Annotated in this window: 55 protein-coding genes and 3 pseudogenes (1 of these 58 running past the window's edge); 22 read left to right on the forward strand and 36 right to left on the reverse strand. The window is 41.4% G+C overall.

Going from position 1 to position 57,671, the window contains the following annotated elements:
* Positions 1–120: pseudogene (locus HYI04_RS09395) on the forward strand (IS30 family transposase); the annotation flags it as partial.
* A gap of 203 nt (positions 121–323) precedes the next feature.
* On the opposite strand, the gene clpB reads toward HYI04_RS09395, so the two are convergent.
* The gene (gene clpB, locus HYI04_RS09400; protein WP_178896090.1) at positions 324–2,903 is read right to left on the reverse strand and encodes an ATP-dependent chaperone ClpB; all 2,580 of its coding nucleotides are present in this window, start codon (positions 2,901–2,903) and stop codon (positions 324–326) included.
* 388 nt (positions 2,904–3,291) lie between these two features.
* Positions 3,292–3,714: an OsmC family protein gene (locus HYI04_RS09405; RefSeq protein ID WP_004982311.1), complete on the reverse strand. Its 423-nt coding sequence runs from the start codon at positions 3,712–3,714 to the stop codon at positions 3,292–3,294.
* 147 nt (positions 3,715–3,861) lie between these two features.
* Here HYI04_RS09405 and crp point away from each other — a divergent pair, with 147 nt between their 5' ends.
* Complete coding sequence (crp, locus tag HYI04_RS09410; RefSeq protein WP_178896091.1) at positions 3,862–4,569, forward strand: cAMP-activated global transcriptional regulator CRP; 708 nt, start codon at positions 3,862–3,864, stop codon at positions 4,567–4,569.
* A gap of 201 nt (positions 4,570–4,770) precedes the next feature.
* Positions 4,771–5,820 (forward strand): NADP(H)-dependent aldo-keto reductase, encoded by a 1,050-nt coding sequence (locus tag HYI04_RS09415; RefSeq protein WP_159152885.1) that lies wholly within the window; start codon positions 4,771–4,773, stop codon positions 5,818–5,820.
* A 126-nt stretch (positions 5,821–5,946) separates the two neighbouring features.
* Here the strand turns inward: HYI04_RS09415 and HYI04_RS09420 are convergent, their stop codons facing one another.
* The 4 genes from HYI04_RS09420 to HYI04_RS09435 form a co-directional block, all read right to left on the reverse strand.
* Positions 5,947–6,720, reverse strand: coding sequence for a M48 family metallopeptidase (locus tag HYI04_RS09420; protein ID WP_004982314.1), 774 nt, complete (start codon positions 6,718–6,720; stop codon positions 5,947–5,949).
* Between the two features lie 186 nt (positions 6,721–6,906).
* Positions 6,907–7,212, reverse strand: a complete 306-nt coding sequence (locus tag HYI04_RS09425; protein ID WP_004696180.1) for a hypothetical protein — start codon at positions 7,210–7,212, stop codon at positions 6,907–6,909.
* A 200-nt stretch (positions 7,213–7,412) separates the two neighbouring features.
* Positions 7,413–8,732, reverse strand: coding sequence for an adenylosuccinate synthase (locus HYI04_RS09430; protein ID WP_004696178.1), 1,320 nt, complete (start codon positions 8,730–8,732; stop codon positions 7,413–7,415).
* Between the two features lie 69 nt (positions 8,733–8,801).
* A complete protein-coding gene (locus tag HYI04_RS09435) occupies positions 8,802–9,968 on the reverse strand; it encodes an ATP phosphoribosyltransferase regulatory subunit (RefSeq protein ID WP_159152884.1) in 1,167 nt (388 codons plus the stop codon).
* 429 nt (positions 9,969–10,397) lie between these two features.
* On the opposite strand from HYI04_RS09435, the gene HYI04_RS09440 reads away from it, so the two are divergent.
* Entirely contained in the window at positions 10,398–10,910 is a 513-nt protein-coding gene (locus HYI04_RS09440) for a hypothetical protein (protein ID WP_159152883.1), read from the forward strand.
* 88 nt (positions 10,911–10,998) lie between these two features.
* Here the strand turns inward: HYI04_RS09440 and HYI04_RS09445 are convergent, their stop codons facing one another.
* Positions 10,999–11,454, reverse strand: a complete 456-nt coding sequence (locus tag HYI04_RS09445; protein WP_125273521.1) for an Lrp/AsnC family transcriptional regulator — start codon at positions 11,452–11,454, stop codon at positions 10,999–11,001.
* 163 nt (positions 11,455–11,617) lie between these two features.
* Here HYI04_RS09445 and HYI04_RS09450 point away from each other — a divergent pair, with 163 nt between their 5' ends.
* Positions 11,618–12,364 carry an AzlC family ABC transporter permease gene (locus HYI04_RS09450; protein WP_178896092.1) on the forward strand — a complete coding sequence of 249 codons (747 nt, stop codon included), beginning with the start codon at positions 11,618–11,620 and terminating at the stop codon, positions 12,362–12,364.
* Positions 12,361–12,660, forward strand: a complete 300-nt coding sequence (locus tag HYI04_RS09455; RefSeq protein WP_004696169.1) for an AzlD family protein — start codon at positions 12,361–12,363, stop codon at positions 12,658–12,660. The genes HYI04_RS09450 and HYI04_RS09455 overlap by 4 nt, the downstream gene beginning before the upstream one ends.
* Before the next feature lie 9 nt (positions 12,661–12,669).
* Here HYI04_RS09455 and HYI04_RS09460 read toward each other — a convergent pair whose 3' ends face one another.
* Together HYI04_RS09460 and gap are read right to left on the reverse strand one after the other, a co-directional pair.
* The gene (locus HYI04_RS09460; protein WP_159152881.1) at positions 12,670–12,975 is read right to left on the reverse strand and encodes a hypothetical protein; all 306 of its coding nucleotides are present in this window, start codon (positions 12,973–12,975) and stop codon (positions 12,670–12,672) included.
* 113 nt (positions 12,976–13,088) lie between these two features.
* Positions 13,089–14,123 (reverse strand): type I glyceraldehyde-3-phosphate dehydrogenase, encoded by a 1,035-nt coding sequence (gene gap, locus HYI04_RS09465; RefSeq protein WP_178896093.1) that lies wholly within the window; start codon positions 14,121–14,123, stop codon positions 13,089–13,091.
* A gap of 392 nt (positions 14,124–14,515) precedes the next feature.
* On the opposite strand from gap, the gene alaS reads away from it, so the two are divergent.
* From alaS to csrA, 3 genes are all read left to right on the forward strand, one after another.
* Complete coding sequence (gene alaS, locus HYI04_RS09470) at positions 14,516–17,206, forward strand: alanine--tRNA ligase (protein ID WP_178896094.1); 2,691 nt, start codon at positions 14,516–14,518, stop codon at positions 17,204–17,206.
* A gap of 350 nt (positions 17,207–17,556) precedes the next feature.
* Positions 17,557–18,837 carry an aspartate kinase gene (locus tag HYI04_RS09475; RefSeq protein ID WP_005400573.1) on the forward strand — a complete coding sequence of 427 codons (1,281 nt, stop codon included), beginning with the start codon at positions 17,557–17,559 and terminating at the stop codon, positions 18,835–18,837.
* 273 nt (positions 18,838–19,110) lie between these two features.
* On the forward strand, positions 19,111–19,365 hold the full coding sequence (gene csrA, locus HYI04_RS09480) for a carbon storage regulator CsrA (RefSeq protein WP_004982340.1): 255 nt from the start codon (positions 19,111–19,113) through the stop codon (positions 19,363–19,365).
* A 48-nt stretch (positions 19,366–19,413) separates the two neighbouring features.
* Here the strand turns inward: csrA and rnhB are convergent, their stop codons facing one another.
* From rnhB to HYI04_RS09495, 3 genes are all read right to left on the reverse strand, one after another.
* A complete protein-coding gene (rnhB, locus tag HYI04_RS09485) occupies positions 19,414–20,001 on the reverse strand; it encodes a ribonuclease HII (RefSeq protein WP_159152879.1) in 588 nt (195 codons plus the stop codon).
* Positions 20,002–20,064: 63 nt separating this feature from the next.
* A complete protein-coding gene (locus HYI04_RS16930) occupies positions 20,065–20,298 on the reverse strand; it encodes a hypothetical protein (RefSeq protein WP_228276868.1) in 234 nt (77 codons plus the stop codon).
* 266 nt (positions 20,299–20,564) lie between these two features.
* Entirely contained in the window at positions 20,565–20,942 is a 378-nt protein-coding gene (locus HYI04_RS09495) for a hypothetical protein (protein WP_159152878.1), read from the reverse strand.
* Positions 20,943–21,178: 236 nt separating this feature from the next.
* Here HYI04_RS09495 and HYI04_RS09500 point away from each other — a divergent pair, with 236 nt between their 5' ends.
* A complete protein-coding gene (locus HYI04_RS09500) occupies positions 21,179–21,733 on the forward strand; it encodes a cytochrome b (protein WP_159152877.1) in 555 nt (184 codons plus the stop codon).
* Positions 21,734–21,759: 26 nt separating this feature from the next.
* On the opposite strand, the gene HYI04_RS09505 is transcribed toward HYI04_RS09500, so the two are convergent.
* The 4 genes from HYI04_RS09505 to HYI04_RS09520 all read right to left on the reverse strand — a co-directional run bounded on the left by HYI04_RS09505 (position 21,760) and on the right by HYI04_RS09520 (position 25,176).
* Entirely contained in the window at positions 21,760–22,122 is a 363-nt protein-coding gene (locus HYI04_RS09505; protein WP_078389496.1) for a hypothetical protein, read from the reverse strand.
* 54 nt (positions 22,123–22,176) lie between these two features.
* On the reverse strand, positions 22,177–23,178 hold the full coding sequence (locus HYI04_RS09510; RefSeq protein WP_010327140.1) for an adenosine deaminase: 1,002 nt from the start codon (positions 23,176–23,178) through the stop codon (positions 22,177–22,179).
* A gap of 67 nt (positions 23,179–23,245) precedes the next feature.
* The gene (locus HYI04_RS09515) at positions 23,246–24,568 is read right to left on the reverse strand and encodes an NCS2 family permease (protein ID WP_004696144.1); all 1,323 of its coding nucleotides are present in this window, start codon (positions 24,566–24,568) and stop codon (positions 23,246–23,248) included.
* A 368-nt stretch (positions 24,569–24,936) separates the two neighbouring features.
* The gene (locus HYI04_RS09520) at positions 24,937–25,176 is read right to left on the reverse strand and encodes a hypothetical protein (RefSeq protein ID WP_256732976.1); all 240 of its coding nucleotides are present in this window, start codon (positions 25,174–25,176) and stop codon (positions 24,937–24,939) included.
* 228 nt (positions 25,177–25,404) lie between these two features.
* Between HYI04_RS09520 and HYI04_RS09525 the strand changes: the two genes are divergently transcribed.
* Complete coding sequence (locus HYI04_RS09525) at positions 25,405–26,832, forward strand: deoxyribodipyrimidine photo-lyase (RefSeq protein ID WP_159152875.1); 1,428 nt, start codon at positions 25,405–25,407, stop codon at positions 26,830–26,832.
* Here the strand turns inward: HYI04_RS09525 and HYI04_RS09530 are convergent.
* The gene (locus tag HYI04_RS09530) at positions 26,829–27,455 is read right to left on the reverse strand and encodes a metal-dependent hydrolase (protein WP_159152874.1); all 627 of its coding nucleotides are present in this window, start codon (positions 27,453–27,455) and stop codon (positions 26,829–26,831) included. The two genes, HYI04_RS09525 and HYI04_RS09530, sit on opposite strands and share 4 nt — an antisense overlap.
* A gap of 15 nt (positions 27,456–27,470) precedes the next feature.
* Entirely contained in the window at positions 27,471–28,250 is a 780-nt protein-coding gene (gene yaaA, locus HYI04_RS09535) for a peroxide stress protein YaaA (protein WP_159152873.1), read from the reverse strand.
* Between the two features lie 126 nt (positions 28,251–28,376).
* Between yaaA and HYI04_RS09540 the strand changes: the two genes are divergently transcribed.
* The gene (locus HYI04_RS09540) at positions 28,377–29,006 is read left to right on the forward strand and encodes an alpha/beta hydrolase (protein WP_125273532.1); all 630 of its coding nucleotides are present in this window, start codon (positions 28,377–28,379) and stop codon (positions 29,004–29,006) included.
* Positions 29,007–29,399: 393 nt separating this feature from the next.
* The gene (locus HYI04_RS09545) at positions 29,400–29,840 is read left to right on the forward strand and encodes a DUF2147 domain-containing protein (protein ID WP_159152872.1); all 441 of its coding nucleotides are present in this window, start codon (positions 29,400–29,402) and stop codon (positions 29,838–29,840) included.
* Between the two features lie 114 nt (positions 29,841–29,954).
* On the opposite strand, the gene HYI04_RS09550 is transcribed toward HYI04_RS09545, so the two are convergent.
* The 4 genes from HYI04_RS09550 to pheA all read right to left on the reverse strand — a co-directional run bounded on the left by HYI04_RS09550 (position 29,955) and on the right by pheA (position 34,950).
* Entirely contained in the window at positions 29,955–30,320 is a 366-nt protein-coding gene (locus HYI04_RS09550; RefSeq protein WP_159152871.1) for a hypothetical protein, read from the reverse strand.
* A 108-nt stretch (positions 30,321–30,428) separates the two neighbouring features.
* Positions 30,429–32,678 (reverse strand): bifunctional prephenate dehydrogenase/3-phosphoshikimate 1-carboxyvinyltransferase, encoded by a 2,250-nt coding sequence (locus tag HYI04_RS09555; RefSeq protein ID WP_114837589.1) that lies wholly within the window; start codon positions 32,676–32,678, stop codon positions 30,429–30,431.
* Between the two features lie 3 nt (positions 32,679–32,681).
* The gene (gene hisC / locus HYI04_RS09560; RefSeq protein ID WP_159152870.1) at positions 32,682–33,773 is read right to left on the reverse strand and encodes a histidinol-phosphate transaminase; all 1,092 of its coding nucleotides are present in this window, start codon (positions 33,771–33,773) and stop codon (positions 32,682–32,684) included.
* Between the two features lie 67 nt (positions 33,774–33,840).
* A complete protein-coding gene (gene pheA / locus HYI04_RS09565; protein WP_159152869.1) occupies positions 33,841–34,950 on the reverse strand; it encodes a prephenate dehydratase in 1,110 nt (369 codons plus the stop codon).
* 456 nt (positions 34,951–35,406) lie between these two features.
* On the opposite strand from pheA, the gene HYI04_RS09570 reads away from it, so the two are divergent.
* Positions 35,407–35,925: a DJ-1/PfpI family protein gene (locus HYI04_RS09570; RefSeq protein WP_159152868.1), complete on the forward strand. Its 519-nt coding sequence runs from the start codon at positions 35,407–35,409 to the stop codon at positions 35,923–35,925.
* A 49-nt stretch (positions 35,926–35,974) separates the two neighbouring features.
* Here the strand turns inward: HYI04_RS09570 and HYI04_RS09575 are convergent, their stop codons facing one another.
* On the reverse strand, positions 35,975–37,117 hold the full coding sequence (locus HYI04_RS09575; RefSeq protein WP_159152867.1) for an acyl-CoA dehydrogenase family protein: 1,143 nt from the start codon (positions 37,115–37,117) through the stop codon (positions 35,975–35,977).
* Positions 37,118–37,259: 142 nt separating this feature from the next.
* Positions 37,260–38,603, reverse strand: coding sequence for a dicarboxylate/amino acid:cation symporter (locus HYI04_RS09580; protein ID WP_004696118.1), 1,344 nt, complete (start codon positions 38,601–38,603; stop codon positions 37,260–37,262).
* Positions 38,604–39,013: 410 nt separating this feature from the next.
* Between HYI04_RS09580 and HYI04_RS09585 the strand changes: the two genes are divergently transcribed.
* Entirely contained in the window at positions 39,014–40,009 is a 996-nt protein-coding gene (locus HYI04_RS09585; protein WP_178896096.1) for a glycosyl transferase family protein, read from the forward strand.
* A gap of 28 nt (positions 40,010–40,037) precedes the next feature.
* Here the strand turns inward: HYI04_RS09585 and HYI04_RS09590 are convergent, their stop codons facing one another.
* The 3 genes from HYI04_RS09590 to HYI04_RS09600 form a co-directional block, all read right to left on the reverse strand.
* Positions 40,038–40,478 carry a hypothetical protein gene (locus HYI04_RS09590; protein ID WP_178896108.1) on the reverse strand — a complete coding sequence of 147 codons (441 nt, stop codon included), beginning with the start codon at positions 40,476–40,478 and terminating at the stop codon, positions 40,038–40,040.
* A gap of 97 nt (positions 40,479–40,575) precedes the next feature.
* A complete protein-coding gene (locus tag HYI04_RS09595) occupies positions 40,576–40,842 on the reverse strand; it encodes a YeaC family protein (RefSeq protein ID WP_004696113.1) in 267 nt (88 codons plus the stop codon).
* Between the two features lie 3 nt (positions 40,843–40,845).
* The gene (locus HYI04_RS09600; RefSeq protein ID WP_004696112.1) at positions 40,846–41,784 is read right to left on the reverse strand and encodes an NAD(+) kinase; all 939 of its coding nucleotides are present in this window, start codon (positions 41,782–41,784) and stop codon (positions 40,846–40,848) included.
* Between the two features lie 153 nt (positions 41,785–41,937).
* Here HYI04_RS09600 and mrcB point away from each other — a divergent pair, with 153 nt between their 5' ends.
* Positions 41,938–44,334 (forward strand): penicillin-binding protein 1B, encoded by a 2,397-nt coding sequence (gene mrcB, locus HYI04_RS09605; RefSeq protein WP_159152865.1) that lies wholly within the window; start codon positions 41,938–41,940, stop codon positions 44,332–44,334.
* Positions 44,335–44,355: 21 nt separating this feature from the next.
* Positions 44,356–44,904: a tetratricopeptide repeat protein gene (locus HYI04_RS09610; protein ID WP_159152915.1), complete on the forward strand. Its 549-nt coding sequence runs from the start codon at positions 44,356–44,358 to the stop codon at positions 44,902–44,904.
* A gap of 12 nt (positions 44,905–44,916) precedes the next feature.
* Here HYI04_RS09610 and HYI04_RS09615 read toward each other — a convergent pair whose 3' ends face one another.
* A complete protein-coding gene (locus HYI04_RS09615) occupies positions 44,917–45,816 on the reverse strand; it encodes an NUDIX domain-containing protein (RefSeq protein ID WP_178896097.1) in 900 nt (299 codons plus the stop codon).
* Between the two features lie 150 nt (positions 45,817–45,966).
* Here HYI04_RS09615 and hemP point away from each other — a divergent pair, with 150 nt between their 5' ends.
* Positions 45,967–46,134 (forward strand): hemin uptake protein HemP, encoded by a 168-nt coding sequence (gene hemP / locus HYI04_RS09620; RefSeq protein ID WP_004696105.1) that lies wholly within the window; start codon positions 45,967–45,969, stop codon positions 46,132–46,134.
* A 129-nt stretch (positions 46,135–46,263) separates the two neighbouring features.
* Here hemP and HYI04_RS09625 read toward each other — a convergent pair whose 3' ends face one another.
* The 4 genes from HYI04_RS09625 to HYI04_RS09640 form a co-directional block, all read right to left on the reverse strand.
* The gene (locus HYI04_RS09625) at positions 46,264–47,601 is read right to left on the reverse strand and encodes a HAMP domain-containing sensor histidine kinase (protein WP_178896098.1); all 1,338 of its coding nucleotides are present in this window, start codon (positions 47,599–47,601) and stop codon (positions 46,264–46,266) included.
* A complete protein-coding gene (locus HYI04_RS09630) occupies positions 47,601–48,263 on the reverse strand; it encodes a response regulator transcription factor (protein ID WP_178896099.1) in 663 nt (220 codons plus the stop codon). The genes HYI04_RS09625 and HYI04_RS09630 overlap by 1 nt, the downstream gene beginning before the upstream one ends.
* Positions 48,264–48,409: 146 nt before the next feature.
* On the reverse strand, positions 48,410–48,772 hold the full coding sequence (locus HYI04_RS09635; protein ID WP_004696098.1) for a NirD/YgiW/YdeI family stress tolerance protein: 363 nt from the start codon (positions 48,770–48,772) through the stop codon (positions 48,410–48,412).
* A gap of 101 nt (positions 48,773–48,873) precedes the next feature.
* On the reverse strand, positions 48,874–50,631 hold the full coding sequence (locus HYI04_RS09640; protein ID WP_159152861.1) for a GspE/PulE family protein: 1,758 nt from the start codon (positions 50,629–50,631) through the stop codon (positions 48,874–48,876).
* 207 nt (positions 50,632–50,838) lie between these two features.
* On the opposite strand from HYI04_RS09640, the gene HYI04_RS09645 reads away from it, so the two are divergent.
* The gene (locus tag HYI04_RS09645; RefSeq protein ID WP_178896100.1) at positions 50,839–52,095 is read left to right on the forward strand and encodes an MgtC/SapB family protein; all 1,257 of its coding nucleotides are present in this window, start codon (positions 50,839–50,841) and stop codon (positions 52,093–52,095) included.
* A 5-nt stretch (positions 52,096–52,100) separates the two neighbouring features.
* Here HYI04_RS09645 and tsaA read toward each other — a convergent pair whose 3' ends face one another.
* Positions 52,101–52,811: a tRNA (N6-threonylcarbamoyladenosine(37)-N6)-methyltransferase TrmO gene (tsaA, locus tag HYI04_RS09650; RefSeq protein ID WP_159152859.1), complete on the reverse strand. Its 711-nt coding sequence runs from the start codon at positions 52,809–52,811 to the stop codon at positions 52,101–52,103.
* 102 nt (positions 52,812–52,913) lie between these two features.
* Here tsaA and HYI04_RS09655 point away from each other — a divergent pair, with 102 nt between their 5' ends.
* Both HYI04_RS09655 and HYI04_RS09660 read left to right on the forward strand, forming a co-directional pair.
* Positions 52,914–53,693 carry a ferredoxin--NADP reductase gene (locus HYI04_RS09655; RefSeq protein ID WP_004696086.1) on the forward strand — a complete coding sequence of 260 codons (780 nt, stop codon included), beginning with the start codon at positions 52,914–52,916 and terminating at the stop codon, positions 53,691–53,693.
* A 108-nt stretch (positions 53,694–53,801) separates the two neighbouring features.
* The gene (locus tag HYI04_RS09660; protein ID WP_178896101.1) at positions 53,802–54,587 is read left to right on the forward strand and encodes a DUF2071 domain-containing protein; all 786 of its coding nucleotides are present in this window, start codon (positions 53,802–53,804) and stop codon (positions 54,585–54,587) included.
* Positions 54,588–54,990: 403 nt separating this feature from the next.
* Here HYI04_RS09660 and HYI04_RS09665 read toward each other — a convergent pair whose 3' ends face one another.
* Complete coding sequence (locus tag HYI04_RS09665) at positions 54,991–55,557, reverse strand: TetR/AcrR family transcriptional regulator (protein ID WP_178896102.1); 567 nt, start codon at positions 55,555–55,557, stop codon at positions 54,991–54,993.
* A 250-nt stretch (positions 55,558–55,807) separates the two neighbouring features.
* Here HYI04_RS09665 and HYI04_RS09670 point away from each other — a divergent pair.
* Positions 55,808–56,650: pseudogene (locus tag HYI04_RS09670) on the forward strand (hypothetical protein).
* Between the two features lie 132 nt (positions 56,651–56,782).
* Here the strand turns inward: HYI04_RS09670 and HYI04_RS09675 are convergent.
* Together HYI04_RS09675 and HYI04_RS09680 are read right to left on the reverse strand one after the other, a co-directional pair.
* Positions 56,783–57,578, reverse strand: a pseudogene (locus HYI04_RS09675) (putative type VI secretion system effector).
* Positions 57,578–57,671: the 3' end of a putative type VI secretion system effector gene (locus HYI04_RS09680; RefSeq protein WP_159152854.1), read on the reverse strand. It continues 698 nt past the right edge of the window; 94 of the gene's 792 nt are visible here — the last part of the coding sequence; its start codon lies beyond the right edge, outside the window; the stop codon is at positions 57,578–57,580. The pseudogene HYI04_RS09675 and the gene HYI04_RS09680 overlap by 1 nt, the downstream one beginning before the upstream one ends.

Below are 57,671 nucleotides of genomic sequence, written 5' to 3' on the forward strand. Positions count from 1 at the left end.
TCAAACGAACAAATAGAGCAGATAGAATTTGCACTCAACCATCGTCCTAGAAAAACACTAGGTTGGCATACACCGAGTGAAGTTATGGCTGGTTTTTATACTGTTGCACTTGCCGCTTGAATCCGCCAAATAAATTATAAAGAGAATCTTTAAATAAAGATAATTGTTTTGCAAATAAATCACTTAGATGCCATACCTATCACATAAATGTGAAAACTTACGTCACATTTTTGCTTAAAAGTGTCATCTTTTAACATTTCTATCACGCAATAAAAAACCCAGCCGAAGCTGGGTTTTTTAGTTTCAATAAACCATGTAAATGATTAACTCATTTTCACCTTATCAAAGCTCAACTGACCATCATGTGCAGTGATCATAATATTGTCTCCAGCCACATAGTAACCCGACAATATTTTTTGCGCTAAGTTGTTTTCAACCTGTTGCTGGATGGCACGTTTCAATGGGCGTGCGCCGTATACAGGGTCAAAACCAGCGTCAATCAATAAGTCAAAGGCTTGATCATCCACCGTTAAGCGCATATCTTTTTCAACCAAACGATCACGTAAACGATCCAATTGAATATCCGCAATACCACGAATTTGCGCCTTTTTGAGTGAATGGAAAACCACTAACTCATCAATACGGTTGATAAACTCTGGACGGAAATGTTGCGTCACGGCATTCATCACCACTGCTCGCACTTCTTCATCCAAAGGATTGTCACCCAACTCACGCACATCACTCGAACCTAAATTCGATGTCATGACGATCACAGTATTTTTAAAGTCAACCACGCGACCTTGCGAATCCGTTAAGCGACCATCATCCAACACTTGGAGCAAGATGTTAAACACATCGGGGTGTGCTTTTTCCACTTCATCGAACAGCACGACACTATACGGTTTACGACGTACAGCTTCGGTTAGCACACCACCTTCTTCATAGCCGACATAACCAGGAGGCGCACCCACCAAACGGCTGACAGAGTGTTTTTCCATAAACTCGGACATGTCGATACGAATCATGGCATCGTCACTATCAAACAAGAAGTTTGCCAGTGCTTTAGTCAACTCTGTTTTACCAACACCAGTTGGGCCCAAGAATAAGAACGAGCCGCTTGGTCGGTTCGGATCAGATAAGCCAGCACGCGAACGACGAACCGCATTGGATACTGCAACCACAGCATCATCCTGCCCGACGACACGGTTATGTAAGAACTCTTCCATATGGAGAAGTTTCTCACGTTCACCTTGCATCATTTTAGCCACTGGAATGCCCGTAGCAGCACTAACGACTTCTGCAATCTCATTGTCAGTGACTTTGTTACGCAGTAGTTTCGGCTCTTCTTTTTCCTCAACGACTTCTTCTTCATTGAGACGTTTTTCCAACTCTGGAATCACACCATACTGAAGACGCGACATTTCACCCAAGTCGTTTTCACGCTGCGCTTTTTGAAGTGCAATACGCGCCTGATCCAATTCGGCTTGGACTTGTTTGGTACCTTCAACTAAGGTTTTTTCAGCTTTCCAAACTTCTTCTAAATCATTGTATTCATGTTGAACTTCACTAATTTGCTTTTCAAGATGTGCGACTTCCGCACGACTACCGACATCTTCATCTTTTTTCACTGCTTCAAGTTGCAGTTTCAATTGAATCAAACGACGCTCAAGTTTATCCAGAGCTTCTGGCTTAGAGTCCAGCTCCATTTTGATACGAGAAGCCGCTTCATCAATCAAATCAATTGCTTTATCAGGCAATTGACGGTCGGTGATATAACGATGCGACATTTTCGCTGCTGCAATAATGGCAGAGTCTAAAATTTTCACACCATGGTGCACTTCGTAACGCTCTTTCAGACCACGTAAAATCGCAATGGTGTCTTCCACACTTGGCTCATCGACCAACACTTTTTGGAAGCGACGCTCTAGCGCAGCATCTTTCTCAATGTACTGACGATATTCATCCAATGTGGTTGCACCAACGCAGCGTAATTCACCACGTGCCAGAGCAGGTTTGAGCATATTGCCTGCATCCATTGCACCATCGCCTTTACCTGCGCCCACCAACGTATGTAATTCATCGATAAACAAAATGACTTCACCATCTTGTTTAGACAAATCTTTCAGTACTGCTTTTAAGCGTTCTTCAAACTCACCGCGGTATTTAGCACCCGCAAGCAAAGAACCCAAATCTAAGGATAAAACACGTTTACCTTGTAGGCTTTCAGGCACTTCGCGGTTAATAATCCGCTGTGCCAAGCCCTCAACAATGGCTGTTTTACCCACCCCTGGTTCACCAATCAACACTGGGTTATTTTTGGTACGACGCGACAAAACTTGAATGGTACGACGAATTTCATCATCACGCCCAATCACAGGATCTAACTTACCTGCCAGTGCACGTTCAGTTAAATCAATGGTGTATTTATTCAGAGAATCACGTTGATCTTCATGATTGTTGCTCATGACTTTCTCATCACCTCGAATTTTTAAAATGACTTTGCGTAAGCTTTCTGCTTGCACGCCCACGCTGTTGAGTAGCGTTTTAGTTGCCCCCACTTCGGCTAAGGCTTGCATCACCCAATCGGTAGACAAAAACTCATCGCCTGCTTTTTGCGCGAAGCTATCTGCCAAATTCAGTGCTTTGACTGCCTCTGAACTTAAGTTGACATCCCCTGTAGGATTCGTCAGTGTTGGTGCATCAGCTAGTGCTTGTTTTAATTTGCTTTGTAAAGCAGGTAAATTGGCACCCGCTTGTTGCAACAAACTCAGATTGGAGGTTTCATCTAACAATGTTGATAAGATATGAATACCTTCAATTGAGGTATGGTCTTTCCCCACTGCAAGTGATTGAGCATCTGAGAGAGCTTGCTGTAAGCGGTTTGTGAATTTTTCAAATCGCATTCTTATTTTCCTCACAACAAATTTCGAACTTGATGGATATATGGGAACAATTGCTCAAAATTCAATTCAAATTTAATTAATTTTTCTACATTTTAACTTATTTTTCATTAGTTTATCTTGATAATAAACTCATAAGACTCGGTTATAAGATGGGCCTTATAAGCCCTATTTTCAAGCGCCAACTCACATTATTTATATTAAAGACCACGACGACCTATCAATAAGTGACAACCAAAATCATTTGATCAATTATTAACCAAACAAGCAACGCATTTTTCTATTTATTCGTGTGATGAATTGTGTCCCAGTTTACGGAATCAAAACAAAAGCGTGAAGCATGAAAAAAGCCGATCACTAGATCAGCCTAAAATGACTTAAAAGTCAGCGTTTAATTTGCTTCAATAATCTCAAAATCATGGGTGATTTCAACCCCACCATCCATCAACATTTTGCTCGCAGAACAGTACTTTTCTGCCGATAATTCCACAGCTTTTGCGACTTGTTTTTCCTTCACCGCATGACCCGTAATCACGAAATGTAAGTGGATTTTTGTGAACACTGCAGGGATGCTATCTGCCCGTTCTGCCTTGAGTTCACAGCGTACATCGGTAATTTCTTGGCGTGATTTTTTCAGTATGGTTACGATGTCAAAAGAGGCACAACCACCCAGTCCTGTCAGGATCAATTCCATTGGTCTTGGACCACGGTTTTCACCCCCATATTCTGGCGATCCATCCATGATAACACTGTGACCACTTTGAGTTTTTGCTTCGAAAGCAACATTCTCTAACCAATGAACAGTTGTTTGCATTGCAAGTACCTAAAAAAAGCTATAGATTGACGAAGTGACTGTACACTAACATAAATTGAGTTGATAAGGAATTTCAGCTCTGACTGTGTGACAAGTTCACCCTAGGTCTGTGCGATCTATATTTTATCCATTTTCGGAACCGTTAGCATGACTTCAAGCTTTTCACAATTAAGCACTGATGCGCTGTCTCCAGGTCAACTCCCCGAGTCAGTCAAAGCATTATTAAAACGCGCATATATTAATCGTTATCCTAAGCGTACCACCATCGTAGATGCAGGCTCAGAATCTAAATCTTTATATTTGATTTTAAAAGGTTCGGTCTCCATTATTCTGCGTGAAGACGATGAACGTGAAATCGTGGTCGCTTATTTAAATGCGGGTGATTTTTTTGGGGAAATGGGTCTATTCGAAGCAAACTCACAACGTACTGCTGAAGTGCGTACCCGTGATGTCTGCGAAATTGCTGAAGTGACTTATGAAAACTTCCATGAACTCAGCAAACAATACCCTGACCTGAGCTATGCAGTATTTGCACAGCTGGTACGCCGTCTAAAAAATACTACTCGTAAAGTGACTGACCTTGCATTCATCGATGTTTCAGGTCGTATTGCACGTTGCCTAATCGACCTATCTTCGCAGCCTGAAGCGATGATTTTACCAAATGGCCGCCAAATTCGTATTATGCGTCAAGAGATTGGACGTATTGTCGGTTGTTCACGTGAAATGGTTGGTCGTGTTTTGAAAACACTCGAAGAGCAAGGCATGATCGAAACTGATGGTAAAGCCATCTTAATTTTTGATGCCTCCTTAGAAGAGTCAAAAGCGAATGCTGATGACGATGAAGACGAAGAATAAGACTTTTCTTCGTAGCTGATACAGCCAAAAGCAAATCTTAGGATTTGCTTTTTTTATGTCTTTAAATCTATTGCTGTTTTCACTAAATCCTGCTTTGACAAAATCATGACAAACTTTGTAAAAATAGTGATTTAACCTACTGGGCATAACTGTGTAACCTAATTCGACCGAAAAAGTGCAGTCCATAAAAGGAAATGTTGAATGCAATTTAAACCCTTAGCCAATACAGGCGTTTTGGTTCCTGAAATTTGTCTCGGCACCATGACCTTTGGTGAGCAAAACACTCAAGCTGAAGCCTTTGAACAACTTGATTATGCTTTAGCGCAAGGCATTAACTTTTGGGACACTGCGGAAATGTACCCTGTTCCTCCAAAACCTGAAACCCAAGGTGCAACCGAAAGTATTATTGGTCAATGGATTGCCCAGCGCGGCGGTCGGGACAAGTTATTTCTAGCCTCTAAAATTGCGGGGCCATCTCAAGGTGGTAGTCATATTCGTGATGGACAGACTCGTTTTAATGCAACCGACATTTCTACTGCCCTAGATGGCAACCTAAAGCGTTTACAGACCGATTATATCGATTTATATCAGCTACACTGGCCACAACGTCCAACCAACTTTTTTGGCAAATTAGGCTATGAAAACAGTGAAGCTCATAACACGCAAACCGTGACCTCTTTGCAAGAAACACTACAAGCACTAGAAGCAGAGATTCAAAAAGGACGTATTCGTTATATTGGCTTATCTAATGAAACACCATGGGGCACCATGAAGTTTCTACAAATTGCAGAACAGCTCGGCCTGTCTAAATTTGTCAGTGTGCAAAATCCATATAGCCTATTGAACCGTACTTATGAAATTGGTATGTCAGAAATTGCGAAATATGAAGGCGTTGGTTTACTCGCCTATTCCCCACTCGCTTTTGGCTATCTCACAGGTAAATTCCGCAATGGTGCACGCCCAGCGAATGCTCGCGTGACGCTTTTCAGCCGTTTTAGTCGTTATAGCAACCCAGAGAGTGAATGGGCTACGGAACAGTATGCACAATTAGCTGAACGGCATGGTTTAACGCCGACACAACTGGCTTTAGCCTTCATCAAGCAGCAATTTTTTGTGACCAGTACGATTATTGGGGCAACCAACTTAGACCAGTTGAAAGAAAATATTCAAGCTTTTGAGATTGATTTATCCGAAGATGTTTTACAGGGTATTCAAGCTATTCATCAGCAACAACCTAATCCTGCGCCATAGATATTTCTTATATTAGCTGTTCAGCTGAAGTACGACTTCACCTGTCACAAATAATTGATGATTTTCAAAATCATCAACTGACAATAAAAAAGGACGCCATGGCGTCCTTTTTTACTCAAAAACAAATTAACGTCTTTGATTATAAACCGCTTGAGCAGCGGCTAAGTTCTTACGCATTGCTTCAATACGTTGGCTATTTGACGGGTGTGTCGACAGGAATGAAGAACCGCCTGCTCCATCAAGCTTATTCATTTTTTCCCACAGACTAATTGCGGCTTGAGGGTTATAGCCTGCTTTAGCCATCAACATTAAGCCGCCTTGGTCTGCACGACTTTCTAGGCTACGTGAGTAAGGCAAACCAATACCAATTTGACTACCTAGCTGCGCTGCTGCTGAACCCGTTTGACCTACACCTGCTGCACTTAAACCAATGCCCAATGCCAAATCCGTTAATGCCTGCGCACCAACCTTACTCTTCGAGTGCTCTTCTAAAGCATGCACCATCTCATGTCCCATCACCGCTGCAATTTCAGCATCCGTTAGGTTCAATTTATCGACAATACCTGTGTAGAACACCACCTTACCACCAGGTGCAACATAGGCGTTGACCTGATTTGACTTAAGTACCGCCAACTGCCAGTCAAATTTCGTTCCAGTTTGGTTCATTTGATCGGCATATGGCTTCAAGCGATTGAATACACCATAAATACGCTTATAGGTCGTAGATGAGGTATCTAAGGTCTTTGTGCTTCGCGCTTCATTCACTGTTTTGTTGAAGCCTTGGGTTGCTGCTGCATTTAATGTTGCAGTGTCTGCACCTGCCACTTCCGCAAAAGTTGCACAACCTGAAATGGTAACCACACTTGCTGCACACAAACTCATTAATATTTTATTTTTCATTATTGCTTAACTCCATCCATCTCAAAGCATTTTACATAATGTGCTGAATTATATTGAATAGATTTAAAGTGTTAAATATCATCACCGCGTTTTATCATAGCAATTATGTAAAAATATCTTCACAATTAAGTACAATAAGCCAAATTTCAGCGGTAAAGCCTTATCTACACGCCACCTTAAACCTACTTACATAAACTGAATTAAAAGCCAATAAACCAAACACAGGATATTTAAACCCAAATACAGGTGGCTTAAGGGTTCAATTTTTTCCTCAAGGGTCGCACTTTTACGCTTTGCAAACAGAAATGCATTTTGGAGCAGAATGATTGGCACCAAGATACAAGCAATAATCACAGACAATCCAATGAGCGCACTATAAATCACGTCTGGATCGGTGGTTTGCCCTTGAATAATCATCATCGCGATTGTTGGTGCACCACCCATAGCAAAAAGTAGTGAGTAAAAAATAGTTCCCGCGATATTCTTTTGCATCCTGCCTGCTCATCTGTTTATTGTGCATTTTATTCTAACAAGCACTTATACACTATGTCGTGCTTATTCATGCAACTTTAGTCGGGAAAATCATTCCATCTCAGCAGCTTAAATCAATATCTGTCAAGCGCATGTACAGATGTACCACACAAATAAAAAAACCCTGTACGAGACAGGGTTTTTATTCAATGCCTTATCGCTTAAGCGTCAAATGGATGACGTAAAACAATCGTTTCTTCACGGTCTGGACCTGTAGAAATGATATCGATTGGGCATTCGATTAATTGTTCAATGCGTTTTACATAGTTGATAGCTGCTTGTGGCAATTGATCCATTGATTTCGCACCAAAGGTAGACTCAGACCAACCTGGCATTGTTTCGTAAATTGGTTTTAAAGTTTCAAATGCAAGCGCATCAGAAGAACCAACACAACCAGAATCTGCTGCTTCGTAACCTACACAGATTTTCACTTCTTCTAAACCATCAAGAACGTCAAGTTTAGTTAAGCAAATACCTGAAAGTGAGTTTACGTCTACAGAACGACGAAGGATTTCAGCATCGAACCAACCACAACGACGTTGACGACCCGTAGAAGCGCCAAATTCAGAACCTACAGTCCCTAAGTGCTTACCAATCGCATCACCTACGTCATTTGCAGCGTCATAAACCAACTCAGTTGGGAACGGACCCGCACCTACACGCGTAGTATACGCTTTGGTAATACCCAATACATAATCAAGATGTAATGGACCCAAACCAGAACCTGAGCTTACGCCACCAGCAGTTGTGTTTGAAGACGTTACATACGGATATGTACCATGGTCAACATCTAGAAGTGAACCTTGAGCACCTTCAAACATGATGTTGTCACCGTTTTTACGGTAATTATGCAGCTCTGTAGTGACATCAATCACAAGTGGTGCAACCACTTCACGCCATTGATCACACAGCGCAAGTACATCTTCTAATTTAACTGCTTCTACGCCGTAGAATTGTGTTAATTGGAAGTTATGGTACTCAAGAAGTTCAGTTAACTGAGCTTTAAGATGCTCGCCACCACGAACCAAGTCTGCAACACGAATTGCACGGCGTGCAACTTTGTCTTCATACGCAGGGCCAATACCACGACCAGTGGTACCAATTTTCGCATTACCGCGTTTGATTTCACGCGCTTGGTCAAGTGCAATATGGTTTGGCAAAATCAGTGGACAGTTCGGAGAAATACGTAGACGCTCTTTAACTGGCACGCCTTCTTTTTCAAGAATGTCCATCTCTTTGATGAGCGCTTCAGGAGAAAGCACTACACCATTACCAATTAAGCACAGTACGTTTTCACGTAAAATACCAGATGGAATGAGGTGTAATACAGTTTTCTTACCACCAACGACAAGTGTATGACCTGCGTTATGTCCGCCTTGATAACGAACGACCGCAGCCGCTTGATCTGTGAGCAGGTCGACGATTTTACCTTTACCTTCGTCGCCCCATTGGGTACCGAGTACCACAACATTCTTGCCCATAATAGCCTCATTGCATCATGCTGTTAAAATTGAAGAACTTCTCAGGTTTTAGCTTACCTGAAGAAGTGATTAAATCTGTTCTACAGTCCATTGACCTGCAACATTCACCAACTGGTGCGTTGCATATGGAAGCGTAGTTAAATCATCCTGCCCCAAAAGTTGAATCACGCTCATGCCTTGAGCACGCGTGTGTTCAATCGCTTGGATCAAATCTGTTTGAGTACCTTTGGGTGCAACCACAAGACTGTTTTGCTGAAAACGACCTGCACTAAGTGCATATAAGTCACAACTAAAGCCCGTTGCTGGACGCGCACGCCCAAAGTGCTCACCAATTCCGTCATAACGTCCACCTTGTGCCAATGGCGCAGCACGGTTTGGTGCATAAACGGCATACATTAAGCCCGTATGGTAGTGATACGAACGTAGCTCAACCACATCAATACCCATCTGAAGATTTGGCCAACGTACTTGAATCTCAGATTGAGTGGTTTTTAATGCATCAAAAGCTTGCTTAAATTCAGCATCGGCAATGACTTCTGCACTTAAATGTGTTTGCAAGGCAGCTAAGTCACTTGCATAACGACCTAGAGTATAAAAGTCAGCACCAAAGTTTAAATCTTGAGTAAATTCAGCCAATTCTGGCAGAGCTTTACGTTGGTATAAATCAGATAGTTGACGTTCAGTCGCTTTGTTTAAACCTGCAACTTTCACCATACTACGGAATAAGCCCACATGGCCTAAATCCAAATGGATACCGTCTGCAAAACCTGTTTTTTCAAGCAGGCTGATCATCACATCGATCAGCTCAACATCGGCATCGATGCTGTCTGAACCGAATAGCTCAGCACCTAACTGCAAAGGTGTACGCGTAGTATTAAAGCCCTGTGGTTTGGTATGCAGAACTGTTCCTGCATAGCAATAGCGAGCAACGCCTTCCACTGGATGTACATGCGCATCAATACGAGCCACTTGTGGTGTCATATCGGCACGTACACCAAGCAAACGACCAGAAAGCTGATCAATCACTTTAAAAGTGGCTAAGTCTAAATCTTGATTCGATTCTGAAAGAGAAGATAACGATTCGATGTATTCAATGAATGGCGTGTACACCAACTGATAACCTCGAGTTGCGAGGAAATCTAATGCTTGACGACGCAAAGTTTCAATCACTTGCGCCTGTTCTGGTAGTACATCAGCTACACCATCAGGTAATAACCATGTCTCTGAAATGGGCATGTTGTAAACCTAAAATCTTGTCTGCGCGGAACGAATCCGCATAAAAAAATCGGGGCACACCCGATTTCTCTTAGTCTATCACGATACAATGTGCTATGCATTAGACAATTTCGGAAAATTTAATTTATCGTTTCGATGTCATCGTTAACAAGTTTATACATTCTGACCGATTTTGAGCGAGCCATTCAAAACATGTCTTTAGACAATGCCCAAGTATCATAATCAATAATATTAACTCATCCTAGTGCTCCGCACAGATTGGAAAAATTCATATAAGACTTTGTTTTATATTTTATTTCCAATTATATCGACACTTGCACAAAAGGCACATTCTTTTATACTTCAGCTCAATTTGACAGCAAGAATAAATACAACGGCGCTATACAGATAGCACTTTTAATCACATATTTTTTACTTGGGGAAAATTCGATGGAAATGCACAGCAACTTATATTACAAGCATGCAGATGCTCAAATCATGTCAAAGTTAGACCGATTATTTCAAGAACATCGCGGCGATGCGAGTCAATTTTCAGCTTTAGTCTGTGACATCAATCCAGAACATGGTGCTGAACTGGCCAAAGATATTTTAAATACCGTCGATAATATCGAGTTTGACTTAGGTCCTGAATCACTATACTCCCTCGCGGGTTATTCCATCGCACACTTTGTCCATGGTTCATCAGGTGATGAGTTCATGGAAGCGATTTTGTTCTTCCTGAAAGCATTGCTTCCAGACATCCATGCGCAAGCATGGGGTTGCGGTGATGATGATCCTTGGGAGTTTTGGTTCAAATTTGAAGGTGATGAACTGATTCGTGAAGATGATGAACCTCTAAATGACCCTGAAGAAGATGAAGAAATTAAAGCCAGTATTTACGCATGGTGGCACGCAGATCTGCCTAAAGAAATTAAAGAAGGCTTTTTAAACGAAGAGTCATAACACCCTAAGTAGCATGACTAGAGTACAAGTCCTATCACTTTGAGTCATGCTGTCACATTCACGGGCAATTTCGCTATCAACTTTTGAGCTACCAAATCGGCAATTCTGTGGTTTGTTTGATATTTTGTAATGGAATTTCTGTTTTAATACTTTGTATATTGGGGATTTTATTCAAGCGATGGATTTGAAACTGTCGATAGGCGTCTAAGTCTGCAACCACAATACGTAAAAAGAAATCACAATCCCCTGCCATTAAATGACACTCGACCACTTCAGGAACTTCACGAATCGATTCAACAAATTGGTTCACCGTTTGCGGATCCTGACTTTTTAGCCAAATGCGTGCAAAAACGGTCAATCGCAGATTCACCTTAGCTGGATCAACCAAAGCCACATAAGCCCGAATAATCCCGTCTTCTTCTAGTTGTTTTACTCGTCTTAAACACGGTGAGGCAGACAGTCCGATACGCTGAGCCAACTCATTATTTTGAAGTTTTCCATCAACTTGTAGTACTTGTAATATACGTTTATCTGTTTGATCCATAAATTCCATCCTTAAAGCATAATTTTGCTCACATTTAAGTAATCACAGCATATTATTCCAAACATACTCTATATTAAGCTAAATAAAGCAAAAAATATCTTCGGAAAAAGCCTAAACTTATTCACCTACTGCACCAAAACCTAGCACGCATAGGCGATTTAAAATGTTCTCCCTTAGAAATACGACTCAAGAACTCAATGACTCCACAGACTACGTCGAGTTTAAACGTGGTATTAAAACATCTATCCCCATGCTGCTGGGCATTATTCCTTTTGCTTTGGTCTTAGGAACACAAGCCAGTCAAAAAGGCTTTAGCCATTTAGAAGTTCCATTATTTACTGGTCTAAACTTTGCGGGCGGTTCCGAGTTTGCTGTGCTGGAGGTCTGGACCAATCCACCAAATTTTCTCGTTTTAATTTTCATTACTTTTTTAGTCAATAGCCGTCACTTACTCATGGGTGCAAGTCTCGTGCCCTATTTACGCCATTTGCCGAATCGACAGGTTTTCCCTGCCCTGTTTTTCATGTGTGATGAAAGTTGGGCCGCAGCGCTTGCCGATGCAGAAAAGAAGAAAAGATTTGGGTTACAACAGGCCTTTAACATGTCCTACTACGCAGGCATCTGTTTTGCTCTGTACTTGATGTGGGTCAGTTTTACCAGCTTAGGTGCCATTCTTGGTCCTTTGCTAGGCGATGTTCACCGTTATGGATTTGATATGGCCTTTGCTGCAGTATTTTTGGTTTTACTGCGTGGTATGTGGAAAGGATTCAGTTCGGCACGCCCTTGGCTCGTCAGTCTCATCAGTGCGGCCATTGCTTATTTATATTTACCGACGGGTTGGTATGTACCTATTGGTGCAATCTGTGGCATCGCCTCTGCCTTCTTATTTATTCAGGAGGATGAGCTATGATCCACAGCACTACACTTGTCGCAATTTTATTAGTCGCAGCAACCACTTATCTGACGCGTATATTGGGCTATGTTTTGCTGAAAAATAAAACTTTAAGCAACAAACAACGAAAAATTTTGGAAGTTGTTCCAGGCTGCGTACTTATTTCAGTAATTGCACCTTATTTTGTCAAAGACAATGTCGCAGACCTACTCGCCATTGCCATCACTTTAATTGCAGCTTCACGCTTTTCACTCTTACCAACCGTTGTGATTAGTATGCTGAGCGCAGCATTATTACGTACCGTGCTCATTTAAACTTAATTTTTAGCGTCCAGGCTGTACAGCTTTAGCGAGAATATTCACCAATTCAGCGTTTTGTAGCTCAACTTTTTGTAACTTAGACGTGGTCTGCTCGATCACTTCCTGTTGCACATGCATCTTTTTTGCAAGATCTTGCATAATTTCCAAGGTCTTTTTTAAATTTTCTTCAAGATGATGTACTTTTTCTTGCAGTTGATTTTGCTCTACGCTTGGATCGGTTTTATCTGCCTGATTTTTAAATTGAAACCAAATTAAAAATACGACAGCGACCGCCAACAGCAAAATAAATCCCCAAATTAAGATCAACATAAGCACCACTCTACATTATTTTCGTTTATGAATTCATGATAACCACAAGTCTGTATTCGGTCTATGCCTATCATCTTGTTTTCAGAGTAAAAGATGCCTAAAAATAAAGATCTTTAGGTGGTTGACGCACTAAAAGATTCACACAAATCTAATAAGCGGTTTGCATAGCCCCATTCATTGTCATACCACGCAAAGACTTTGGCTTGATGCCCCACCACCATGGTTTGCGTTAAATCAACAATGAGTGAATAGGGTGAATGGTTAAAATCCGAAGACACCAAAGGTTCATCCGTCACATCCATAATTTCACGGTAGTCTGACTTCGCCGCCTGAATCAGCACTTCATTAATTTTATGGTCGGTAATCGGAGTTTGTGAAATAAAAGTTAAATCAATCGCCGCCACATTAATCGTTGGCACACGAATCGAATAACCATCGATACGATCGGCCATTTTCGGCATGACTTGTTTTAAAGCACCGAGGGCTGACGATGTGGTGGGAATAATATTTTGACCTGAAGCACGAGCACGTCTTAAATCACGATGCGCATGATCCAATACAGACTGATCGGCAGTCACTGCATGAATTTCGGTCATGAGCGCAGTATCAATTCCAAAAGCATCATCAATGATTTTAACTAAAGGCACTAAGGCCTGCGTGGTACATGACACGCTAGAAATGATTTGGTCACTGGCTTTGACCTCATGGTGATTCACCCCATACACAATGGCTGCATCAACTGAGTCAAAAGGTGCCGCACCAATAATCACGCGCTTTGCACCTGAGCTGATATGCCCTGTTGCCGCTTCACGCGAGCGAAATAAACCTGTGCACTCTAGAACCACGTCTACATGGAGACTTGCCCAAGGCAAATCTTGCGGGTTTTCCTGACGTAAGACTTCAACTTTAAGTTGTGCTTGATTATTTGATAAATGCAGATAAATACGTTCATTTTCATAACTTAAATCGACTTTTCCGGGAAAGCGCCCATGCGTGGTGTCATATTTAAATAAATGCAATAAGGTTTCTACATCTGCTACATCATTTACCGCGACGATTTCAAACTGAAAGTTCTTTGGATTTTCAAACCAAGCGCGAAGTACATTACGTCCGATTCGACCAAATCCATTTATCGCCACTCGTTGCATGACTTGCCCTTATGTATAAAATGATGAAAGATAAAGCAGGCTTATATTAATGGATTTATACAGATTTGGTTAAGCTTTCTTTTTCTATCATCCATCAGTGAAGATGATGAATATGAAGCCTTAAGTGATAAATTGACCGACCTGACCACCTCGCACTAATCAACTCATTTCCATGAAATGATATAAATATCCAACAATAACAAGCAAAATCTTAGAACTATCGAATACATAGAAATGTCATCAATTCGCCTTAAAGTGATTGGTGCAACATCCTTTTTCCGTTATAATTTGGCGTTTTAAAATTTTTAAGCCAGTATCTGAAGTCAGCGTATTTAGAATAAGACTTTCTTCAGCTACTATTAGCCAAATCGAAATTATGGAGTGACTTGGTTGTGAGTACTCGTTTTATGACATCAGCTGAAATTCGCGAAGCTTTTTTAAGCTACTTTGAATCGCAAGGGCATACACGTGTCGCGTCGAGTTCTCTAGTTCCCGCCAACGACCCTACTTTGTTGTTTACCAACGCGGGTATGAACCAATTTAAAGATTGTTTCTTAGGCCTAGAAAAACGTGATTATGTACGTGCAGTGTCTTCACAAAAATGTGTCCGCGCAGGTGGTAAACACAACGACTTAGACAATGTCGGTTATACCGCACGTCACCATACCTTCTTTGAAATGTTAGGTAACTTCTCATTTGGCGACTACTTCAAACGTGATGCGATCAAATTTGCATGGGATTTCCTCACTGGCGAAGCTTGGTTAGCACTGCCTAAAGACAAACTCTACGCAACGGTTTACCACACTGACGACGAAGCATTTGACATCTGGAACAAAGAAATTGGTTTAGATGCTAGCCGTATTATTCGTATTGGCGACAACAAAGGTGGTCAATACGCATCAGATAACTTCTGGGCAATGGGTGATACAGGTCCATGTGGTCCATGTTCTGAAATCTTCTTTGACCATGGCGACCATATTTGGGGTGGCTTACCGGGCACACCTGAAGAAGATGGCGACCGTTTCATTGAAATCTGGAACAACGTTTTCATGCAGTTTAACCGAACTGCAGACGGCGTATTACACCCTCTTCCGGCGCCTTCTGTTGATACAGGTATGGGCTTAGAGCGTATTTCTGCTGTTTTACAACACGTTAACTCAAACTACGAAATTGACCTGTTCCAACACTTACTCAAAGCAGCCGCTGAAATTATTGGTTTAGATACCGCTGCACTTGAAGCAGAAGCTAGCGAAAAAGGTACACCAGTTCAATATCCTGCATCACTTAAAGTGGTTGCGGATCACGCACGTTCATGTTCATTCCTAATTGCTGATGGTGTAAACCCATCAAATGAAGGCCGTGGCTATGTACTGCGCCGTATTATCCGTCGTGCAGTTCGTCATGGTAACAAACTGGGTGCAACAGGCTCATTCTTCTATAAAATGTTGCAACCTTTAATTGAAGTGATGGGTCAAGCTTACCCAGAACTTGAAGCACAGAAAGTACGTATTGAAGCGCAACTGCTGAAAGAAGAAGAACAATTTGCTAAAACTCTAGAGCAAGGTTTGAAATTGCTTGAAGGTGAATTGGCTCAACTGAAAGGTTCTGTGATTCCAGGTGAAGTGGTGTTTAAACTGTATGATACTTACGGTTTCCCAACTGACCTGACTGCTGACATCGCACGTGAACGTGATTTAACCATTGATGAAGCTGGCTTTGAAGTTGAAATGGCTGCGCAACGTCAACGTGCACGTGATGCAGGTAAATTCGCAATTGACTACAACTCTGTTGTTAAAGTTGAAGGCGAAACTCAGTTTGACGGCTATGATGCAACGGTTGGCGAAGGTCAAATTATCGCGATCTATAAAGATGGCGAACAAGTTGATGAAGTCGTTGAAGGTGACGAAGCCCTCATCGTACTGAACCAAACCCCGTTCTATGCAGAAAGCGGTGGTCAAATTGGTGACACGGGTATTTTCAAAAATGACACAGGTATTTTTGAAGTTCAAGACACCAAAAAATCTGGCGGCGCATTTGTACACCAAGGCATCGTGACCATGGGCAACCTAAAAGCTGCTCAAGCTGTAGAAGCCATTGTTAAAGCAAATTTGCGTGATGCAACTGCGCGCAACCACTCTGCAACTCACCTTCTGCATGCAGCGCTTCGCCAAGTATTGGGTACGCATGTACAGCAAAAAGGTTCTTTGGTTGCAAGTGAATTGCTTCGTTTTGACTTTGCGAATGATCAACCTGTTTCATTTGAACAAATTCAAGAAATCGAACGTATTGTCAATGCTGAAGTGATTGCTAACACTGCTGTTTCAACTGAACTTTTAGACATCGATGCTGCCAAAGAAAAAGGCGCAATGATGCTGTTTGGTGAAAAATACGGTGATGAAGTACGTGTACTTTCAATGGGTTCAATCATTGAGGAGAAAAACTTCTCTATCGAACTTTGCGGCGGTATTCACGTTAAACGTACTGGCGATATCGGCTTGTTCAAGATCACTTCTGAAGGCGGTGTAGCTGCTGGCGTTCGCCGTATTGAAGCGGTTACTGGCACAAAAGCAGTTGAAGCAGCACAAAAAGCGGATCGCGACATTCACGCAATCAATGATTTGCTGAAAGCGCAAAAAGATCAAACTTTAGAAAAAGTGGAATCTTTAGCTTCAACAGCATCTAGCCTGCAAAAGCAAATTGAACAATTGAACCAAAAATTGGCTAGCTTCCAAGCAGCTGAGTTATTAAGTCAAGTTCAAGAGATTGCTGGCCGCAAAACATTGATTACCACTGTTCATGGTGTGGATGCTAAATCACTTCGCAACCTGCACGACGGTGTTAAATCTAAGTTAGACAATGCTGTGATTGTGATTGCTGCTGTAGATGCCGACAAAGTAAGCTTAATTGCTTCTGTAGCAAAAGAGTTTACTGGCGCGGTAAAAGCTGGCGACATCATCAAGCACTTAGGTCAAGAGCTTGGCGGTAAAGGCGGCGGCAAGCCGGACATGGCTCAAGGCGGCGCACCTTACAGTGACAAACTTGCATCTGTAATGACCAGCCTGACTGCATGGCTTGAAAAATAAGGCCAAAAACCTTACAGCGGAAACCCATAAAATGATGGGTTTCCGCCCTATTCTTCTCTGCTTAAATTTCTGCTGTAAATGTATACAAAATGCACAGTTATCTTAAGCAAATATTGAATGCGCCAAGGCGCTGAAATACACAGATTTTCCACTCTATAAACAGATGGCAAATCACAAGAAAGAGTCTGGTCCTGATATCTTCAAGATTAGACACAAAGTATCCCATTAAATTGCATTAACTGATTGCAATTTAGGAGCTGCGTGGTATTTTGGGGCTGCTCAGCGCAGTTGGCTTCAAATATATGTAAGTGCTTTAAGTCTTTAGACTTATTTACTTGGTAAGGATAGTTATGGCATTAATCGTTCAAAAATATGGCGGTACCTCTATGGGTACTCCAGAGCGCATTTTAAATGTTGCTCGTCGTGTAAAGCGTTGGCATGACCACGGCCACAAGGTTGTAGTGGTTGTATCAGCAATGAGTGGCGAAACCAATCGTCTACTTGCTTTAGCGAAAGCCATTACCGAAACCCCTGACCCACGAGAATTAGACCAAATGGTTTCTACGGGTGAACAGGTAACGATTTCAATGTTAGCAATGGCGCTCAATTCTATTGGCGTTGAAGCTAAGTCACTTACGGGTCGCCAAGTCGGGATCAAAACGGACAATGCGTTTACCAAAGCACGTATCGAGTCGATTGATACCGATACCATGACTGCGCATTTAGATGCTGGTCGTGTGATTGTGGTTGCTGGTTTCCAAGGCTTTGATGCCGATGGTAACACCACCACGCTCGGCCGTGGCGGTTCAGATACTTCGGGTGTAGCACTTGCTGCGGCATTAAAAGCAGATGAATGCCAAATCTATACAGATGTAGATGGCGTTTATACGACTGACCCACGTGTTGCACCAAAAGCGAAAAAAGTAGACCGTATTTCATTTGAAGAAATGCTGGAAATGGCATCACTTGGTTCAAAAGTTCTACAAATTCGTTCAGTTGAATTTGCAGGAAAATACCAAGTGCCTTTACGCGTATTATCAAGTTTTGATAATGACGATGATGGCGCATTCGACGAAGAATTTAAAAAGAACGTCGGAACACTAATCACCACTGAGGCGGAAGACAACATGGAACAACCAATTATCTCTGGTATCGCATTTAACCGTGACGAAGCTAAACTTACGATTCTAGGTGTTCCTGATGAACCAGGCATTGCATCTAAAATTTTATCGCCAATTGGTAATGCCAACATTGAAGTGGATATGATCATCCAAAATGTTGAAGAAGATGGTACAACTGACTTCACTTTCACGGTAAACCGTGGCGAACTTGCAAAAGCAACAAAAATTCTTCAAGAAACCGCTCAAGCCATTGGTGCGCGCGAAGTTGCTACACGTGATGACATTGTTAAAGTCTCAATCGTAGGTGTGGGTATGCGCTCACATGCAGGTGTTGCAAGTAAAATGTTTACTGCCTTGGCTGATGAAGGCATCAACATTTTGATGATCTCAACTTCAGAAATCAAAATTTCTGTGATTATTGAAGAAAACTACCTAGAACTTGCTGTACGTTCTCTACACACTGCTTTCGGTTTAGACCGTGAACATGGTGAATCAAGCGCACGTGCTTAAGCAATCTTGCGAAAAACTTGTCATTGTCTGACAGTTTTTGCAAAAGACTACAAAAATCAGGAGCCACTATAGTTTTTTCTATAGTGGCTCTGTTATATTAAGCCCGAGGCTTTCTTAAATTTAGATGAATGTTATACCTAATGTCACTAGATATCTAAAAATTCAAGTGTCATGCGGTTGTATTAAACATTTGTTTAAATTTTTTTAAATACAAAAAATTATGTATTTTACTTTAGTACAACTGCAGGTTTAGCGTTTTGCAAGGAGATAAACATGCTGATTTTGACCCGACGCGTCGGTGAAACATTAATGATTGGGGATCAAGTAAGTGTTACTGTACTTGGTGTCAAAGGCAACCAAGTTCGTATTGGTGTCAATGCTCCCAAAGAAGTATCTGTACATCGTGAAGAGATTTATCAACGCATTCAGCATGAACGTGCAATGCATGAACATCTTCAACATCTTGATCAGGACTACCAGCCTGCATTTGAAGATGAAGGTGCACAGCAGAATAATTTCAATCGTTAAGATTGAAACATTCAGATATAAAGCGGCCCGATTGGCCGCTTTAAATTTTTATACAGTCTCTTTTTGCTCAAGCGCCTCGAGCACTTTCTTTACAGGCCCAAAACTACGACGATGCTCGTCGATGATCCCATATTCAGCAATCGCTTCAAAATGCGCTTTGGTTGGATAACCTTTGTGTTTGGCAAAACCAAACTGAGGATATTTTCGATCCATCTCAATCATTTGATGGTCACGTGTCACTTTGGCCAAAATACTCGCCGCTGAGATTTCAGCATGTAAAGCATCTCCCCCCACAATTGCCTCACAGCTCATACTCAAGCCTTGTGGAATTTTATTACCATCGACCAAGACATGTTCAGGCTGTATTGCAAGCTGTTCAACCGCACGGCGCATCGCAAGTAAAGATGCTTGTAGAATATTGATCTCATCAATTTCAGCAGCACTCGCCTCAGCAATGGCCCATGCTAATGCTTTTTCCTGAATTTCGACAAAAAGTTTTTCACGTTTTTTTTCAGTCAATTTTTTGGAATCATTCAACCCTTGTATTGGGTTATTCGGGTCTAAAATTACCGCAGCAGCGACCACTGAACCCACCAAAGGGCCGCGCCCTGCCTCATCTGCACCTGCAATTTGCATTTTCTACTCTCATAAAAAATGACTGATCAACAGCCATTTTAAAAACTTAACAATTTATTCGGCTTAGTTTAGCATTTCAGAGGCGCATGTGGCTGTTGTTTTTGTTGCCGCTAAAGCGCTATAGGTTGCCTTTGCTTTGGGATCAATAGCAGCCAAAGCCAACTGCTCTTTAGATAACACCTTCGGCGAATTATCCCCTACACAATTACAAACTTCGCGTTTTTTCTTCTGCCTTTGGTCTTCAGATAACAGTTTACTACCCACAATCCATGTCGGATTAGTTTCGATTTCATCCATACACTTTGCATGTGACGCCATTTTAATGGCCGAGATTCAATCATCATCTGAGCCAGACAAAGGATTCGACGCACAGGCAGAAAGCATAAGCGATCCAAGCAAAGAAAGTATTAACTTATCATTTTTCATACAGACACACCCTTTGTTGTAAAAGAAATTAGGCTTCAATTGTTGTTATTCAGATTAATATAAAAGATAAATGCCAAAAAGTACAAAAAAACTGCAAAGAAGCGAGGCATACCCCCGCTGCTTTGATGTATTAGAACTTAGTTAACCACTTCAGCCACACATGCATTGATGGTTTTGGTTACTGCATTGCTAATAATAGTTGTACGCGCTGCAGGATCAATAGCCGCTGTTGCCACGTCGACAGCCGTAATATTTTGTGGGGCTTTCTCACTGACACAACCACAAATTTCGGTTTGAATTTCGGTTTTTTGGTCAGCCGTCATAAATTTGGTTGCTGTTTTCCATGCTGGTAGATTATTCAACTCAGTCGTACATTTTGCATTAATGGCAATTTTAAGCGCTGCTGTACCTAGTTGTTGCGTGGTGGTCGTCGTATTGGTCGTTGCCATATCAGTCGTTGTACAAGCCGAAAGGATCAAAGCCAAAGGAGCAAGCACTGCAATCATTTTTTTCACGGAGTTATCCATTTATAACAGTTAAAGTGCGCGTATTTTGCCGAAACTTTACTGTTTACGGAAACACTATTTCCATGCCATTTTAATATCTTTCGCTTATTGCACAGTTTTAAATCAGTCATGCACCATTGGTCTGTGCAGCGTTGCAGAATATCAACGCTATGTTGCATCTACTACATTTTTGACCTATCTATAGTTCTATAAAATAGCGCAACATAAAAATGGATGTGAATCTAATGAACTCGGCAAATACCCATTACACGCGTACTGCTCAAATTCTGCATTGGCTCATGGCAATTATCTTTATTGCTGCTTGGCTGATTGGTTTTTATAGCGGAAACTTCCTCAGCTATGATGCTGACGGTAGCTTTAAAGGGGATGTCATTACCTTACATAAGAACATTGCAACCACGATTATTTTTCTGGTGGTGATTCGTATCTTTTGGCGCTATACCCACCCTGCACCCAAACTTCCAGACAGTATGTCACCGTTCATGCAAAAAATGGCACACCTCGGTCATTTGGCTTTATATTTCATTTTGTTGGCTTTGCCAATTACTGGCTGTTTATTTAGCTGGAGTGCTGGGCACCCTGCGCCTGTATTGTACCTTTTTGAAATTCCCCGTTTAGTACAAGACAACCCTGAATTACTCGCAATCGTAAAACCTTTACATATCTGGATTTCATGGGCTGCAGGATTGCTGTTAGTGGGTCATATTGCAGCAGCACTGAAACACCACTTTATTGATAAAGATAATGTGTTAAATAGCATGACCAAACAAGCAAAGTAAGACCAAGTTGAATTAGCCTAAAAGCATCAATCTGTTGCTTTTAGGACTTCATCCACCACACATCCTTTCAGCGTATTCAACACACCCTGTTGGACCACCTGTTTTTTGACTTGTTCATCAACCACTGCGCGCAACAAAGTTATTGCTGGAATATCGTTTAACGCATTTTCACCCACGCAACCACAGATTTGCGTTTGGAGCTGATTCTTTTTCTCTTCACCAAGCAATGCTGTACTGACTTTCCACAGCCTTGTCGCTTCAAGCTCGACACCGCACTGATACACCACCACTGGCTTTAGTAGTTTTTGCGTTAACCCAATATCCGTTTTGAGCAAATAAACTGCAAAGAGCACAAAAATAACCACAAGCAATGCAATGATTTTTTTCATATCGACCTCACATAAAAAAGACAGAGCGAACTCTGTCTTTAAAAGGACATTAGATTAAGCAATGGCTACAATTTCAGCCGCCCATTTTTGCTTCTCTTCTGCCGAAATAAACGACGCTTCAAAAGAGTTCAACGCCAATTGTTTTAGCTCAGCTGCTGTTAAGTCTAACGCATCTGTAATGGCAATAAAGTTATCATTCATATAACCACCAAAGTACGATGGATCGTCTGAATTTACTGTTACTTGCACACCTTGTTGCAACAAACGGCGGATATTGTGCTGTGCCATATCGTCAACGACACATAACTTTAAGTTACTGAGCGGACAAACGGTCAGTGGCATTTTCTCTGCGATCAAACGCTGCATTAATACAGGATCTTCTTCAGAACGCACACCGTGGTCAATACGATTCACTTTAAGCAAATCTAAAGCTTCCCACACATATTCTGCTGGACCTTCTTCACCCGCATGCGCAACCACTAAAAAGCCTGCTTCACGCGCTTTAGCAAAGACACGTTCAAACTTTGAAGGAGGATGCCCAACTTCGCTTGAGTCCAAGCCTACACCAATGATTTGATCTTTATACGGCAATGCCTGTGCTAAAGTTTCAAGGGCTGCTTCTTCACTTAAATGACGCAAGAAACACATAATCAAATGCGAACTAATGCCAAATTTTGCCTTGGCATCATCACATGCGCGTTGCAGACCATTAATCACTGTTTCAAAAGCAATACCGCGGTCAGTATGCGTTTGTGGATCAAAGAACATTTCGGTATGCACTACACGATCTTCGGCACATTTTTCAAAGTATGCCCAAGCCAAGTCATAAAAGTCTTGCTCATGAATCAGTACATTTGCACCTGCATAATAAATGTCTAAAAATGATTGCAGATTGTGAAAATTATAAGCCTGTTTCACTTCTTCAACCGACATATAAGGAATGTCTATTTGATTACGCTGTGCGATTGCAAACATGAGTTCTGGCTCAAATGTCCCTTCAATATGCACATGCAATTCAGCTTTTGGTAAAGCACGAATGAGCTCCAATTGACTCATATCTTTTCCTCTTTAAAAATAAAAAAGGGCGTAAACTGAGTTTACACCCTTATCACTATTTGATGAATTAGCCACCAAATAACGCGAATTTTAATGCCCAAAGCACAGCCACGATCCACACCATGTAAGGTACAGTCGCCGCTTTACCGGTGAACAATTTAACCAATGCATAGCTAATAAAGCCCATCGCAATACCATCTGCAATTGAGTAGGTAAATGGCATAAATACAATGGTTAAGAACGCAGGTACAGCTTCAGTAATATCATCCCAATCAATATGGGTAATCCCCTGAATCATCAACACACCAACAAATAACAATGCTGGAGCTGTTGCAAAACCAGGTACAGATTGAGCTAGAGGTGCTAAAAACAAACATAAGATAAATAACACACCGACCACAACTGCGGTTAAACCTGTACGGCCACCAGCAGCAACACCCGCAGACGACTCAATATATGGTGTCGTCGAAGATGTACCTAATGCTGCACCAGCAACAATTGCGGTTGAGTCTGCAAATAATGCTTTTTTCAAACGTGGAAGCTTGCCATCTTTCAGTAAGCCTGCACGGTGTGACACACCCACCAATGTACCTGTTGAGTCAAATAAATCGACCAAGAAAAATACAAAGATGACGCCCACCAAGCTTGCCGTAAATAGACCTTCAAAGTCCATTTGCATGAATGTTGGGGCAATTGATGGAATCTCACCAACAACACCTTTGAACTCGCTTAAACCCATTGCTGTTGAAATTGCAGTTAAAGCCAAGATGCTAATAATAATGGCACCACGCACTTTAAAGTGATGCAGTACAACCACCATCAAGAAGCCAAATAAAGCCAAAAGAACCGTCGGTTGCTTTAAGTCGCCCAATCCAACCAAAGTCGCTGGATTGTCCACAATAACGCCTGCATTTTTTAAAGCAATCAACGCAAGGAATAAACCAATTCCGCCGCCAATCGCAAGCTTAAGCGACATTGGGATTGCATTCACAATGGCTTCACGTATCTTAAACATACTGATCGCAATGAACACCAAACCTGATACAAACACTGCAGCTAAAGCAGTCTGCCAAGGCACACCCATACCCATACACACCGAATAGGTAAAGTAAGCGTTTAAGCCCATACCTGGTGCTAATGCGATTGGATAATTTGCAACAATACCCATAACCAAACAGCCAATTGCGGCTGCAAGACAAGTCGCTACAAAGACAGCACCATGATCCATCCCCGTTTCGGATAAAATCATTGGATTCACAATAATAATGTAACACATGGTTAAGAATGTGGTTACACCTGCAAGAAGCTCTGTACGAAAACTGGTTTTATTTTCACTCAGTTTGAACATACGCTCGAGCATATTTTCTGAAGATGGATTAGGAGTCGTCATGACCTAGCCCCTGTAAATAAACTTTTAAAACTGTATAACTGCCAAAAGATTTCGACACTCAGTACGATCAAAATCTGATAAATTTCTGGAAGTTAAAGCAATGAATATGCCAAATTTCCTCAATTCAGGAAAAGTTTATTTAGCCATGAATGGTTCAAACGCAGGGTTGAACCATATATACCTAAACAAAAAAGCCGCATAAACCGTATGCAGCTTTCAACAAAAACGTCATTTTAGACTCAAAATCTAAAATTCAATATATCTTGGCGCGAATTATAACACACTGATTTTTAATTGTTTTAAATTTATTTTTAATTAAAATTCAACATGATAAGTCATTTACACATGATTTTATTCTCTCTTAAGCGTCAAAGTACTTTAATGGAGACCTGCTGGATTATTGCTTCAGCATCACTTTGAAGCGGGCTACTGACTTTTTCAGGCACAACCTTTGCCTTTGAGAGAGGACTCAACTTTTGCACTTTAGGCTCAGTACTGTTCATGAGTTGATTCAACTGTTGCTGTTTTTTCGTTTCTGTATCCTGAAAAACAACAAACCCAAGCAAACAAACAGCAGCCACAAAAATAGGGATTAGAATTTTTTTCATGACATTCACAATATCCACAACTGCTTTAGCATGATTACAAATCATAACAAATAATACAAAGGGCCACACATTTATCAGATAAAAAGTATCTTCACACTTTATAGTTTTTTCTGATTTAATTATTTCAATAACATAAGATTAAATTAAATGAGTGAGAAAAAAATATGATCAAAGTGCTCAATTTTGTAATATTTTATATTTCAAAAAATTACAGTTGATTAACCTTTTATGAACATAATTTGGTTTAGACAAGATCTTCGCATACACGACCATGCCGCACTTTGGCATGCAAGCCAACATGGACCTATGCTGGCTTTAGTGATCCTATCCCCACAACAGTGGCTATTACATCATGATGCAGCTGTAAAAATTGATTTATATGTCAGACAATTGCACGATTTAAAACAGAGCCTTGCTCAGCTGAATATTCCTTTGCTCATTCTAAATATTCCGCTGTGGCAAGATATTCCACGTCGGCTTTCATCTTTGTGTCATACACTGCAAGTACAACAGATTTTTGCAAATATCGAAATGGGCGTGAATGAGCTTAAGCGCGATGCCGAAGTTCAACAATGCTTAAATCAGCAACACATTGAATTTACGCTCTTCCAGGATCGAACCCTCTTTCCCTTAAACAGTATTCGTAACCAATCTGATAAGCCCTATCAAGTCTTTGGTGCTTTTAAAAAAACCTGTTATGAACGCTTAAATATTGGCTTACCGCAGTGCTATCCTCTCCCTTCTGCACAGCAACCTATACAGCTTCCTGCCGATTTAAATACAACCATTCCACACATTGAATCACTGATTGATGTGAATACGAATGAATTAAATCAAATTAAAGCCTATTGGCCTGAAACGGAAATATATGCACTTTCAGTGCTCGATGATTTTATTGATCACAAAGTTAGTGACTATCAAAAAGAGAGAGACTTTCCATTTTTAAATAGCACCAGCCAACTTTCAACCTATTTAAATCTCGGGATCGTGTCGATTCGCCAGTGTCTCAATGCCCTGTTTCGTGCTCAACACGGTCAATTTATGATTGATAACACAGGCCAGCAGACTTGGTTAGATGAATTACTTTGGCGAGAGTTTTATCAGCATATTTTATTTGATTTTCCACATGTCTCTAAACACCTGCCCTTTAAAGCCAGCACGCAGCGTATTGTATGGCGAGATTCGCCTGAAGATTTAAACGCATGGCAAAAAGGTCGTACTGGTATTCCAATTGTAGATGCAGGTATGCGGCAACTCCTTGCGACTGGTTGGATGCACAATCGTGTCCGTATGATTGTTGCAATGTTCTTAACTAAAAACTTGTTGATTGATTGGCGTTTGGGCGAGCAATGGTTTATGCAACATTTGGCTGATGGTGACTTAGCTGCCAATAATGGCGGATGGCAGTGGTGTGCCTCCACGGGCACCGATGCTGTGCCTTACTTCCGAGTCTTTAACCCTGTGAGCCAATCTCAGAAATTTGATAGCAATGGTGACTATATTCGACAGTGGCTGCCAGAGCTTGCACATTTAGATGCCAAAAACATTCATGAGCCTTATGCGAAGCAGCCGAATATGGATTTGGACTACCCCAAACCAATCGTCGATTTAAAATCGAGTCGTATTCGTGCCATTGAAGCATTTAAAGGGCTTTAAACAGTTAAAGTTTGAGCTAAGTTCCGCTTAGCCAAACGCTCATAGCACTTTTGGAAAAATGGCGTCTGGTACAGTGGTTGCGTTTCTAAAAAGTGCTTTAACACTTGCTGGCGCTTCTGCACATAAAGTGCGGGCTCAACCCAAGCATATTCTTGCTGAATTTGGCGTTCATATTCAGCATAACGCATAGGATCACTGGCTAAAATAGCCAGATCAATATCCAATAGATAAGCCAAATCAGTATCAGCTGTCGGTGCATGTGATTTGGTTGCCAAAATCCATGCATAGATCTTTGCAATTTGCTCAGCTCCAAGCACATTTTTAAGCATCTGTTGCATATAGTCGGCGCTTTGCTGCTCATTGTCATGTGCTTGCGGGTGATAAATGACATCATGAAACCAAATGGCCAACTCAACAGACAAAGTATCATCTAAGTAGGTTTTGATCTGATGAAAATGCTCTAAACATTCAACAATATGTTGAATACTATGATAATGCCGCTGTACTTCACTATAGGCGTCATACAGCGAGGCATGGAACTTTTGAGTGGTATCATCGTCCAAACTCAATTGCTTTGCGGTGAGCGCCCAATAGTCCTGAAACTGTTTTGTATATTGCACCATTGGAATGCCCTTTCGTTATGCTGCCTGCTCATCTCGTTTAAAGACCAACTCACCTTTTAATGAGCTGTCGGCATCAAAGTAATAACCATCTGTTTGGAATGATTTTAACCCCGCAATTTGATCAATTTGGTTTTCAATCATATAACGCGCCATTAAACCGCGTGCTTTTTTGGCATAGAAACTAATGACTTTATATTTGCCATTTTTCTGATCTAAAAACACAGGTTTAATAATTTCTGCTTGGATTTTGCTTTCTTTCACAGATTTATAGTATTCATCCGAAGCAATATTCAGCAAAATTTTAGAACCTGCCTGCTCTAAATCTTGGTTAATTAAATCGGTAATGTGATTGCCCCAAAACTCATACAGATTATGCCCGCGTGGGTTAGCTAGCTTGGTTCCCATCTCTAAACGATATGGCATCATCAAGTCCAATGGACGTAGCAAACCATATAAACCAGAGAGCATTCTTAAATGTTGCTGTGCATATTCAATGTTCGACTCTGACAAATGATAAGCATCTAAACCGGTATAGACATCGCCTTTAAAAGCAAACATGGCTTGTCGCGCATTGGCAAAGCTGAATTCTGGCTGCCAATCACGAAAACGATCGACGTTTAAAGTGGCAATTTTTTCACTGACGCTCATTAAGCTTGCAATTTCACTTGCTGACAGTTTGCGACTAACTTCGATCAATTCTTGGGAATGTTGCAGCAATCTGGGTTGTGTATACGCATCGGTAGGTAAAGCAGTTTGGTAATCTAAAGTTTTGGCAGGAGAAACAAGGGCAAGCATAGATAACCTGATTAAAAAACAATTAAACAGACTATATCAGTAGACTTATTTTATTGCCAATCTGTGTTTTTAATAAGCATAAACGGTTAAACTAGCCCATTCTCCTGTTATATGTATCGATTCTCTATGTCTGAGCAGATGTTCATTCAAGGTCCAGTTGGACAAATTGAAGTTTTTGTAGATTATCCACAGGGTGAAGTGAAAGGATTCGCGGTAGTTACTCACCCCCATCCACTCCAAGGTGGTACACCTCAACACAAGGTTCCAGCATTGCTTGCGCAAATGTTCTTAGAACGCGGTTGTATTGTGTACCGTCCGAGTTTCCGTGGCTCAGGTCAAAGTGTTGGTCTACACGACGAAGGTCATGGCGAAACTGATGATGTTCTTGAAGTGATTAAGTATGCTCGTGCAGCACATACAACTTTACCCTTCTATGCAGGTGGCTTTAGTTTCGGTGCGCATGTCATGGCGAAATGCTATGACGCTTTACAAGAAGAAATTCGACCAAAACAAACCATTTTATGTGGTCTACCAACGGCAACGGTCGCTGGTGTACGCCACTATGTAACACCACAGCTTAAAGGTGACATCTTATTCATTCATGGCGAAGCCGATGAAGTAACCTTACTGTCTGACATGATTACGTGGGCTAAACCGCAGCGCCATTTAGTGACTGTATTACCTGGTGCAAACCATTTCTTTACCGGTTACTTAAAACAGTTACGTATTGCGATTACACGTTTCTTGTGGATTTAACGCATCACTCAGTTCAGGAAAGAAATGGCTCTCTAACATTAGTCCCTTTCTTTCTTGAACTTTTTATTTTTAATCTAGATGTATCTCTTTTTCTACTCCAACGCTTAATACACCATTTCAAGCAGCTTCATTAGCCATCCGTTATATCTCTTCTGTTCCCAAAGTAATTTCAAGCTTCCTTTTGAGCGCTAAACTCAATCAGCACGACCTCCATCAAATGCCTGTTTTAAAAATAAGTGAGGGTTGAACCCTTCTAATGGTACTTTATGCAACAATCTACGATTGAACTTGATATATTCTGCACATCATTATTCAAATAATAAATTATACAATCAACACTTTAGCTCGTGAGAGCTATTCATTTAAATAATTCTTAAAATATTCAGGGATTTTATGAAAACAATTCTCGGGGCAGTTTTAGTCACTATAGCCACCACATCAGCCTTTGCTCAGGACATTATAGGAACTTGGCGTTATATCGATGATAAAACTGGAGAACCCAAAGGTCTGGTGAAAATTGAAAAGCAAGCCAATGGGACTTATGCTGGAACTGCACTAAAAGCAACACCTCGTCCAGGTTATACAGCAAAAGAGTTCTGTACCAACTGCCCTGCACCCTACACCGATAAGCCTATTATTGGTATGCAAGTGATTACCGGTTTGAAAACTGAAAATAATATTAATTATACCCATGGCAAAATCATTGATCCCGTTTCAGGCAAGCTGTATAGTCTAAAAGGTAAAATTAGCCCAAATGGGAAAAAGCTATTCTTAAGAGGGTATTTAGGTGTTTCTGCTGTGGGACGTAGCCAAACTTGGTTACGTGTGGAATAAGGCTTCTAGCAAATACAGTTATAAGCACATTTCCCCCATCAAAATATTAAACGTGTTCTGTCCTAAAAAATGCTGAATTAGAAAAAACCAATTCAGCTTTTTTTATCTATTCAGTTAGCCTTTCCACTCAAACTCAGTAAAATTTTTATCTGTTTTTAGCGTATTTTCAACCGCTTGTGCCAATTGATTTAACAAGCTTCGTTCAGCAATTCGGTCTAACCAGTCTTGCTCCTCATCTGGATAAGAGGCAATTTCGCACACCAGATTTCCTTCGCTGTCATGACCTTGGCACGTAATAGACAGTGGCAAAGTATGATTATCGACACTCACAGCCACCTGATCACCACTTTGTGGCAAAGTTTCAAAACCAAATTGACCTAACTTTTGAACCAGTAAGTCTTGTACTTGCTTCTGTACCACACCGCTTTCATTTACATCCTGCTGCTGTCCATGCTGTGCCGTAAATTGTAATTTTCTCATTGATCATCCCAAAGGCTTTTTTGTTATATGGGTTTAGCATAATGGCTTAACACAAAACAGCCAAGCAAAAGCTTGGCTGTTCTCACACAAAATATCTAAGCTTTATTCTTATTCAGTGACTTGGATCGCTAAACCAGCTTGATTGCTTAATTGCGTAAAGGTCGGGAAACTGGTTGCAACCGTTTCAGTACCAATGATTTTAATTTCACCAGAGGTGCGTAAGCCGGCCATTGAAAAACTCATTGCAATACGGTGATCATGATGTGATTCAATTTCGCCACCAGTGAAAATCGCGCCCCACTCGCCCGAATGACCTTTACCTTCGATGATGATGCCATCGTCAGTCGGCGTACAATCGATACCCATGGTTTTTAAACCATCCGCCATCACTTGAATACGGTCTGATTCTTTCACACGCAGCTCAGCAGCACCCGTTAATACGGTTTGTCCTTCAGCACATGCCGCAGCAATAAACAATGCAGGGAATTCATCAATCGCCAATGGCACTTGATCTTCAGGCATATGAATACCTTTGAGTGTACGTGTGCCTTGAATACGAATGTCTGCAATCGGCTCTCCGCCTGCAATACGTTCATTTTCAACCGTAATGTCCGCACCCATTTGCTTCAAAATCTCGATCACACCTGTACGCGTTGGGTTAATGCCCACGGCTTCTAAAGTGACGTCTGAACCTTCAGTAATAGCAGCACCCACCATAAAGAAAGCAGCCGATGAAATATCTGATGGCACTTGAATCTCTGTACCAACTAACTTACCGCCACCTTGCAGTGAGATTCGATTACCTTCTGTTTTCACATCATAACCAAATGCACGTAGCATACGTTCAGTATGGTCACGTGTAGGTTCAGGTTCTGTGACCGATGTTTCACCTGCTGCCCACAAACCTGCCAATAAAATCCCAGATTTCACCTGCGCAGATGCCATTGGCAAATCATAGTGAATGCCTTGTAAAGCTTGATTCCCGGTGATCGAAACAGGAGGTGTACCACGCTCGCCTGTGGTTTGAATTTGTGCACCCATTTCACGTAACGGTTTAGCAATACGTTCCATTGGACGTTTCGACAGTGATGCATCGCCCGTCATGACAGAGTCAAATTTTTGCGCAGAAAGCATGCCTGAAAGCAAACGCATCGAAGTCCCTGAGTTACCCATGTAAAGCGCACTTGCGGGCGCTTTAAGGCCATTTACGCCGACACCATGAATCGTCACTTCACCATTTTTAGGACCTTCAATGCTCACGCCCATATCACGGAAGGCTTGTAAGGTCGCTAGCGCATCTTCTCCTTCCAAGAAACCTGTCACATGCGTCGTTCCTTCGGCAATTGCACCAAACATGATTGAACGGTGTGACACAGATTTATCACCTGGCACGCTAAACTTACCTTGGAAACTCTTTTTACCCGGTAATATGGTGAATTGCTGTGTCGTCACTTTATTGTTCTCCATGAAAGGTTTTTGAGCGAGCATATGGTTAAAATGCTGGCGTGCTGCTTGCGCATGTCCAAGCAAGCCCATTAAAGCATGTGAATCTTCATCTTCAATGAGTTTACGAATCGTAGCCAGTTGGTTTTCAAAACCATCTACGGCATTTAAAATGGCTTTTTTATTGGCAAAAAAGATGTCATGCCACATTTGTGGGTCACTTGCCGCAATTCGAGAAAAATCGCGGAAGCCCCCCGCAGCATAGCGGAAAATGTCTAAATTATCTTCACGGTTTGCCAGTTGTTCAACTAAGTTAAAAGCCATCAAATGCGGAAGATGACTGGTATGTGCCAAGACTTCATCATGCTTGGCCACATCCATACAAATCACTTCTGCTTTCGCAGCTTGCCATAGTTGAATCAGTTTCTCTACAGCCCAATCAGCACTGGTCGGTAACGGTGTCAAAATCACTTTATGATTTGCAAATAAATCGACCTTACCCGCATGTACACCCGTGTGTTCTGCCCCAGCAATTGGATGCCCCGGTACAAAGCCAGCAGGCAATGCTTCGCCATACACGGCTTTGGCCGCATCGACCACATTACCTTTGGTGCTGCCCACATCGGTAATAATCGTATGTTCTTGCAAATATGGTTTGATGGTTTCCAAGACTTTTTGCGTTGCACGAACAGGTAAAGCTAAAACCACCAAGTCCGCACCTTGAACCGCCTGTACAGGATCGCTATACCCCTGTTGGATTAAGCCCAAAGCTTTGGCATCCTGTAAGGTTTTTTCCGAACGTGTAGAGGCTACAATATTTTGGGTTAAACCCTCAGCAATCATCACCCGTGCAAGACTTGAACCAATCAGTCCAAGACCAATAAATGCAACTTTTTCAAATAGTGGCACAGACATAATTTAAGCGTTCGCCTCTAAACCTAGTACGTTGGCCAAAGCCGTTAAAAATTTCGTATTTTCAGCTTCAGTTCCAATCGATACTCGTAAATGATTGGCGATGCCCACAGGACGAACAATCACCCCTTCTTTTAATAAAGCATTAAAAGTTTGTGCAGGATCGGCTTGTATATCGACCAAAATAAAGTTGGCACGAGAAGGCTCATAGTTTAGGCCTAGCGCTTTAAACCCTGTTTCAAGTTGCACCATGCCCGCTTTATTGACCACACGTGATTTCTCAATGAAATCTTCATCTTTTAGTGCAGCAACCGCTGCCACCATGGCTAAATGGTTGACGTTAAACGGCTGACGAATACGGTTTAAGAAGTCTGTCACTTCTGCCGATGCCAAAGCAAAGCCAACACGTAATGCCGCTAAACCAAAGCACTTCGACATGGTACGGCTAACAATCAGGTTTGAATACTGTGCTAAAAACTTTAAGCTGTTAAAGTTTTCTGGGAAATATTCCACATAAGCTTCATCTAAAACCACGATCACATGGCTCGGTACTTTTTGCATGAAGCGCTCAAATTCGGCCTCTTCAAACCAAGTTCCTGTCGGATTATTGGGATTTGCAATAAACACCAATTTGGTATTGTCTTTAATTGCGGCCGCCATCGCGTCAAGGTCATGCGAAAAACCTTGAGCAGGTACCTCAATCGCTTCAGCATTGATGGCTTGCGTGACCAAAGCATAAACTGCAAATGCGTGTTGGCTATACACTACTGAGTCTTTTTCTGAAACAAAAGCACGAGCAAAAATTTCTAGCAGATCGTTTGAACCATTGCCTAAAGTAATACAATCATGTGCTACACCAAACTGCGCATGAATTTGATCCTTTAAAATAAAACCACCACCGTCTGGATATCGTCCAATTTCCGCCAATTCAGCAGCAACTGCTTCTTTTACTTTGTCCGAACAACCCAAAGGGTTTTCATTTGAAGCAAGCTTAACAATATCGGTCATTCCCAATTCACGCTCTAATTCGCTGATTGGCTTACCTGGTTGATATGGTTTTAACTTCGCAATACCTTCATTGGCTGGAGCAAACGACATGTGACCTTTCCATTCTTACAAGTGGTGTACATGGTTGAGTTTGGAACAAACCCAACCACCTTAGAGATTACAATACTGCAATCGGGTATGAACCCAATACTCGAACTTCTTTCACCAGTGGACGAATCTCTTCAATCGCCGCTTTAACATTGTCTTGTTCCACATGCCCTTCTAAGTCGATGAAGAAGACATAAGCCCATTTTTCAGGCAATGCAGGACGCGTTTCGATGCTGGTCAAACTAATGTTGTGCTTTGCAAATGGTGCAAGGATTTCCAATAATGCACCTGCACGATCATGTGCAGAAATCAGTAATGACGTTTTATCATTACCACTTTGCGGGATTCTTTCACGACCAATCACCAAGAAACGTGTAGTGTTCTCAGGATTATCTTCAATATTGCTGTGTAAAATTTCTAAATCATAAATACTTGCTGCAACATCAGATGCAATAGCAGCCGAATGCCATTCAGTACGAATACGACGTGCCGCTTCAGCATTCGAGCTTAAAGCAACACGTTCCACACCTGGATAGTATGCGTCCAACCATGCACGGCACTGCGCCAAAGTTTGCTGATGTGCATAAATTTGTTTAATGCTGTCTTTACGCGTGTTTTCAGACACAAGAAACTGGTGATGAATACGCAATTCAACTTCACCAATCACATTTAAGTGTGAGGCTTTAAAACAATCCAAAGTATGATTGACCACACCTTCTGATGAGTTTTCTACTGGCACCAAACCATAGTGTGCACTGCCTGCTTCCACTTCACGGAACACTTCGTCAATGGTCGGTAAAGGACGAACCACAGCATCATGTCCAAAGTGCTTCAACACCGCAGAGTGTGTATACGTACCGACAGGGCCTAGAAATGCAATACTTTGCGGTGCTTCTAGAGCCAAACATGCAGACATGATTTCACGGAACAAACGTGCCATAGTCACATCAGATAAAGGGCCTTCATTACGCTCCATAACATTCCGTAAAACTTGCGCTTCACGTTCTGGACGGTAAAACATTGGATTCTCTTCAGAAGCAAATTTTGCTTTTGCAACAGCTTCCGCCAGTTTCGCACGACGGTTAATAAGTTGTTGAATCTGTTGATCAACAGAGTCGATATCCTGACGGATTTGGTTGAGGTCAAGAGAAGTCGTTGTGTTTTGATCGTCTTGGATCATTGTTATGTCGCCCTTCATATACATTGTGCAAACAGTATAACAATAGTTAGCTTTGAAATCTTGCGCAATAAGACTTTGCATGTTTCAGCGCTAAAAACATACAGTTGATTTAATCATCAAGTTTATCAATAAACTGCCCCAATAATAGACATCAATAAAACCACTGAGTCCTGCCTATTTTCTTCTTACTTTTATGCATAGAATATCGCCCAATCCAAATACCACGAAGATGTTTTGCAAGTCTGAGCTCTTCCCTTTTAAAGCCCTGTCTAGCTTTTGAAAAATTTTGCTACACCTTCACAAAAATCACCATTCATCCGTATTTCAGTGCGTTAGAATATCTTTTAAAATATGCTTTACTTAAGTTGACGTATTCATAACAAAGAGAGTATGCAGCAGCAGCGATTGCTCTATAGTCTCAATAAAACAAAACAATAATGAACTGTAGGTACTGTCATGCACAAAAAAATTGCAGTCTTGGTCACCTATGACTTTGAGGATGCCGAATATGCTGAACCGGTAGAAGCATTTCGAGCAGCTCGGCATAGTATTATTAACCTTGAAAGTCAGGCTGGCAAAATCATTTATGGCAAAAAGCGTAAAGCTTTTGTCACCATCGACCAAAGTATCGATGATGCCTCCGTGCATGACTTCGATGCCTTACTCATTCCAGGTGGGTTTTCGCCAGACAACCTGTGCCAAGATGAACGCTATGTCTTATTTGTCAGGCACTTTGCAAACACGCAAAAACCTATTTTATGCAGTGCAGACGCTCCGCAAATTTTAATGCATGCTGGGGTTGTGAAAGGTAGACGCATGACGTGTATCCATCACCTTCATCAAGACTTAAAAGATGCAGGTGCGGTGTTGTATGACACAGGTGTTGTGAATGACAATAATTTATACATTTCATCGCAAACCCGATATGACCTACCCGCCTTTATACAAGAAAGTTTATTGGTACTGAACCGATAAAAAAGAGCCTATTTGAGGCTCTTTTACGCATGTTTATATCAACACAGGCTTAGCGCCCAAGTAGACTACGTGCGACAATTTCTTTCATAATTTCATTGGTTCCGCCGTAGATGCGTTGAATACGCGCATCGACAAAGAAACGTGAAATTGGATATTCGCTCATATAGCCATAGCCACCAAAGAGCTGCAATAAATTATCCGCCACCTTCATTTGCATATCCGTTGAAAAGCTTTTCAGCGCTGCTGCTGTTTCGACATCTAGCTTGCCTTGCATATAGAGCTCAACGTTTTGATTATAAAAAGCAGCTGTGGCTTGTTCATCAATCTTGGCCTGAGCCAAAACAAAACGTGTATTTTGGAACTGCGAAATATGTTGACCAAAAGCTTGGCGCTCTTTGACGTATTGGATGGTGATATCAATCGAACCGCGAATTGCACCTATAGCCGTGGCTGCAATTGCCGTACGCTCACGTGGTAGCTCTTGCATCAGATAGGCAAAACCTTGACCTGCTTGTCCCAACAATTGATCTTTCGGGACTTTTACATTGTCATAAAACAACTCAGAAGTGTCTTGTGAATGTAGCCCAATTTTGTCGAGGTTGGTGCCTTTTTTAAACCCATCCAAGTGGGTATCGACCAACATCAGTGAAACACCCTTTGCGCGGGCTTGCGGATCAGTTTTTACCGCCAATACCACAAGGTCGGCATGCTGCCCATTTGAAATAAAGGTTTTAGAGCCATTTAAAATATAATGATCACCTTGCAAAATGGCATTACTTCGCATGGCTTGTAAGTCTGAACCCGCACCCGGTTCCGTCATTCCAATCGCACCGACCACTTCACCTGACACCATTTTAGGTAACCAGTACTGCTTCTGTACTTCCGTTCCAATGTGCAAAATATAAGGCGCAGCAATTTCGGAGTGACAAGAAATACCTGTCGATAAAGCACTAAAACCCGCACGTGCCGACTCTTCCACCAACATCAGTGAATAATGCGTTGGAACACCATAACCGCCATATTCCTCTGGAACATCGACACATAAGAAACCATTTTCACCCAAAGCATTCCAGACTGAGCGCGGCATTAAGCCTTCTCGTTCCCACTGTTCATAGTGTGGCGCAATGTGTTCATTCATAAAACGGCGAAAGTTATCGCGAAATAGTTCTAAGTCTGCATCGTAATTCAACATGCTTCTTCCTTGTAGTGACGTTGTTTTATTATTCAGCCCACATGCTAGCCATTTTTAACGCAACTGTCATGAACGCATCAGGCCATTTTATATTCCAATAAAAAAGGAAGCCCTTGGGCTTCCTGTTTAAGATGAACTGAAATTATGCGTGAGCATTTTCTTCAACAGCCATCAAGCGGTCTACTTCTTCTGGATTTGCAAGTGCGAAGTTTAATTTTTCTTGGTCTAACTGACCCACCCATTTCGCAACAACAATCGTTGCCAATGAGTTACCCACCAAGTTGGTTAAGGCACGTGCTTCAGACATGAAGCGGTCAATACCTAAGATGAGCGCAAGACCCGCTACTGGAATGTGACCAACGGCTGACAAAGTCGCTGCCATCACAATAAAGCCAGAACCTGTTACACCCGCAGCACCTTTCGATGAAATCAATAACACACCCAATAAAGTCACTTGGTGCATAAGATCGAGCTGAGTATTGGTCGCTTGTGCAATGAAGATCGCAGCCATTGTCAGGTAGATTGAGGTACCGTCTAAGTTAAATGAATAACCCGTTGGAATAACTAAACCAACCACTGACTTTTCACAACCTGCAATTTCAAGCTTTTTCAGCATACGCGGTAAAACCGACTCTGAAGATGACGTACCCAGTACAATCAACAACTCTTCGCGAATCATACGAATCATTTTCAAAATGCTGAAGCCACAAAGACGTGAAATTGTGCCTAAAACCAAGAAAATGAAAAGTAAACAGGTAATGTAGAAACAGATAATCAGCTGAGCAAGCTGCGCCAAGCTACCAATCCCATATTTACCGATGGTATATGCCATTGCGCCAAAAGCACCAATTGGAGCAAGTTTCATGATCATGTTTACAATGTTAAAGAACACATGAGAAATTTGATCGATGAACTTCAGTACAGGTTTACCTGCATCACCCAACTTGTGTAATGCAAAACCAAACATCAAGGCAAAGAGCAGCACTTGCAGGATTTCACCTTCAGCAAATGCACCAACCACAGTGTTTGGAATAATATGCATAAAGAAGTCGACAGTCGATTGCTGCTGACCCGACTCAACAAACTTCGAGATACCAGAAGTATCTAGTGTTGAAGGGTCAACGTTCATGCCCACACCTGGCTTCCAGATGTTAATGACCAGTAAACCGATCAATAGTGCAATAGTCGATACAATTTCAAAGTAAAGTAGCGCAACACCGCCTGTTTTACCCACAGACTTCATACTTTCCATACCCGCGATACCACTCACGACGGTACAGAAAATTACTGGCGCAATAATCATCTTGATCAGCTTAATAAAGCCTTGACCTAGAGGATAAAAAAGCTCGCCCCAGCCAGGTACATATTTTTCAACGCCATTGATAACTTGCGTACCACTAGGGAAAAAATGTCCTACTAAGATACCCGCAATAATCGCGACAATAACTTGAAAATATAGTGACTTATAGATTGGTTTCTTAGTCATAACGAATACTTCTGTAAATCAAAAGACTGAAAAAATCGGTATACCTATACTTCCTCATAGGTAGTGGGCTTTCTGATAAACACAAAAAAGCCCACAGTTTGGACCGCATCCAAACACCGGGTAAAAAAATCATGGTGTACAAACAACAACACTGTGACAAAAATCACAGTTCATTCATATTTACTGCAATGGGAGAGACTAAAAACTAGCGAGTCACAATTATTGGGTAAATTTTACCTAACATTCTTTAATCAAAGTAAACTGATTTCAATCATAATGTATAAAATCTAAACAATATGACTCATACTTTAGTCTAATGGTGGAAAATTTATTTAAAATTAAAAGTGCTGTTTTTTTTGATTGTTCCACTAAAATAACACAACACAGCCTTCACTTACTTTGGTTTTTTCATGAACAACAAAAGAAATATTTATAAAGATGCTGAGCACCCTTTTGCCCAATTTGTTCGCATTATTGGTAAAGGGAAAAACGGGGCACGCTCACTCAGTTATGAAGAAGCTTACCAAGCCTTTGATATGATCCTGAAAAATCAAGTGTTAGATGTACAGCTCGGTGCATTCCTAATGCTACTTCGGGTTAAGGAAGAGTCTGTAGATGAACTGGCAGGCTTTGTTCAGGCCACACGAGATCAACTGCCGTTCACGCCTTTAGAGGTCGATTTAGACTGGTCGTCTTATGCAGGCAAGCGTAAACACTATCCATGGTTTCTCTTAGCGGCACTGACTTTAGCCAAAGCAGGTTATAAGGTCGTGATGCACGGTGCATCAGGTCATACCATTAACCGTATTTATACTGAACAGGTATTAGAGTATCTCGATTTTAATATTTGCCAAACTCAAGCAGATGTGGAACAGGAATTAGCGTCGCGTAATTTTGCGTATCTACCGCTGCACGCCATCTCCCCGATTTTAAGTGACTTAATTTCCTTACGAAATGTTATGGGTCTTCGTTCACCCATTCATACTCTTGCGCGCTTGATCAATCCATTTAATGCCAAAGCGACCTTGCAAGCTATTTTCCACCCTGCCTATCGTGGTTCGCATCAGCAAGCGGCATTTAAACTGGGTTATCAAAATAGTGCGGTCATTAAAGGTGAAGGCGGCGAATTTGAACGTAACCCAGATGCCAAAACACTGATCTGCGGCATCAAAAATGGTGAACTCTACGAACATGAGCTACCTAAACTCACCGACAACCGAAGCCCAATTGAAGAAGAGTTAGATTTGGCTGAGTTTAAAGCAGTTTGGCTGGGTGAAAAACAGCATGAATATGGTGAAATGGCAGTGACTGAAACCATTGGCATTGCGTTATATACCATGGGGGTCTGCGATACATATAACGATGCCATGCAACAGGCCAAGCAGCTTTGGCGCACTCGTTTCTAAGCTGAGGGGACAAAGAAAAGCGTGAACGTTATTCGTCACGCTTTTCAATCCAGTAAAAGTCAGCCCAGTAAGGATAACGCTTTCCTGAAGAATGAATATTTCTGAGAATCAACTGATCACCAATATGAATGTCGATTTTTTGAGATTCATGAGGGCCAGATAAATAAACATCTTTTTGTTGTCCAATGAGGCTTGAACAATAGATTTGATGGCTTTTTATCTTTTTCGATGCTTCGCCTGCATAGGCGTTATGGATGTTTATTCCAATCAATAACATCGGATAACCATCATTTTTCATTGATGTATATTGCGTGACTGGATTTTGAAAGTTTTGACTCGGTAACACAGAAACATCTAATAAACATTCAATTTTTCTTGCATCACTTGTTGGCTCTGCAAATACATTGCTCGAAATTACAGTAATGAAGAATAAACCGAGTCGAGTGAGCTTTATTATTTTTATAAGCATAAGGATTGAAACAGTTTTGCAGATTATTCTTTTTAAATTGAGTTGTTGAATCACCAAGCATCTCTGTTGCTAAGCGATTCAACGTATTTTTAATCAATTAAATAAACCGAATAGGTTTAAATTCTGGTTCAGGCACATGAGAATCACACTCCTCACCTTCTTCTTTATGCCCTTTATCGATATAACCCGTACGTTCTTTTTCAGGAGTATTCTGATGCTCCCAAGCAATAACGGCTTGCATACAAGTTTGACGTTGTTCAGCAGTCAACACAACGCCATTTGGCCATTTACCAATTTCTACAGCTGTTTTTAAACGCTCAACAATATCGGCATCTAAAATAGAAAGCATCTGTTCAATATTCATGATTTAATCCTGTTGAAAAGAGTCAAAATCTTGGTTCCAACCGAGTTTAGTACGGCATGACATATAAAAATCATAACCCGGTGGATGTAATAAATTCAGTTTAAAGGGGTGCTTACGAATATGTAAGCTGTCACCCACATTGAGCGAAACACTGTGTTGACCATCGGCACTGACCATCGGCAAGACACGGTTTTCACGAATCAGAAGCTTAATTTCACTGTGTCCACCCACCACAATCGGGCGTGAAGACAAGGTGTGCGGATGCATCGGTACCAAAGCAATCGCATCCATCCCCGGATGCACGATTGGGCCACCACCTGACAACGAATAGGCTGTTGAACCCGTGGGCGTCGATACAATCAAACCATCACTGTGTTGACGGTAGACATATTGACCATCGATATTCAGTTCGAAGTCAATCATATGCACCGACTTGCCCGAGTGTAGTACCACATCGTTTAGCGCAATCGCATCATAAATCGTCTCGCCCTTTGAGCGAATTTCCATTTCCAATAAGAAACGACGATCTAACTGAAACTCACCTTTTAAAACTTGATCGAGCTTAAAAATCACTTCAGTCGGCTTGATATCGGTTAAAAAACCCAAACGCCCTCGGTTTACACCCATTACAGGAGTATTGAATTTGACCAAGGCACGTGCAGCATGCAGAAGTGAGCCATCCCCGCCCACCACAATCACCAAATCGACCACTTCACCCAGAAGTGCACGACTCACCGTTTGTGTATTTTTATAAGGAACCAGTTCAGCGGTTTGCGCATCAAAAACGGGATGTAACCCTAAGCTGAGTAGATGATCATGAATAAGACATAAGGTTTCGACAACTGAAGACTTATCTGGACGTCCAATTAAGCCTATGTTTCGAAATGTTTTATGTGAAATTTGCACCTGCAACATCGCTCCGCTACGATTCCCGCCTATCATAACATTATTTATTTAAATTGATTCAAAAACTAAAGTGACTGCTGCTACACACGGAATTGTCTCTATATTTCAGTTTGTTCACAGTTTAATTATTGCAAATTAGCGAAAAGCTTCGCATGATTAGCACAATTTCTCAGGATCTTATTCGTATTTATGAAGTCAGAACGTGGCATAGGTTTAATTGCACTGATCTTCTGCATCTTAGTCATTGCAGCATTCTTGGTGTTTAGTATTTATTTAATAAGACTCGACTCCGTTGTACGTGACAAGTTTGAAGGCAAACGCTGGGACATTCCTGCGAAGGTATTCGCACGCCCACTCGAAGTGTATACCAATGCCCCTGTCAATCAGGCTGACTTCACTCAAGAGTTAAAACTGTTGGGCTATAAGTCCTCGGAAAACTATACCAAATCAGGGAACTTTGTCAGTTCTGGCAATGAGCTATATGTACATACCCGTGGCTTTGACTTCGGTGATAGTGTCGAGCCTGAACAAGTACTTAAAGTCACCTTTGTCGATGAGCAAGTGGCTGAAGTCAGTGCAACTAAACCCTCTTCTACAGGGATTGCACGTTTAGAGCCGATGTTGATTGGCGGGATTTATCCGCAGCATAACGAAGACCGTGTCCTGATTAAACTCGACAAAGTCCCTAAGCCTTTAATTGAGGCTTTAATTGCAACAGAAGATCGTAATTTCTATAGTCACCACGGCGTTTCGATTCGTGGTACGGCACGTGCGATTGTGAGTAATGTCACGGGTGGAAAACGTCAAGGTGGTTCAACACTGACCCAACAGTTGGTGAAAAACTTCTACCTGACCCCTGAAAAAACCATTAAGCGTAAAGTCAATGAAGCATTTATGGCTTTATTGGTCGAATTTCACTATGACAAAGATGAAATTTTAGAAGCCTATCTCAATGAAGTGAACCTCGGGCAAAACGGCAACTATTCTATTAATGGTTATGGTTTGGCTTCACAGTTTTACTTCGGCATGCCTTTGCGTGAGCTAAATATTGCGCAACAAGCTTATTTGGTGGGTTTGGTACAAGGTCCAACCTTATATAACCCTTGGCGTAACCCAGAAGCTGCGAAAAAGCGTCGTAATATTGTTTTAAACAACATGTTGGTCATGGGCTATCTGACCCAAGAACAATATGAAACTGAAACAGCTCGCCCTTTAAATGTGATTGCCAAACCGACTCTCGGCCCTTCACGTTTCCCAGATTTCTTAGACATTGTACGCCGTCAGTTACGTACCGAATACCAAGAAGGTGATTTGACCAACCAAGGTCTACGCATCTTTACAACGCTTGATCCGATTGCCCAAATCAAAATTCAAGATGCGTTTAAATCGACTGTTGGTCGCTTAAGCCGTGGCTCAAGCCGTCTAAAAGAGCTACAAGGTGCGGTGTTGGTTGCTCATCCTGAAAATGGTGAATTGGTCGCAGCTGTTGGTTCAACCCAAGACTTTACGGGTTTTAACCGTGCACTCGATGCCAAACGTCAAGTCGGCTCACTGCTTAAACCAGTGATTTACCTCAGTGCAATTCAATCGGGACGTTACAACTGGGCCAGCCCAATTGAAGACAGTAGCATTAGTATTCAAGCCAATGGTAAAGCATGGACACCTAAGAACTATAGTGGTGGTGAACATGGCGTTGTGCCAATGGTACAAGCACTGTCTAATTCATATAACTTATCAGCTGTTCGCCTTGGTCAAGAGTTTGGTTTATCAACGTTTAGCAATCACCTAAAACGTTTTGGTGTGACCAGTAATATTCCAACCTATCCATCCATTTTCTTGGGTGCGGTAGACATGTCTCCGATGGAAATGCTCAGCATTTATGGCAACTTTGCCACAGGCGGTTTTAAGTATCCGACTAAATCCATTCGTACTGTTGTCGATCAAAATGGTCGCTTGCTGACCCGTTATGGTTTAAATGTCCAACAAACCATTGACCCTGCTTCTGCCTATGTCCTGAACTATGGTCTACAACAAGTGATGACCTCAGGTACAGGTCGTTCAGCTTATAACACTCTACCGAACTCGCTTCAGCTTGCAGGCAAATCTGGAACCACCAATGACACCCGTGACTCATGGTTTGCAGGTTACTCGGGCAATTATGTTTCTGTGGTTTGGCTAGGTTTAGATGACAACAAACAAACTGGCTTAACAGGTTCTTCAGGTGCGTTGCCAGTGTGGACCAATGTAATGAGCCAACTGCGTCAAAAACCAGTCAACTTACGCCAACCAGATGATGTGCAATGGCATTGGATTGATCGTGGCACGGGTTATCTTGCTGCGCAAGGTTGTGAAGGCGCGATGTATATTCCCCTCTTACGAAACACCGTACCACGCAAAGCAACCGCATGTGGCTTACCGCATTATCAAGTTGAACCCACTTACAATCCTGAAACAGATGGTTACCAAGCTACACCTGAACAAGGCGACAGCATAGACAACTATATTCGTGAAAGTGAATCGAACATGCAGCGAAACTTAGAAGATGAGACGCAAGTCATTTCGAGTGGTAGCTATCAACCTGAATAAATAGGACGGATTTAAATTTTGATGTGGTTTAAACGTTTAAGTATCTTAGCAACCATCGTGACTGTGGCAGGCTGTCAAAGCCTCCCACAGCCAGCTGAAAAAAAGATACCTGAAAAGCCGACACAGTCGGATAAAGAGCAGAAAACACCTTCAGGGGTCACAATTCATCCTTATGATCGCGAAGAAATTCAACGTCAGAAGATTGTGATTCCTGAGCAGAAAAGCAAACAACAGTTTGATGATGGGCGACAGCTTCCTGCTTTTAAAAGTCTGATGCAAAAAACACAAACGGCCTATCGCCAAGGCCAGTGGAGTCAAGCAGAAAGCTACGCCATGCAAGCACAGCGTTTAGCGCCACAGTCGAGTGAGACCTTTTTGTATTTGGCTTTAATTGCTAATCAACAAAAACAACCTGCAAATGCGGAATCGCTTGCACGTCGCGGCTTGAGTTATGCCCAAAGCAATGCCATGAAAAAGCAGCTTTGGAGCATTATCTTAAAAGCAGGTCAAATGCAGAAGAATCAGAAAACCATTCAACAAGCCCAAACAGCAATCAAAAGTCTGTCTTAAAAGCACGCTCCGTTAGATGGAGCGCTGCCCTGCTATACCATAAGCGCCATAACTTTGCGCTTTGGCTAAATCAGCTAACTGTAAACCGCCGAGAGCAAAAATCGGGATATGAATCTCTTCTGCAATCAAGCTCAACTGTTCCCAACCCAAAGTTTCACTATTTGGGTGGCTAAGTGTTTCAAGTACAGGGCTGAGCAAAAGAGCATCACAGCCAATCTCTTGCGCATGTTCAGCACTTATACGATCATGACAGGCCGCAATATAACGCTGCCCAACATTCAGCTCCCCTTTACTCAATTGCATCAGTTGAGATTGTTTCAGGTGTATGGCCGTAACTGCCTGCTGTTGTAGTGGATTTAAACCTTTCCATAGTTCTATATTGACAATCACCCGTGCCAATTGTTCTACACTCAGTTCTGCAATTTTTAAAATATGTTCAGGAGTCGCAGGCACTCGCCAATACAGCACTTGTTGTTCAGGCAAATCCTTCAACAGATCGATTTGATCTGAAATTTTAATCACGGGTGCAACATAAAGTCGCTTCAAAATGGCCTGATTGGCTTTTGGAAAGTTAAGACCTTGTAATTCGGCACGCTTGAACCACGCCCATGGTGAGTGAATGTCTGCCAATAGATGATTTGATACTACAGCATGAAATAAATGCAAATTGACAATCACATCGTCATATTCAAACTGAATACAGTCAAAAGCATGCCAATCTTGTATATCAATTCCAACCTCTTCTAACACTTCACGGCGACAAGCTTGCTCAGGCGTTTCACCTGCTTCCACCTTTCCCCCAGGAAATTCGTGCTTATTGCCCTGATGCTGTTCCGCCTGGCGCCAGCCCACCAACACTTTGCCTTGATGTAAAAGGATAGCTATAGCAACTTGAACCAAAGGTTTTGACATAATCAGATTCCATTTCAGATGTGTAGTGTATTGAGTGATTGCATGTAACGATATTGAAGTTTTTTATATTTTCAGCGAGAAAATGTTGACAGCCCCATTCGATAATGATTATCATTTAAATCGTTCAACATATACCACGGAGTCGCCAGAATGAACGCACCATTTAGCTTATTTACTCGTAACGAAACAGCCCATTCACTACCAATGCTACACTCAAACAACTTATTTGCCCTAGGCCGTGAAATTCGCATTATGCATGCTGGAGAAGAGTATCGTCTACGACTCACTCGCAATAATCGACTCATTCTTACCAAATAAGAACTATAAAAACCCAATAACAATAATCGTGGAAACAAGCAGTATGTCAGCGCGTACTGCTTTTTAATGTCTTTAAGTTTGATCATTTATGCTGTTTTTATCACAGATCACAGATCACAATCTGCATATCTAAGTCTCAAGCGTATTTAACAGCAGTTCCAATTTTAAACCGCCTAAGTCGGATGAACTAAATAACAACTGCCCTGCGTGTAAATCGACAATTTTCTGACAAATCGATAAGCCCAAGCCTGAACCTTGTGTTTTTGTACCTAAAGCCCGATAGAAGCGCTCACCCAAACGCTGAATAACAGCAGCTTCGACACCGTGTCCACTATTTTCAATCCTCAGTCTGAGCTGCTGTTTTTCAATCGTGAGCTTGACAAAAACTTGTGCGTGCTCAGGGCTATAGCGAATGGCATTGTCGAGTAAATTGCGAAGTGCGCTAAATAAGAGCTGCTCATTGGCCAAGACACAGGCTTGCTCTGCAAGCACCACGTTAATTTTAATCTGTTTTGAGTCCGCAAACGGCTGTAAAGCTTTAATCACGTCCTGCATTAGCAGACTGAAGTCAAACTTAGTCTTCGCCAAGCCCTCCTTTTGCTCAGGGTCTAGCCGTGCCAGCAACAACAAATTATCCAACACCTGTACCCCACGACTGACATCTTGCTGGATCGGTTTAAACTCACTTTCAAGTTCAGGGAACTTGCGCTTGAGCACCTGAAGTCGCATTTGTATCGCAGACAGTGGAGAACGTAACTCATGTGAAGCATCCGCGGTAAAGCGCTGCTCTGCCACTAAAGCTTGGTCTAAACGCGCCAATAAGGCATTCAGCTGCGATAGCATCGGTTGCAACTCAATCAGCTCAGGTTCTGGCATAGAAATAGGTGCTAAATCATTGACCGATTTATTTGAAATTTGCTCTGAAACTTGATGTATCACCCGAAATTTACGTCGAATGGCAAAATGCATCAACAACCACTGTACACACCACACTAAAAACAACACACCACTGAAAACTAGGATGCTTTGCCAAAAGGCATGGAAACGTTCGGACATCGACTGGGTCACTTGAACCTGTAAACCGTGATTATCCTGTGCAGTATAAATACGCCACAGTTTATGCTCTGACCAATAAAAACCATAAGGTGCATCTGAAACCAAACTCAAATGATCCACGGTTATTTTTTCAGGAACATCTTCGGATGCAGTCAAAAGTTGCTGTGCATTATCGAGTCGATAGCGAATATCAAACTCATCACTAAGCTCTGCCAAAGCTTGACCATTGCTGACCGTTAAATCATCTGCCAGCAACATATCGGCCATTTCATCCATGATTTCATCTTGCATAGTCATGGTCTGATAAACCGACACCCCAATAAACATCAGCAATGCCAAAAGCCCCGCCAGTATCGAACTGAGGAGCGAACTTTTAACAAGCTGACGCTGTAATGAAATTGGCTGAGCCATTATATGTCCTGATTCATTCTGTAGCCCAAACCACGAATGGTTTTAATACACTGACTACCGAGTTTTTTTCTCAATTGATAAATAAAAACCTCGATCGCATTACTTTCGATTTCATCGCCCCATGCATAAAGACTTTCCTCAAGTTGTTCCCGCGTAACGACATATTCGGGCTTGAGCATCAATTTATGCAAAATTTGAAACTCTTTGGCAGTTAAATTAACAGCTTGACCATTTTGAGTCACACTTTTGGCTTGTGGGTCGAGTTGGATATTGGCATAGCTCAATACCTGCGAGCTACTATGCTGTTGCTGTCGAAGTTGTAAGCGAATTCGAGCGGATAATTCCTCTAGACTAAAAGGTTTGACCAAATAATCATTGGCGCCCAAGTCTAGCCCTTCGACTCGATCTCGAATACTGTCACGTGCTGTTAAAAAAATCACAGGAGTCGATAGGTTCTTGCCACGGACTTTCAGCAAAATGTCATCACCTGTGGCATGTGGCAAACCACGATCTAAAAGCACACAGTCATACTGATGCTGTTCAATGGCTAAAATGGCATGGTCGCCCCGTTCCACCCAGTCGACACTGTAGCCATCCATTTCAAGCCAAGTTTTAATACTCTCAGCTTGAGAGGCATCATCTTCTGCTAATAATATCCGCACTGCTTAACCTGCCTAATCACTATTGTTTAGATCATGCCGTGAAATGGCTCAAAATACAAAAAACCACAGGGCTAATATCCATTCAAAGCCCTGTGGTTTTTTTAAGAATGCCCAATCAAAATTGAATTGAACTTGGGCAAGTGTGTTTAGAATTTCACTTGATCTACGTCAATTTCAACGCGTTTTGCTGGTTTGTAGTCAATATCTACTTCACCGATAATGGTTACAGGTGTTTTAGCCGAAATTGCTTTGCCACCCCATAACTCATCATCAATGTCGACAGTAATTGAACCAGTTTGGTCACGGAATTCATACTTCTCATCCCCAATGGCTTTGACCACATAACCTTTTAACTGGACATGACTGTCATCTTTTAATGTTAAGGCATGCTTAACCGTGGTTGGTGTTGAAGCAGCAACTGCCGCTTGGTTCACTGCCGTATTTGCTACAGCGACAGTGGTTGAGCCAATAACACCAGCAACCAATAACGCTTTCATCATCATATTCATATCCCGTACCTCTATTTAATTGTTCACCTATTCGATGAAGTCATTAAACCAAAGCTAGATGAGCTGAATCTTAAGAAAGCTTCAAGTAACGCATTAAACGCTTAGTTGAGTGGGACAACACGTAACACTTCTTCTAGCGTGGTGACACCTTCTAAAACTTTACGTGCACCCGCAATTCTTAAAGGCTCAATGCCTTCTTTTTTGGCTTGTTGACGCAGTGCAGTCAAGTCACCATTGGCACCAATCAGTTGCTTGGCCTCTAAACTCACAGGCATAAACTCATAAATACCGACTCGTCCTTTATAGCCCGTTTGCCGACACTCTTCACATCCTACTGCGGTAAAGACTTTTTCAGGCATCTCCATAATGTAATCAAAAGTCAGATGCTCCCATTCTTGGCTGTTGATTTGCTTTTCAACTTTACAATGTGGACATAAGCGGCGTACGAGACGCTGTGCCAATACCCCTAAAATGGTTGCCGCGGTTAAGAACGGCTGTACGCCTAAATCATGCAAACGCGTCAGACTGGAAGGTGCATCATTGGTGTGCAGAGTTGACAGCACTAAATGTCCTGTAAGTGCTGCTTGAATCGCCATATTGGCCGTATCATGATCACGAATCTCACCGACCATAATAATGTCAGGGTCTTGACGCATCAGCGCACGAACACCATCAGCAAAACCAAGATCAATACCTGTATTCACCTGCATTTGGTTAAAACTCGGCTCTAACATTTCAATCGGGTCTTCAATGGTACAGACGTTCACTTGTTCGGTAGCCAATTGTTTCAAAGAAGAATAAAGCGTGGTGGTTTTACCTGAACCCGTTGGCCCTGTCACTAAAATAATGCCGTGACTATGCGAAGTCAGTGCTTGCCAATCACTGAGCAAATGCCCTTCAAAACCCAACTGCTGAAAGCTACGCACTAAAACTTCAGGGTCAAAAATACGCATCACCAACTTTTCACCAAAAGCAGTCGGTAAAGTCGAAAGACGCAGTTCTGTTTCTTGCCCTTTCGGTGTCCGTGTTTTTAAACGTCCATCTTGTGGTTTACGTTTCTCTGCCACATTCATTCGACCTAAAATTTTAATCCGCGAAATCACTGCGGTTAAAGTATTGGCAGGCATGTTATAAATGGTATGCAGCACTCCATCAATACGGAAACGAACTTTGCCGTTGTCTTTACGTGGTTCTAAGTGAATATCACTGGCACCTTGCTCAAAAGCAAACTGTAAAACCCAGTCAACTAATTTAACAATGTGTTGGTCATTGGCATCTGGATTTTGACTATCGCCCAACTGTAAAAGTGCCTCAACACCTTTATTATCACGGTCATAGCTCCCAGACTTCTGAGAGTTACTGACAGCACGGCTCACCTGATAATACTCGACCATATAGCGCTGTAATTGTTCAGGACTGAGCAATACACGCTGGATTTTTTTCGGTGCAACATTCTGCTCCAAATTTGCAATCCAATCTTTCATATACGGCTGATCTGTTGCAATCAACACTTGATTGGCCTGAACTTCAACTGCCAAGATTTTATTGCGGAAGGCGAATTCTTGAGACATCACCGAAGTCAAAGCTTGCACATCGGCTTTGAGTGGATCAATCACATAAAACGGTAATTGGGTCTTTTCGGCTAACCATTGACACAGCCGATTTAATGTCAGTCTCGACTGTGGATGCAACTGATCCACCAAATTAAAATGAGCAATCCACTGTAAGGGATGCCACTTCAATTGATCGCGTTGACGGTGCGAGGTTTGTACTAGATTTTTTTCTTTTTCAGTGATTCGCCCATCTTTAAACAGTTGATCTAAGCACCAAGTGGTATCAATTTCAAAATTAAAATTCATTGTTATACGTCCCCAAATATAACTCCACTATAGCAAGATTTTCTGTATTCATTCGCACAAAGCATAAGCAAATCCTACAAATATCGAGGAGTAGCCAAGCACTCAATAGAATCACGAATTTACTCACAAATCTTGCTCTTTTAACTTGAATCCACCTTCAGCATTCGCCTATATTTTAGACAGATCATTAGCTTTTGTGAGGTAGGCTTGGACTTCAGCACAGTTTCCATCAACAACTTGGCTTTATCTGAGGTCCTCATCACCTTGGCTTCAGCATTAGGCTGTGGCCTATTGATTGGTTTAGAACGTGAACGAAGTAAACAACGTGAAAACCAACAGAGCTTTGCAGGACTACGCTCCTTTGCCATTTGTGCACTCCTCGGTGCTATTTGTTTTTTATTTGGTGTCAGTATTGGCATTGTCGGTGCGCTGATCATCGGCGGCATAGTTATATTTCCAATGAAAAACCAAACAGAAGATTTGGGTTCAACCACTGAACTTGCCTTTGTCATGACCTATTTTATCGGGGCGATGTGCTTGTGGAATACATCACTTGCTGCGGGTTTAGCGGTACTCCTGACCATTATTTTAATGACCAAACATCCGATGCACAGCATTGCGGGGAAATGGATTACTGAGGCTGAGTTTAAAGACGGTATCTTTCTCCTAGCGCTGATTTTAATTGCCCTGCCCTTAACGCCGAATACGCCTTTATGGGGTGCTGTGCTGAATCCCTATATTATTTTAAAATTAGTCACGCTCATTCTTGCTGTTCAAGCGCTTGCACATATCGCCAAACGACTGCTGAACACTAAAAATGCCATGATTTTATCGGCGATCGCTTCAGGTTTTGTATCCAGTACAGCGACTGTTGCTAGCTTAGGCATGGAAGTACGTGCAGGTCGAGCACTCGCCAAACCCAATGCAGGTGCAGCGCTCATGTCCTGTATTGCGACTTTATTGCAACTGCTGATTATAGTCGCAGGTGTGAGTGTACTTTGGCTCAAAACCATACTGCTTCCGACCCTTGTAGCAAGTGTCCTTTTAGGGATCTGTGCTTATGCGTTGGTACGATCTGCTCCTGCACAAGAACAACATCAACCCACTGATTCACGCATGTTTAGCTTAAAAGAGGCTGGCATTATTGCCCTGACTTTGACGTTTATCCAAGCGGGGGTGTATGGACTTAACCTTTGGCTGGGAGATGCAGGTTTAATCGCTGGGACTTTGCTTGCTTCTTTATTTGAAATCCATGCAGCGATGGCAACAGTCGTGATGCAAGGAACACCGACAGACACGGCAGCAATGTCTGCATTTATATTAGGTTTGACTGCACACGCTGTTGCCAAGTCCATTAATGCCGCCTTAACAGGTGGTAAGCAATACTTTATTGCTTTTGCCCCGATTCAGATTTTGCATATGCTGGTATTGATTGGGCTATTGTATTGGAGCCTCTCTCTTTAAGTCTCTCATTCTACGGCCGTGATATTCACTGTAGTTTCACCCACTGTAAAAGCGATATCAACAGCAGCAAATTTCATTTTATATACCCGTGCTTCATCATCCTGATACGCCGGTCTGGGATCTAAAGATAAAACGGCTTCAAGCTCTTGTGCGGTCTGTACAGACAATTTCCCACTCGTCAAAAGCTGCTGCTTCTGTTCGATCGCCCGATCCGACCATATCACCGATTTACGGTTAGGTTCATCTTGCGCATAGCCACTTTCCGCATCTATAACGGCATCTGAGTAGTGTATATAAGGTTTAATATCGACAATCGGGGTGCCATCTAGCAAATCACTTCCTGTGACATACACTCGAACCGATTTCCCTTCTTTTTTAACGTACTTGAGCTTTACCACCGATAGACCAATCGGTGAAGGACGATACATACTACGCGTAGCAAACACCCCTATTTTTTTATTCCCTCCTAAGCGTGGCGGACGAACTTGTGGACGAAACTGGGTTTTTTCTGGATTTTTATTGTCATGAAACTGCCACACCAACCATAAATGACTAAATGCCTCAATCCCTTCAAAGGCCAGAACATCATTATAGGGTGCTAGCATTTCAATATACGATTCCACTTGAACCAAATTAGGCTGACGAGGAATACCAAACTTTTCCTTATAAGAAGAGTGCATATAGCCAATAATTGGCAAGGTTAACTCAGTCATCATCACTTTTTCTAATAAGCTCAATTAAATATATTCAGTTTATCGAGAATGATTTTAGATTAGAATAGCAACCTGTTCTAATTTGATAATTTATTGAGACCTTTAATGGCTGCTTTCAACGTCGAAAAGATTACTCACGTCCACCATTGGAATGATACTTTATTCTCTTTTAAAACGACGCGCGACACTGCTCTACGTTTTAAAAACGGTCAATTTGTGATGATCGGCCTTGAAGTAAATGGCAAACCGTTAATGCGTGCTTATTCTATCGCTAGTGCAAACTACGAAGAAGAACTTGAGTTTTTCTCAATTAAAGTTCCAGATGGCCCGTTAACCTCTATTTTACAAAAAGTTAAAGTGGGCGACGAAATTTTGGTATCTAAAAAACCAACTGGAACTTTAGTACTTGATGACTTAAACCCAGGTAAAAACCTATACCTGCTTTCTTCTGGTACAGGTCTTGCACCGTTCTTGGCGACCATTCGTGACCCTGAAACTTACGAACGTTTTGAGAAAGTGATTGTGGTTCATGGTACGCGCTTCATTTCTGAGTTAGCGTACCAAGACCTTATTTTAGACGAACTTCCGAACAATGAGTTCTTTGAAGAATTAGGCATTAAAGATAAATTGGTTTACTACCCAACGGTTACTCGTGAAGAGTATCCAAACCAAGGTCGTGTCACAACAGTAATTGAAACTGGCGAGATTTTTGAGAAGATCGGTTTACCACGTTTTAACCCAGAAACGGACCGTGCAATGCTTTGCGGTAGCCCTGCATTCCTCGATGACGTTGCTGCACTTCTAGACCAACATGGTTTAAAAGAGTCGCCACGTATGGGTGTACTTGGTGACTACGTGATTGAACGTGCATTCGTTGAAAAATAAGATCGTATAAAGATATTAAAAAACCGAAGCTTAGGCTTCGGTTTTTTATTTACTCTACGCATAGTTTTATCTAATATTAAAATAATAACAAATCTAGAATTTAAACCAATGACCTTTCCAGAACTCAAATTTAAAGACTATTTACATCCGAAACCCAAGCCCAGCGGCCTCGATGTACAGTGTAAACTCCAGCATTTTGCTCTGATTACTTATGCCGTTGACCCTACTCGTTTTAAAGAAATCATTCCAGCACGGTTTAAGCTAGACACGGTACACTACCAAGGCAAACAACATGCACTAATGTCGGTAGTCCCCTTCATCGATGTCGATTTCAGCTCCGCAGTTTACCCTTTCCCAAAATTCACGATGGGGCAAACCAATTATCGGGTCTACGTGATTGATCAGGAGACACAGGAACGTTGTGTTTGGTTTTTAGGAACGACTTTGGACTCTTGGACGCTAATCGTTCCTCGTTATGTCTGGCAACTACCGTGGCATCCTGCACAGATTGAGTTTGATTGTCAGCAAGATGCAGAGGATCTATATACACAATATAAAATGCGAACTCAATCGGCATGGGCCACTTCAGATGTACATTTGTCTCAGTCGCAACATGACCAATGGCTTTTTGAAGGCTTTCCCAATTTAGAAAGTTATCAGGTCTTCTTGACTCATCCTTTAGCAGGATTTTACCATCGCCGCGATGGAAAACTCGGCAGCTATCGTGTGTGGCATGGCCGCTTAAATCCGAAACCTGCAACGCTGCACTATGCTCGCTTTGAACTTTTAGCAAGGCTCAATCTTGTATGCTATGAAGATCAGCTCAAACCCTATAGTGTTCTGATTGAACCAATCAATGAATTTACCATTTATTTACCCCCCAAGGTACCTTAATCATTCAGCTGAATAACACAATAAATAATGAATGCCCTACATATTTTAAGGAATATTAAGCATGATGAATAAATTTCAGCTAAGATAATGAGAGATTGGTTGTTTTTCTCCACAAAGTCTCTATAATTCAACAAAACAGACAAGTCTGTCTATTTTTGCTGAAATACTGAATGACCTAAAACATTCAGAGGGTACAAAAAATATAAGAAAGCGCATTAAGTTGCTCATATTCATATCATGCATTATTGTCAAATAATGTGCGATATGGAACATAATCATTATCAGCAAAGCGCGATAACTTAACCGTTATCGCGCTTATTTATTTGTACTTGATTTATTTTAAACTCATTTAAGCCAGCAATATAATGTGTATTGGGTTAAACTTAAAATCAAAGTTTATATATTAAGCAGCCGAGAGTTCCATTTGGATTAAAGTATTCACACGCTTCCAATAATCTTCCAAATGCACTTGGTTCGGATCGATTTGCGCTTGTATGGTCATGCCATCCAAAATACTCGATAAAAAAGCCGCCAACTGTTCATCCTGTTTCACACCTAGACGATTCAAAGCCTGACATAGCTTGCCTTTTAACCATTCTTTATAATCAATTGCAGGCTGTAGCGAAGAAGGATAAATTTTTGAAATTTCTTCAACTGCCTTTTGGAACATACAACCATTAAAATCCGCGCTATGAAACCAAGCATGGTACCATTCAAAAATTGCACGAATATGGGAGAGATAATCACTTGGGTCACATGCAGCAATCGTCGCTTCAAGCGACTGCTGTAAATTTTGGTTTCTTGTCACTAAGCATTCTTCAATTAATTTAGCTTTAGATGGGAAGTATTTGTAAAACGTCATTTTAGCAACGCCAGACTCTCTAATAATCCGATCCACACCGATAGAATTATAACTATGTGAGTTAAAGAGATTAAGCGCTGTGTTAATGATGTCTTCTTTTTTTGACATTTATTTTACCTGATGCACAAAACTTTAAAATTAAGCCATTAACCCAAAAGAACAGCACATGAAAACGAAATACATCGATTGAAGACGATATTATATATCAAATTTAGATCAACGCCGTTTTTTTATAAAAACAATACCAATATTAAAATAAGCATTTGAAATATATAGTTTTTAAGATAAATAAAACACTAGAAGAATCGAGTCTTTTTCACTATGATAAAAATGATGAAAATTAAAATTTACCTCGTATATGAATGCTCTCTCCTTCACCCAGTCTGAACATACCCGCGCAGAAGTTTTGCGCTTTATTGAACGATCCTTAAGCTCAATGTCATGGGCAGCCAATACTCAAGCGATCATTCATTTAAAGCAAACGACAACCGAACATGTTTTATTTCAACATCCGATACTGACACGGCTGCATCAATGCCAACTCAGCCTTGAACAGCTGAAATTTATTCATCTGAATTATTTTACTGCTATTGTTAAAATTTTCACTGATGCTTTGAGTATGGCTATGTATCAAGCACTGCAACTTGAGCACGACAGCAATATCGTGGAGTAAGATCGCATTGCAGCCAAGATATATGCACGTTATTTGTTGTCACTAAATCTTCTAGATGAATTGGGTTTTAATACACACCAACTAGAGAAAAGCTCGCCCTCTAAATCGCATTTGGTCTATTTCCTTCAACTGATGCAGCAACTTGAACTCAATGTCGCCGATCAAAAACAGACCGAGCCTGAAGCATTTACAATCGCGCAATTTATTCAAGAACATATTCATTCTTATGCCGACTTGCTGCTCATTTTGGCTTGTACTGAATTACAAGTGATTAAGTTTAGTGAAGCACTCAGAACCAATCTCGCAGCCTATAATCCTTTATTTACCCAAGGCTACTATGCATGTCATGGCCTTGCAGAAACATGTGATACAACCCTTGCTAACGATGACAATCATGAAGACGATATTTGGGTGCTATTCACACAATGCTATAAACCTGAACAGGCTCTGTATTTCCAGCAACTTCAAACTGAATATTTAAGTCTATGGAATAACTTTTGGAGCAAGATGAATTTGGTATTAAGCTAAACTTAAATCTAAATTTAGTCCAAAATGGCATATTAAAGCTTGGAAAAATCATTCAATTCATACATGAAAAACCATGCTGGAATAAGTATTGTACTAAGTAACATTGTGTGAAAAGTCTTCTCAACGCTTAATTTACAGTTTCAACCGCTCTTTTTTATCAAAATAATCTTGTGGATAAGGGTCTTGACCTTTTAACTTATTACGATATTTCATTACACTAATCTGAACACCTTCATCCGTTAAAAATTCATTATAAAAATCCTGTTCTTTTGGATATTCAAAACCTAGTTTTTCAAATATTTGCTCTGACAATGTTCCAAAATTTTCATAAGATTTTCTATAACCAAAGTAATTAACAAATCCCATGACTGCAATCACAAGAAACAACCCAAAAAAATCCCAAAGCATTAATTTTAAAAATAAATCCCATGAATAGTTAAAATCAAAGATATAAAAAAGTAAAAGTACTATTGTCATTCCTCCCCAGCAAATAAGCGTAAAATAATAGGTTTGCATAATAATCGCTTTATAGCCTTTTTTTACTGAACGACCCATTTCATAGATCATATACAATAAGCCTGATTTAGGATCAAGAATGGCATAGACCTGATAACGTCCATCTACAGGTTTTTCATTAATTACGGCGATCAGTTCATCATTTTCTTTAAAACGAGCCGTTGTAAATTGCCCCAGTAAAGAATGTCCTTCTATTTCCCCCTGTAAACGTGATGCCATCTTTAGCTTTACCTGCCATCACCAAAATAGGAGCACTGGTAAGTAACGAACTACTTTCAGCCAGTACACCAGCAAAAGTAGTACCAGCGGCAACTCCACCCACATTTTGATTTACGGGTATTTTGGATTTGGCTTTTTCTAAAGAATGGATTGGGCCTTCTACCAGTTTTAGGTTTAATTGTAGACCAGTCATCATTCACTAACTTTTTTCTTATCAAAATAATCTTCTGGATAAGGGTCTGGGCCTTTTAACTTATTACGATATTTCATTACACTAATCTGAACA

Source organism: Acinetobacter sp. SwsAc2, assembly GCF_013391465.1.
Classification (GTDB): domain Bacteria; phylum Pseudomonadota; class Gammaproteobacteria; order Pseudomonadales; family Moraxellaceae; genus Acinetobacter; species Acinetobacter johnsonii.

Coding starts and splice junctions, on each gene's coding strand:
- HYI04_RS09635 (WP_004696098.1), bottom strand. CDS start 48,772: ATGAATATGATGATGAAAGCGTTATTGGTTGCTGGTGTTATTGGCTCA.
- HYI04_RS09460 (WP_159152881.1), bottom strand. CDS start 12,975: ATGTTGATCTTAATTTGGGGATTTATTTTGCTGTTGGCGGTCGCTGTC.
- tsaA (WP_159152859.1), bottom strand. CDS start 52,811: ATGATGACTGAGTTAACCTTGCCAATTATTGGCTATATGCACTCTTCT.
- HYI04_RS09595 (WP_004696113.1), bottom strand. CDS start 40,842: ATGAATATTGAACAGATGCTTTCTATTTTAGATGCCGATATTGTTGAG.
- HYI04_RS09475 (WP_005400573.1), top strand. CDS start 17,557: ATGGCATTAATCGTTCAAAAATATGGCGGTACCTCTATGGGTACTCCA.
- gap (WP_178896093.1), bottom strand. CDS start 14,123: ATGCAACGAGTGGCGATAAATGGATTTGGTCGAATCGGACGTAATGTA.
- HYI04_RS09655 (WP_004696086.1), top strand. CDS start 52,914: ATGGCTGCTTTCAACGTCGAAAAGATTACTCACGTCCACCATTGGAAT.
- yaaA (WP_159152873.1), bottom strand. CDS start 28,250: ATGCTTGCCCTTGTTTCTCCTGCCAAAACTTTAGATTACCAAACTGCT.
- HYI04_RS09435 (WP_159152884.1), bottom strand. CDS start 9,968: ATGCCCATTTCAGAGACATGGTTATTACCTGATGGTGTAGCTGATGTA.
- HYI04_RS09545 (WP_159152872.1), top strand. CDS start 29,400: ATGAAAACAATTCTCGGGGCAGTTTTAGTCACTATAGCCACCACATCA.
- HYI04_RS09445 (WP_125273521.1), bottom strand. CDS start 11,454: ATGGATCAAACAGATAAACGTATATTACAAGTACTACAAGTTGATGGA.
- HYI04_RS09500 (WP_159152877.1), top strand. CDS start 21,179: ATGAACTCGGCAAATACCCATTACACGCGTACTGCTCAAATTCTGCAT.
- hisC (WP_159152870.1), bottom strand. CDS start 33,773: ATGTCGTTTGCTCCAGCCAATGAAGGTATTGCGAAGTTAAAACCATAT.
- HYI04_RS09600 (WP_004696112.1), bottom strand. CDS start 41,784: ATGATAGGCGGGAATCGTAGCGGAGCGATGTTGCAGGTGCAAATTTCA.
- HYI04_RS09405 (WP_004982311.1), bottom strand. CDS start 3,714: ATGCAAACAACTGTTCATTGGTTAGAGAATGTTGCTTTCGAAGCAAAA.
- HYI04_RS09550 (WP_159152871.1), bottom strand. CDS start 30,320: ATGAGAAAATTACAATTTACGGCACAGCATGGACAGCAGCAGGATGTA.
- csrA (WP_004982340.1), top strand. CDS start 19,111: ATGCTGATTTTGACCCGACGCGTCGGTGAAACATTAATGATTGGGGAT.
- HYI04_RS09520 (WP_256732976.1), bottom strand. CDS start 25,176: ATGAAAAAAATTCTAATCCCTATTTTTGTGGCTGCTGTTTGTTTGCTT.
- HYI04_RS09540 (WP_125273532.1), top strand. CDS start 28,377: ATGTCTGAGCAGATGTTCATTCAAGGTCCAGTTGGACAAATTGAAGTT.
- HYI04_RS09555 (WP_114837589.1), bottom strand. CDS start 32,678: ATGTCTGTGCCACTATTTGAAAAAGTTGCATTTATTGGTCTTGGACTG.
- crp (WP_178896091.1), top strand. CDS start 3,862: ATGACTTCAAGCTTTTCACAATTAAGCACTGATGCGCTGTCTCCAGGT.
- mrcB (WP_159152865.1), top strand. CDS start 41,938: ATGAAGTCAGAACGTGGCATAGGTTTAATTGCACTGATCTTCTGCATC.
- HYI04_RS09530 (WP_159152874.1), bottom strand. CDS start 27,455: ATGGTGCAATATACAAAACAGTTTCAGGACTATTGGGCGCTCACCGCA.
- HYI04_RS09640 (WP_159152861.1), bottom strand. CDS start 50,631: ATGAATTTTAATTTTGAAATTGATACCACTTGGTGCTTAGATCAACTG.
- pheA (WP_159152869.1), bottom strand. CDS start 34,950: ATGATCCAAGACGATCAAAACACAACGACTTCTCTTGACCTCAACCAA.
- hemP (WP_004696105.1), top strand. CDS start 45,967: ATGAACGCACCATTTAGCTTATTTACTCGTAACGAAACAGCCCATTCA.
- HYI04_RS09610 (WP_159152915.1), top strand. CDS start 44,356: ATGTGGTTTAAACGTTTAAGTATCTTAGCAACCATCGTGACTGTGGCA.
- HYI04_RS09440 (WP_159152883.1), top strand. CDS start 10,398: ATGGAAATGCACAGCAACTTATATTACAAGCATGCAGATGCTCAAATC.
- HYI04_RS09580 (WP_004696118.1), bottom strand. CDS start 38,603: ATGACTAAGAAACCAATCTATAAGTCACTATATTTTCAAGTTATTGTC.
- rnhB (WP_159152879.1), bottom strand. CDS start 20,001: ATGCAAATTGCAGGTGCAGATGAGGCAGGGCGCGGCCCTTTGGTGGGT.
- HYI04_RS09430 (WP_004696178.1), bottom strand. CDS start 8,732: ATGGGCAAGAATGTTGTGGTACTCGGTACCCAATGGGGCGACGAAGGT.
- HYI04_RS09575 (WP_159152867.1), bottom strand. CDS start 37,117: ATGTTGAATTACGATGCAGACTTAGAACTATTTCGCGATAACTTTCGC.
- HYI04_RS09570 (WP_159152868.1), top strand. CDS start 35,407: ATGCACAAAAAAATTGCAGTCTTGGTCACCTATGACTTTGAGGATGCC.
- HYI04_RS09505 (WP_078389496.1), bottom strand. CDS start 22,122: ATGAAAAAAATCATTGCATTGCTTGTGGTTATTTTTGTGCTCTTTGCA.
- HYI04_RS09525 (WP_159152875.1), top strand. CDS start 25,405: ATGAACATAATTTGGTTTAGACAAGATCTTCGCATACACGACCATGCC.
- HYI04_RS09660 (WP_178896101.1), top strand. CDS start 53,802: ATGACCTTTCCAGAACTCAAATTTAAAGACTATTTACATCCGAAACCC.
- HYI04_RS09420 (WP_004982314.1), bottom strand. CDS start 6,720: ATGAAAAATAAAATATTAATGAGTTTGTGTGCAGCAAGTGTGGTTACC.
- HYI04_RS09615 (WP_178896097.1), bottom strand. CDS start 45,816: ATGTCAAAACCTTTGGTTCAAGTTGCTATAGCTATCCTTTTACATCAA.
- clpB (WP_178896090.1), bottom strand. CDS start 2,903: ATGCGATTTGAAAAATTCACAAACCGCTTACAGCAAGCTCTCTCAGAT.
- HYI04_RS09590 (WP_178896108.1), bottom strand. CDS start 40,478: ATGCTTATAAAAATAATAAAGCTCACTCGACTCGGTTTATTCTTCATT.
- HYI04_RS16930 (WP_228276868.1), bottom strand. CDS start 20,298: ATGGATGAAATCGAAACTAATCCGACATGGATTGTGGGTAGTAAACTG.
- HYI04_RS09625 (WP_178896098.1), bottom strand. CDS start 47,601: ATGGCTCAGCCAATTTCATTACAGCGTCAGCTTGTTAAAAGTTCGCTC.
- HYI04_RS09415 (WP_159152885.1), top strand. CDS start 4,771: ATGCAATTTAAACCCTTAGCCAATACAGGCGTTTTGGTTCCTGAAATT.
- HYI04_RS09510 (WP_010327140.1), bottom strand. CDS start 23,178: ATGAGTCAATTGGAGCTCATTCGTGCTTTACCAAAAGCTGAATTGCAT.
- HYI04_RS09455 (WP_004696169.1), top strand. CDS start 12,361: ATGATCCACAGCACTACACTTGTCGCAATTTTATTAGTCGCAGCAACC.
- HYI04_RS09450 (WP_178896092.1), top strand. CDS start 11,618: ATGTTCTCCCTTAGAAATACGACTCAAGAACTCAATGACTCCACAGAC.
- HYI04_RS09425 (WP_004696180.1), bottom strand. CDS start 7,212: ATGCAAAAGAATATCGCGGGAACTATTTTTTACTCACTACTTTTTGCT.
- HYI04_RS09585 (WP_178896096.1), top strand. CDS start 39,014: ATGAACAACAAAAGAAATATTTATAAAGATGCTGAGCACCCTTTTGCC.
- HYI04_RS09665 (WP_178896102.1), bottom strand. CDS start 55,557: ATGTCAAAAAAAGAAGACATCATTAACACAGCGCTTAATCTCTTTAAC.
- HYI04_RS09515 (WP_004696144.1), bottom strand. CDS start 24,568: ATGACGACTCCTAATCCATCTTCAGAAAATATGCTCGAGCGTATGTTC.